Origin of the sequence: Coleofasciculaceae cyanobacterium (genome assembly GCA_036703275.1) — a bacterium.
In the GTDB taxonomy this organism is placed as follows: domain Bacteria; phylum Cyanobacteriota; class Cyanobacteriia; order Cyanobacteriales; family Xenococcaceae; genus Waterburya.
In genome coordinates, this window is record DATNPK010000066.1 from 1 (window position 1) to 41,896 (window position 41,896).

Below are 41,896 nucleotides of genomic sequence, written 5' to 3' on the forward strand. Positions count from 1 at the left end.
TGATATCGAGCAATATCGAGATTGTGTAGAAATTACTAGATCCCAAGTGCCAGCTTCATTAGCAGATATTTATCATATTCTTGACTGTCATAAGATTCCTCGTAACGCACTGCTCAAGTTGATGTTCTGTTGCTCGTTTGAGAGGCTACCTATGGTAAGGCAGAAGAAGATGAAGCAATAGAGCAGATCGAACATATTGACCCCGAACGGATCGCAGAATTAGACGAGGCTACAGGAGTAGCCCTAGCAACTTCTCACGTCGATCTGTCACGAATTCGCCGTACCCAAGACCAAGACTATGTTTCTGAAGAACAAAGATTGATGCCACGCTACATAGAAGAATTCTTCAAGAGTACTTGCGAGCATCTGAAGATTAATATGGAAACACGCGGTGATGGTTTATGGCGTATTCCCTACATCAAAGAGGAGTTTCGTTCGGATAATTTAAATGCTGTACGTCGTTTAGGAACACCAGAAAAACACTATTCCAAACTGACTTTTTATAAAGAGCATTTGGCTAATGCGACTCACCAGGATGCAGAATTACTTTCTCCTGGTCATTCTCTATTTGCCGCGATCGCCCCATTCGTAACCGCTAATGCTATCTGAGAATAAGAAAACTGGAAGAATATCATGTCGAAACTGCAAGCGGACGCAGCGGCGGGGTTCGGCTTGTTCTGTTACGGTTGTATTCTTCCAGTACAGTCTTGTAGTCAGAGCAATTGTATCTGTCAAAAATCTCCGCAAAAATATTGGGCATTTTTCTGTAGGGAGAAACCCCTAAATCTCGAAGCAAAATATCGATGTATTGCTGGTAACGGACGTTAACCCCAGATCCGCGTGTGGGTTCAAACTGGATATGTTCGTTCTTCCATTGGCGGACTTGTTCGATGTCTTGCTCCATCTGTTCGACTGAGGGCAATTCAAGCTCTCCGTCTAGATAAGCGCAAAGCCAGAGTGTTTTAATTTCGACAGCAGGAACGTGTAAAAACCCATGATTGAACCCGACAAAACCAAGATTGGGGATGCGGCTACTGGGTATTCCTTTAACCTTAATATCACTATCTATTGTTGCTTGCAGCCCATCTGTAGAGTCTAATGCTAGATTAAAGCTGTAGATCGCATTCAAAAAGAGCTTTAAGTAGCTACCGATTGCAGTAAGTCGCCTTTTTTATATGGTAGATTAAGAGCCATTATGTAATGTAATATGCTTACCACATGGAGTATCAGTTTTTAGATTAAATAACACTATTAAGTCAACTATGTCAACCAAAATTGCAGTAGCGATCGTCCATGGTATTTGTGTCGGAAATGAATTTGACAATGAAGAAAGCCCCAAATATACGGATGGAATGGCGCAAGCTTTAAAGCTAAAATTGGCAGATATAGCAGGAAAATCGGGAAGCGAAGACCAAAAATTAAAGTGGATCGATTCAAAACTAGCCATCACAGCGATTAATTGGACTCCTGTATTGCGAGAAGAACGCAAAAACTTATATCAAAAGCTAGGTGTCGACAATTTAGATAGCTTCTTTGGTTTACGAGAGTTTATCTTTCAGGCGATCGCTGATAGTTTAACCTATCAGGTTACTCAATCTAAAATAGATAATCTTTGGAGTTATGCTGGTATTCATCGTTGTTTTGCCGACGGTTTAAATAGCCTAGCTCAAGAAGAACAGGCGGGAAGCGATGCGCCGTTATGTATAATCTCTCATAGTTTGGGAACGGTAATTAGCAGCAACTACATCTACGATCTACAAACTAAAAAAGCTCAGATTGATATTGGGGACACACCTTTAGAACGGGGCGAAACTCTCACTTCGGTTTACACTATGGCTAGTCAGATTCCTTTTTGGTCTTTGCGACATCCCAACTTCAACCAACCGATTAAAGTACCCTCGGAAAAACTCGGACAATATTATCCCAACTTGAAGGGTGAATGGATTAATTTCTACAATAAAAGCGATATTATGGCATATCCTCTTAAATCACTTAATGAAGCATATTCAAAGGCGGTAACTGAAGACCAAGAAGTTAATAATGGGGGGTTATTAGAATCATGGAATCCGTTGTCTCACTGTAGCTATTGGACTAGTGAAAGGGCGATCGATACTATTGCTAATGGTTTGTACGACATTTTACAGCAGCTCGATCCATAGATAATCTCGGGTTTGGATGGATAGTAGTGGTGCAACGCCAAGAAATCTTATTCCCCTATACTCAACCGGCGTAAAGCAATTTGCTTGCAGATACCTTCAACAGCTAAAGTTAAAGACTGCATTAATTCTGAATTTTCGCTATAATCGGGCGATGCTATGTTTCCTACTCTTTGATTAACATCTATTTTGTCCTGTTGTGACCATCTTTCAGGGTCACTTTCTTTATACAAACCAATACCCACACCGTTACCTTGATTTACCACCGCGAAACAGGGAGCATCGGAAGCACCATCACCGACATATACTACTTGTGTCAAAGGAATACGTAATTTATCTCGATCTACATTGTCATAGGCGTACATCAAATCTTTGGCTTTGTCGCCATCGATCCCTTTAGAAAGATAGTAAAGGTAGCTGGTTTTTTCGGTATTGGTCATTTGCTGCTTGATAAACTTTATTTCCCCATCTTCTCCATAATGAAATTGACTACCCCACATCGCATTAAAGTTACTGGAAATAGAAGTATTTTGTGCTATTTCAATAAAACCACCAGTAATTAGATAAAACTCGACCTCCACATCCGAAATCAAATCTCTGGCACACTGACGAAGACGGTCGAACATTTCTGGTACGCCCTGATAAGGCTTTAAATTTTTGCCTACTTTGGCTAGCCTTTGTTTAGTAATCTTGTCTTCACCTGGACGTTGTTTTGATTCTTTTACCAAACAATAGGCTCTGACGATATACTTGTCCCAACCCTCATTTATTAAAGGCTTAACTCTTTCCTGTTTAAAAGCATTAACATCTAAACCCAGATCTTCTAGTAAAACAGCAAAGGTATCTGGTGCTAGAGTTAGATCGAAATCGAAAACAACAGCAAGACGATTAGCAAATGGTTTAGTGGCAGTGGTCATTTTTTGATAAATTTAGGTCACAACAAACTAAACTATTATCTCGTGGCGCGATCGCACTTCACATCCTGCTAAAGTCTATTTATTTTGTTATTTAAAAGCGATAGTTTTTCTTCTACCTTTTGTGGTTCAAAAGGATCGCGATGGGGAATATATAGTTGGGACTTATAGTCATCTTCTATCTCTATTTCAGGCGGTGAGATTGCTCTAACAATTATTCTGCCTAAAGCATAGGCAAGAAAAACACCTGCGAGGGCGAAAATAAAAGTAAAAATTAAATTACTGGGACGTTTCATAATTTTAGGTAATAGTACCTTTGAATGAGGGAAGTCGAGCTAATAAATAACAAGGCGATCGCAATCCCCTAACTAGGGTTAGTAAAGGTTTACTTAAAATATGTCTGCTGGAGCGGCTGACTGGAGTTTGCGGGTGGCGATCGCTCCTGAAATGCCACACATGCCGATGGTAAAATAGATTAAATCTTAACCTTTAGATAAGAGTTATAACTAAAGCAATATTGAATTAATATTCAGGAGAAGTTAATTATGGGTCAGTTTTTAACCCTAATCCTACTATTATTAGGTTCTACTACGTTAGCAGGATCGGTCAAAATTGTTAAAGAAAAAGAAGAATATTTAATCGAAAGTTTAGGTAGTTATAAAAGGAAATTAGAGCCAGGTTTAAATTTTGTTACCCCTTTTATTGATAAAGTGGTCTACAAAGGCAATGTTAAAGAAAGGGTTCTAGATATTCCTGCTCAGTCTTGTATTACCCGCGACAATGTAAGCATTACCGTTGATGCCGTAGTCTACTGGCGCATCATGGATATGTACAAGGCTTTTTATAAGGTAGAAAACCTGCGAGATGCGATGGTAAATTTAGTTTTGACTCAAATTCGCTCAGAAATGGGTACATTAGAACTCGACCAAACTTTTACTGCTCGTACCGAAATTAATGAAATTCTGTTGCGGGAATTAGATATTGCTACCGATCCTTGGGGGGTAAAGGTAACCAGGGTAGAATTAAGAGATATTATGCCTTCCAAAGCTGTACAGGATTCAATGGAATTGCAGATGGCGGCGGAAAGACAAAAGCGAGCTAATATTTTAACTTCTGAAGGGCATCGAGATTCAGCGATTAATTCGGCTCAGGGAGATGCTCAAGCTAGATTATTACAGGCGGAAGCAGCTAAACAAGCCGCTATTTTAGCTGCCGAAGCAGAGCAGCAGGCAATCATTCTCAAAGCGCAGGGTGAGCGTCAAGAACAAATCCTCAGAGCAGAAGCAACTGCCGAAGCCATGCGCATTGTGAGCGAAAAGCTCAAAACCGATCCTGATGCCCACGAAGCTTTACAGTTTTTATTGGCACAAAACTATCTAGAAATGGGCAAAGAAATTGGCAACAGCGAAAGCAGCAAGGTGATGTTTATGGATCCTCGCAGCATGATTTCTACTATTGAAGGAGTGCAGTCGGTAATTTCTCAAAATAATAATAACGGTAGTCAGAAACCACAAATGCCTGTGGAATTAGACATTAAGAAAATCGAGCGCGACTTTAAACGCTAGAGCTAATTGAAATTAACAACTATTTCTATTTATTTAATCAACATTAGCTCAATCAAGTTTCTTATGGATTAAACGCTTCATTTGAATGCTTGTAATAACATTTCATAAGACATATAATTTTATAACTTTTGGATAAGCAAAAATTTGCGGTATAAACATTTGAGGCAACCTCAAATGTTTATACCGCACGCCTGGGGCAACCCCAGGCGACAGCCCCTCCCCAAGATCGCAATGCTTCACTACGAACCAACTAATTGAAAACGTAGTCTATTCAACTGAAAACGGCTGTAAATTATTGACGATCAACTTTGAGTTAATGGCACTTCTGGCACAAACCAAAAAACTCGAGGGTATGATAATAAACCTTGAATGTATGAGACTTTTCCAACTGCTGTTCTAGATCGTGTACGGGACACTCATCAATTGGAATAGACGTACCGCAGTTAACGCAGGTAAGATGATGGCGATCGCTTTTAATTAAACTATAGACAGATTCGCCATTGGCTAAGGTACGTACTTGAACTTCTCCCTGAAGTTTTAAGGCTTCTAGAGAACGATAGACCGTGGCCAAACCCATATCTTGTTGGCGCTTACGTAGTTCAATATAAAGATCCTGAGCCGAAATAGAAAGCTTAAGACTTTGGAGTACTGTCATAATTCGCTCTTGAGAACGGGTACGTTGCGTTTTCATAGTTTGCTTTTATCTATCGAACCTGAATCTATTTTACGTCTGTACTAGCTTCTTCGATCTTAACCTCTGCTAGCTTAGAGAAATCAATCCTAACTGAATATTGAATTTAATTTATTAGTGTCAGGTAAAGCTATAAAATCATAAAAGCTACTGGCTTTTAGTAATTATCAACCACCGTTCTATGGCTACCAAATATCACGCTCGTATTTATGTTACCCTTCGTTCTTCAGTATTAGATCCAGCAGGTACGGCGGTAGAATCGGGACTCAAGCAAATGGGATATACCGAAGTAGAGTCGGTCAGAATTGGTAAATATATTGAAATGCAGTTAACCGCAGCCAACGAAGATCTCGCCAAACAGCATCTAGATGAAATGTGCGATCGCCTATTGGCAAATACGGTAATTGAAAATTACTGCTTTGAATTAACTGAATTGGCTACAGCATAAAATTCACCAGAGGAATTAAGGTATGAAATTTGGGGTTATAGTTTTTCCTGGCTCAAATTGCGATCGCGATATTTTGACGGTAACTCAAGGCCTATTATCTGTACCTACCCGCATGGTATGGCACCAAGAAACCGATATCCACGATCTCGATCTAGTTATTGTTCCAGGCGGCTTTAGCTACGGCGATTATCTGCGCTGTGGTGCTATTGCACAGTTTTCTCCCATAATGAACAGCGTCATCGAACACGCTAAACAGGGTAAATATGTTTTAGGCATCTGCAATGGTTTTCAAATACTTACAGAAGTCGGTTTGTTACCAGGGGCATTAATTCGCAATCGTAAACTTCATTTTATCTGCGATCGCGTTTTAGTTAAAGTCGAACGTAATCAGACGATTTGGACTCAGAAGTATCAAAATCAACAAGTAATTACTTTGCCTGTTGCTCATGGGGAAGGCTGCTACTACGCCGATGATGATACTTTACAAGCTTTAGAAGATCGCGATCGGGTATTGTTCCGCTACTGTAGTCCATCGGGAGAAATCAACGCCGAGCATAATCTTAATGGTTCGATGAATAATATAGCGGGAATTGTCAATCAGCAGGGCAATGTATTGGGCATGATGCCTCATCCAGAGCGAGCTTCAGATCGGGCGATTGGCGGTACGGATGGTTTAGCTTTGTTTCAAGGATTACTGAACTCAATGGCTGTTTTCTAGTAAGGTACTGCATATTAGTCAGCTTCGTTCTCTTGACGAGTGTTTAAGCTATTAGTTATTAACTTTTGATTGATTGATGACTATTCCCTCCTGCCTCCTGACAAAAATCCATTTCTAAAACTAAACGAGGTATAAACATCAACATGAATATCGAGCAATTAAACGCGGATTACGGCATTGTCAACAAAGTTAAGTTTATTGAGGGTAAAGGTGGCTTTCCCGTCATCGAGATTAGCAACGAATACGCCCAAGCTACAATCTCGGTTTATGCAGCTCAGGTATTGTCTTTTAAACCTGTCAACCAATCAGAAATCATGTTTTTGAGTAGCCAAGCCTATCACCAGTCGGGTAAAGCAATCAAAGGCGGTACGCCGATTTGTTGGCCCTGGTTTGGCCCCGATCCTGAAGCTAAAGGACGCTCTAGTCATGGTTTTGTGCGTAATCGACTGTGGCAAATGCGCGATGTGGTTAGTACCCAAGACGGGGCAACTCAGGTGATAATGGGGCTGGTAGATACGGCAGAAACGAGAGAAATTTGGGACTATAGTTTTGATGTCGAGATCGCCATTACCGTCGGTAGTTCCTTAACCATAAAATTAATTACCCAGAACACAGGGCAAGAGACTTTTTCGCTTACTCAGGCTTTACATACTTATTTCCAAATTGCCGATATTAATCAGGTAGCGGTATTAGGTTTAGAAGGTAAGACTTATCTGGATAAAGTCGATGGTGGGCAACAAAAAACTCAGGCTGGTACAGTTACTTTTTCAGGAGAATGCGATCGCATTTATTTAGATGTTCCGTCAGAGTTAGTCATTGAGGATCCCGTAGGGAACAGAAACATCAAAGTTACCGCCACTAATAGCAAGACAGCGATCGTCTGGAATCCCGGGGCAGATATTTCGGCGAACATGGCGGATTTAGGCGATCGAGACTACATGAACTTTGTCTGTGTCGAAACTGCTAACGCTGCTAATGAAATTATTGAAGTCGCTGCTGGCGATCATTACAAAATAGCTGCTAACTACGCTGTCGAAAAGCCTTAAATAATATTATGTAAGATACTAATACAGCGTCAGAAAAAATTAGAATCAAGCGAAAAATAAATTCCATCTTCCTGTAAAGAACTGTTTTCTGCCTCTACCGTTGACAAAGGAATCCCCCAATCTAAACGGGCGTTAAAATTCTCACCCAGCGAAAAGTTTAAGCCAACTCCCAAAGAAGGCAAGGTGGAATTGGTAATTTCAACATCATCACTATTCCAAACTGTTCCTACATCAAAGAAAGGGGCGATTTGCACTAACCCATCAATTTGTTTGAATCTCAATACTGGTATCCGCAGTTCGGCTGAAGCAAATAAGCCATTGTCTGCTAAACTAAGATCCTGGCGATAACCTCTGGCACTATTAGCACCACCCAATCTAAATTGCTCTAGGGGTACTAAGCTACCACCCGATAGTTGAGCATCTCCTCGCAATAGCAACAAAAAGTCTCGATCGTTCAAGCGTCTTACCCATTGGCTTTGTCCGCGCCAAGCTAAAAAAGTACTGTCAGGCTCACCATCATCATTAATCGTGGGATTAAGAACATCTACCCCAAGACTAAATTGAGAACGAAAAGCCAACACCTCTTTTTCGTTGCGTTTGACAAACTCTTGAAATAATCTAATCGCACTAATTCTCGTTTCTCCCTCCTCATTAGCACCAGGGGAAAGCTGAAAACTATCTTCTAATAGAAAAGTCTCGCTTTCAGTACGGGTTAGGCTTATGCCGAGAGCGAATTCTTGGGTCGGCTGCTGTATAATGGGTTGACGTAGACTTAGCTCATAATAGCGAGATTTAGATTCAATATCGAGAGCAGTAAAGGGTTGTTCGATTACGTCGTTGGAATTGTTGCCATAAGCTGCCTCAATCGTGCCATTTCTCGAGTTAATGGGTAAACTGTAGGCAAAATTTAAAGCATTACTGCCATTGGTGTTGGCATACTCAAAGTTAAATCGATCGCCATATCCTAATAAATTACCGTGGTTAATTCCAATCGATCTTTCGCTAGTGCCGACGCTGGGAGATCTATTATTATTCAAGCTAGTGGCAATATTAAATACATCCGCCTCTTGAATTTCAATTTCCAGCAAGCTGGTTCCTGGGCGGATTCCTGCCGAGAGTTCGGCAGAGACATTATTAATTAAGGGATCGAGACGTAATAATTGCAAAGCAGATAGCAAGGTATCAATATTAATCGGTTTTCCTGCCGCTGCTTCTATTCGAGACGAAATGTAATTAGAAGAAAGATCTTCTGTTCCTGAGACTTTAATCGCTTCGAGTTGTCCTTCTAAGACGGCAATTGTAATCGTGCCATTATTTAATTTTTGGGGAGGAATATAAGCTCCTGAACTAACGTATCCTTTTTCAGTATAGAGTTTAGTAATTGCGCTTCTGGCTTGAAATAACTCTGGTAAGGTTAAAGGGCGATTACGATAAGATTTAACGGCTCGATCTAGTTCTTGTTTACTAAAAATACTGCTGCCAACCACATCAAAGCTTTTGACGACAATTTGCTCAGGAATATCATCAAAATCTTGGGCAATAACATTTGTTTCTTCGGCATTCAATGGCTGTAACCCTGAAAGCGTAGCTGCGATCGCAAGTAGAGGAATTGATAGTTTAACTTTATTGGAGTAATTTGATTCTAACTTGCGCCAAAAATTATTGGGAATCAACATATCAATCACTATGCGTTGAGAGAGCCATTTTATAATGTTCCCAAAATCATTCTATAAGTAACGCGATCGCTGATATTAGTTATTTTTTGTGCTTCGATTAATATTTTTTGAGTTAATTTTTAATTTGGTAGCGCATTCCTGGTAGCTGTAATACCAAATCCATTAACTCTAGCTGGGATAAAGCCGATAAAACTTCGCTGATGTCCAATCCTGTTTGCTCGACAATTGAATCTATGGGAACAGACTCTCGATCGAGCAGGCGATATATCTTTTCTAATTCTGGGTTTAAATCTGGTATGGGTTGGCTAGAAATAGACGCAATACGATCTAAACAAGGCATTGTGCCTAACATTTCTAGTAAGTTTTCAATGCCCAAAACTATGTGCGCTCCAGAATTGAGCAGTGCCAAACATCCCAAAGCTTGAGTATTATCTAAAGAGCCAGGCAGAACATAAACATCGCGACAAAAATCATTGGCAAAACGAGCCGTAATCAAAGCACCTGAACGCTGAGGGGCTTCCATAATTAAAACGGCGCGACACAAACCGGCAATGATGCGATTACGTGCAGGAAAATGATTGCGATCTGGTGGGGTTTGGGCAGGATATTCACTAACTATCAAGCCTTGCTCGATTAATCGCTGATAAAGACTACGATTACTGTAAGGATAAACTGTATCTACTCCCGTGCCTAAAACCGCGATCGTTCTACCATTAGCTTCTAAGCAGGCTTGATGCGCCACGGTATCGATTCCTGCCGCCATGCCCGATACAATCCCAAAGCCATGACTGACTAATGCCTGGGTAATTTTTCTCGTCCAGCGTTTGCCGTATTCTGTGGGGTTGCGAGTTCCTACAATGCCGATCATTGGCTTGATGCCTTGATTTTCGGCTGGCTCAACCTGCCCTAAATAGTAAAGCAGCGGTGGTGGACTAGGAATCTCTAACAGTAGTCGTGGATATGCCGTCTCTGCTGGTATCCAAAACTGGGGATTTTGGATTAGATGTTGAGTGATTAATTCTGCGGGATAGTGTTTGATTCTTTTTTGTTGTATAGCAGTAACAAACTTATTCCCTAGACCATCAATTTCGGCAAAGGCGATCGCTGGTGCATTCCAAGCCTTTTCCAGCGAACCAAAGTGCTGATAGATCTTTTTGAGAGTAACCGCGCCAATGCCGTTAATTTGTGACCAGGCTAACCAATAAGCTCGTTCTTGTTCCATTAAAATAAAAGTTTATAAGTGCGATCGCATCTTTTGTCAGCAATTATTGATTCTTACTAATTGATTGTCAATCTTTAATTCTGGTTAAATTACGATTTTTATCTAGATCCGTTCGCTCCAGTCCAATGCAGGTAGGATAATTAATGACGCTTATTTAGGCTATTGCTGTGGAATCGAAAAATACTTCTCTCGAACATCAAAACGTTCCTATTGCTCATGAAGGGTTACATAGCTTTCTGTATAGTTCTGACAATGAACACAATGCCGATAGTTCTAACTCAACGATTAATTCTGATGGAACAACGATAGTTGCGGTTTCGGAGTGGTCAGAACAGATCGAAAATACTAAGGTTGCAGGCGTTTATGCGGTTATCGACGGCGATCGCATTTATCAGTATATTGGCTATTCTCGAGATGTTCTGCGTTCTCTTAAAGGACACATTGCCCAAAACGGTACACAAGTTTGCACCTTTATCCGTGTCAAAACTTTTAAGTTCCCCAAACGTCAAGCCATGGAAGAACTAAAAGATAATTGGATAGCTGAGTTAGATTACATCCCTGTGGGAAATACAGGTAAGAGTGGAACATGGGCTAGTACAATCGGTGAGACTGCTCAAGCAACTATGACAGAAGGTGAGAAAAATACTTATGAGTCAAAGAAGCTGAAGCTGCGTAAAGCAATGGCAGATGCCACTTTAATCGATGAGTTAACCGCGCAGGATACTCAAAGCGAAGCAGAAATTCAGCGTCGGCAAAAACTTGAAGCAGCAGTTGAAAATGATGATTGGAGTTCTGTGATTGAATCTCAACAGCAATAGATTTATGGGATAAATTGAAAAAATTGGTTGACTCATGCTCTTACAAGAGTCAAGTCAAGAGTCCGATAGCTCTTTTAACGCGACAGTGCCGACAAAAAAAGTATAAATGCCATAAGTAAGCGGATTTTTATGGCGAGAAGCAGCTTTAGTAGCAGCAATCAATCCTTCAATACCATGGGCAATTAAAGCAATACTTGCTAACCAAAAAATAGATTTTAAGTTAGTGGGTAATAACTGATTGTTTAGATGCAAATACAAGTTCCATCCTTGTAAGCCTAAAGCACTGGTCATTGCTATAGTAGAGATTATTTTGATTGTGTTTGATATTGCTGGCTTCATTTAATTTGCTGTCAAATGGTTTTAGTTTAATCTAGGCAGTCTATTGCAGTCAATTTCAGTCGTATAAGAACTTCTTTTTGTGGCAGAAAAATTGATACCATCGCTCAAAAGTAATTAGAGACTTGGTAGTACCATGTCTAGGCTAAAATGCTGGGCTGATTCCCCCAAAGCGAGCGACGCGGAGGACGCGGGGTCGCAAGTAATGAACGCACCCCATAGCAGATCATTGATTTGCTTACCAACTACATCTAAGTTTTTGATAAGTTATCGATCGCGCTTTTTTAAGCTTTATTTCTCTAGCCAATGCGCAAGAATTGGTATAAGTAAATTTACTAAATCGAAAATGAAAGTACTTTTCTTACAAGCTTTAAGTAAAAACAATATGCTGACTAATATATTTAGATATATTTAGATTTTACATACTCGACCGCCTTAGCGCGATCGCATATCCGACGATCGAGAGTAGCAGCCAAAACATCAGCTAAAATCTGTTTATATAATGGCCCTGGTTTGAAACCTAGGGTTTTCAAGTCGTTACCGTTCAACAGAGGTTTTACTTGAGATAAGTTAGTAATATATTGCCAAACTAAGCGACGAATCTGCTTATTGCTTCTAGCTGCAAACAAAATTAAACCCAAAGGTTTATATGAGTGCAATAACTGATAAATTTGGCTAGGAGAATTACTTTGAGCTAGCTGAGTTGCAACCTCACTTTCTAATATTTCTAGCTGTTGGAGTCGTTGCAGGCTATCCTTGGGCAGCTGCAAATTATTTGCCACCATAATCCTTGAAGGTGGAGCTAAATGAGCAATTAAAGCTTCTAGTCTAATCAACCAAAGATCGGTAGTTTGGGGTTCAAGACAAGATAACCATTTAGAAACGCAATGTATCTGCCACTTTAAGGCGGGAGTCAAGGTTAAGTCTTGATGTAAACAGCTCAAAGCTTTTAGCTTGTCAAGCAACTGTAGTGCAGGTTGACCATATTGAGCCTGGAGAATATATTTCAATTCTGCTCTTAGTCTAGTAGTTAAAGCAGGAGTTTGGCGATCGCTAATTCTCAACCGTTCGTATACCCCGCTTTCAATTGCATAGCGGATATATTCTTCTGTCTGGGGTTCAATAGTAAAGTTCAAACGTACCGCAAATCTGACTGCACGATAGATACGGGTTGGATCTTCAATAAAGCTATTGGCATGAAGCACGCGAATCAGGCGCGATCGCAAATCTAATAAACCGCCAAAGAAGTCTAATAAATCTCCTTTGCGCGAAAATTCTCCTCGTTTGGGTGGAGTCAGACGCACAGCCAGAGCATTAATCGTAAAATCTCGGCGATATAAATCCTGACGAATTGAACTGGCTTCTACTTGAGGATTAGCTGCGGGATAGGGATAAAATTCGGTACGTGCAGTGGCAATATCTACTAGAAGATTGCCTAAGACTGGATCTTGATGCCAAGTTAAGGCTGCGGTTTGAAATTCCCCATGTATGGCAACGCTTGCTTCAGGGTACATTTGTTGAATCACCTCGGCTAATTCTACCCCCGCGCGATCGTCAGCAGAACGATGATCGCCATCAACTACTAAATCAATATCCTGCAACAGTAGCGGTTCACTATCGCTAGTGAGTAAAACATCTCGAACTCCGCCGCCGACTAAATACAGATTCCAGCCTCTAGCTAATGTAGCTTGGGTTACTTGCTGAAGGAGTTGCCAAATTGCAGGTTTTAAACGGTTTTGGAGAGTAGGTAATAGGTGAAAAGTTAAATTCTTTTTGCTAGCTGTCTCGATTTGTTCATCATAAAGTCGATCGTGTAGCTGACGTAGAACATCAGTACGAGTCACAATGCCAATCAACTCTCCTGATTCAATTACGGGTAGTCTACCTACGTCGTAAGTTACCATGATTGACTGTATTTCAGGCAAAAGCGTATCGGGAATAATTGTCTTGAGATTTCGGCTCATATAGCCTTTAACAGGAGCATGATTAAAGCCATGATGGATGGCTAAATCTAAATCACGACGAGAGATAATCCCAACTAGGCGATCGCTTTCATTAACAATTGATAGCCCAGAATGACCATAGCGAAATAAAATTCTTTGTGCCTGTTCGATAGTGGTGTCAGGACGAATAGTTCTGACGGGAGAAGACATCAGATCCCTGGCGGTAGGAGGCTGGGGAATTTGTAACTGTAATTGAGTTAACAAGTCCTCAAAAATTTGTTCGGGTTGCTTGGTGGAGATTGTCATTGAAGCTGCTTGAGCATGGCCTCCACCACCGAAAGGCTCGAAAAGCTCATTGAGATTAGTTTCTGGCAAACGCGATCGCCCGATTACTACTAGTTTGTGTCCCTCCCTTTTGGGAAATTGATGACCTAATAATAAGACATCGCTTTGGGTTAGCTCAATTAATCTTGCCGTTAAAGTCGCCAAACCAGCCACAAATTTATCTGTCTGTAATAAGACTGAAGCCAGCGTATAGCCATGGAAACTGGTGCGCTGAAGACGATCTAAAGCCTCCTTGAATAAGTCTTGTAGCTGATTAGATAATCCTGGTTCATTGTATTCAGCAATAATGGAAACGTTTGCCGACTGCTCCATCAACCAGGCGATCGCTTTAGCATCACGAGGGGTAGTTTGATCGAAGGTCAAAGAGCCTGTATCGGCATGGATGCCTAAAGCCATTGCTGTAGCTTCAGAAGGCGTTAGAGTAATATTTTGCTGCTGTAATAATTCAGCGATGTAAGTCGTAATTGCCCCAACTGCTTCGGTATAAATCTCGCTTACAGCAATGTCTGATTCAAGATCGACATGATGATCGAACACCTCAATTCGCTGCACATTGGGTAAAGTTAACCAGTCGGCTGCTGCGCCGAGGCGATCGCTTTTTTGGGTATCGACAATATAAATATTGGCGATCGCTTCAACGGTAATACTACGCATTTCGACAAAGTTAAACTCATCTCGATATAATGCCAAAAAATTTTTGACTGTGGGGTGTGCGCCTCCAGTTAAAACAATTTTCGCTCCCGATTTAAGCCGAGATAAACCAATCGCCGAACCCAAAGCGTCAAAGTCTACAGTTTGATGGCAGAGAATTATATCCATTGTGCTAATGACTTAATTACAACTAGGAGTATTCAATTCGGGCTGACGGGGAGTGACGGCTAGAGGCTTTGCCGTCAAGACAACTTTACCTTCGGCATCTGTTACCCACCCCTGAATTAGGGCAATTTTTTTAACTTCTACTCCCTGCGCTGATTCTGCTGCCTCATTTTCTACCCCGTCTACTTCTTCCACGATACGCCAGTCTGACCAAGTGTGTTCTGAGAGCAAATCTTGTTGAGGAACAAGAGGTATCCCACCACGACTAACGATAAACTTACTATTGCGACTAACCTGACAAAAATTGTTTTTAAATAAATAATTTATATCCAAAAAATCTGCCGGTAGATTAAATAAAGCGTCGGTAGCAGTAAAGTTAGGAAAAGCAATCGCCACTATCCCCTTGGTGCCAAACTGGGAACTAGCATCGAAATCGTTAGTTGTATTCGTTGATGGCGATCGTTGTTGCAAGCCAAAAATACCTTGAGCTTTAACCCTAATATTGCCACCGTCACCCTGTCCAAAAGTATTAGTGGTAATCTGGCTAAAAAGAGGCACAAATATATCCAAACCAGCAAAATCAAGATCTAAATTTTGATTAGTGCGATCGCTAGAATAATAATTATCCACCATAGATGCAAATTTAAACTTAGCTTTACTACAACCATGTTCTTATACCAATTCTCAATACCCTGAATAATTTATCAACAATTGTTACGTCAACTCAGATTTGCATAACTTTCAAGATTCTAACTTTAGTAAGCAATAGAGCCTATATCCGCTCAAACTATGAGTCAATCGTCACCAGAATTAACACCTTCAAGATTTCCCCAAACCATAGTTGCAGTCAGCCGACAAGAGCTAATCGAGCCAGTAAAGCTTACCATTAGAGACTCAGCAGGCAATACAGCAATCTTACCTAATGATTTGCCGGGTCACTTTTTAGTCATTAGACCTTCGGGTTCGCCAGATTCTCTAGTAACGGGAAGCGCGCGAGTAGTTTGGGTCAGTAAAGATGGTTGGACTCCATTGTATAACGGTGACGGGTTAGTCTATCGTGTCAGCTTTGAGAAGGGTAATGCCAGTCTAAAAACTCGTTTTGTTAAACCCCCTTGTTACTATGTTGACCGAGCAATCACAGATAAGAGTAAAACATAGCGCATTCAAAAGTCCCCTAGTCCCCTAGTCCCCTAGTCCCCTAGTCCCCTAGTCTCCCAGTCTCCCAGTCTCCGACGGCGTGAGCGTCAACAAGAACGTAACAGTCAATAGCCAAAGTGAGATTAAGGCTTATGATTTAAATAGTATTTTCATGACTAGAAAAAACATTCGCTAACAAAATGCTGTTCAATATTAAATCTTGCTTATCTACTATTGTAAATAGTTTTTTTACCTTAACTTTTGCTTTAGTAGTCACCGTTTTTTTATGGGTTGCTCCTGCTTGGAGTGCTGACTATAACAAGCAAACATTAATTCATGCTGATTTTTCCCATCAAGACTTAACCGATGCCAGTTTCGATCATACTAATCTCAGAGATAGCGATCTTAGTTTTGTTAATGCTTCTGGAGTACGTTTTTTTGGTGCTAACTTAGCCAAAGCTAATTTAGAGGGTGCAAATCTCAGCTATGCTAGTTTGGAATCTGTTCGCCTTACTCACGCCAACTTAACCGATGCAATTTTGACAGGAGCATATTTGACTAATGCTTTATTAAATGACGCTATTATTACAGGCGCAGATTTTACGGGAAGTTTATTAAGCCCAACCACGGAAAAGCAGCTATGTGAAGTGGCTAGCGGTACTAACTCTGCTACGGGCAGAAAAACCAAAGATACCTTATTTTGTCCTTAATTTTGTTCTTAAAATTACCAAATTACTTGAAGATTTGCTGCGTTTTCCAGACGATTTAAGTACTTTTTGCTTCACAATTCTAAGTTATATTGATAATCCTTAAAATCCTTAAGGATTATTTTATATTTATGCTAGCTTTTTATTGTATTGAAATTTAATTCACTACTAAATAGTCCTACAGATACAATTCAATTATGAGCAATATTAATATAGAATCCAGTATCTTACGTGCGGTTTGGTCTTCTGTAGAGGCTCTTAATAACCAAGTATTATTGCAGTTAAACGATACAGACTTGATCCATCAAATTATGAAACAGGTAGACAGGGCTGCTACATTAAGTTCCGAAGAACGTCAATCTTTAATCGATTACGTCAGTTCTAAAGTAATGTTAATTAGAGATATTGCCGAATCTTAACTAAAATCCTAGTCATGAATTAAATCGGCTCGATTGTGATGTTAAAAGATAAACTGCTGAACAGGTTAGCAAACTAGCAGAGACAAAGTAGCCTATAGTCAATTAAAATCATAAACTTAGCAAAAATGTCACAATGTAGATAATTAAGTTTAATATTGTGACTTTAAGTCCGATTTTATAGAACCGCTTGTGAATCTAATCGCTTCTAATTCTGAGTTAAATCCGCAAGAGTTATTTCCCTTTGAGCTTGACGAATTCCAAAATAGGGCGATCGCCGCATTGGCAGCAGGCAAATCTGTAGTAATCTGCGCCCCTACAGGTTCGGGAAAAACATTAATTGGTGAATATGCGATCTACCGCGCCTTAAACCACGGCAAAAGAGTGTTCTACACCACTCCTCTCAAAGCTCTTTCCAATCAAAAATTTCGAGATTTTCAAGACCAGTTTGGTGCAGGAAACCCACGTAAGATTGGTCTTTTGACGGGAGACACAATTATTAACCCTAATGCAGACGTGGTAATTATGACCACGGAGATCTTTCGTAATATGCTCTATGAAACACCCATCGGGCAGTTAGGAACGTCTTTAGAAAATGTTGAAGCAGTAGTCTTAGATGAGTGTCACTATATCAGCAATCGCTTTCGCGGTACGGTATGGGAAGAATCAATTATCTATTGTCCGCCACAAATTCAGCTAGTGGCTCTTTCAGCGACGATTGGTAATCCTCAAGAGTTGACTGACTGGATCGCTAAAGTTCGCAATTCTAATCCCAACAACCAAAAACGATATGAGTGCGAATTAATCAATTCGGATTTTCGACCTGTTCCTCTGAGATATTATTTTTGCGATCGCCGTGGGATTCATCGGCTATTAAACCAACAAGAAACAGAAATCAATCCCAAACTTAAAGCTTCGTCTCCTCGTCAGGGACAAAAACCTAAACGTCTCAAGATCAAAGACTGCCCCAAAATCTATCAGGTGGTACAGCAGCTACAAAATAAAGATATGCTCCCTGCGATCTACGTTATCTTTAGTCGTCGAGGTTGCGATAAAGCAGTAGATACCCTTGATGCTCTAGCTTTGGTCACTCCAGAAGAAGGGCAGCAAATAGAAAGTATCCTGCTCTATTTCTTTTTAACCAACAATATTGAGCTACAAACGGCATTGCTGGCGTATTTTGCCGAATCTAACTCGGAATTAGCTGTATTAATCAGAGATTACTTAGCAGACAATGAACAGGCTGAAGTCAATTTAGCGCGATATCTTGTTGCCAATCCCAATCAAAAATATTTGCTGTGGCAGTTTTTGTGTGAGAATTCTCAAATTGCCAGAATCGATCAGATTGAACCTTTGATGCGGGGTATTGCTTCTCACCATGCGGGGTTATTGCCTGCCTGGAAAGAACTGGTAGAAAGACTGTTTGAAATGGGGTTAGTCAAAATTGTCTTTGCCACTGCAACCTTAGCAGCAGGAATCAATATGCCGGCTCGGACTACGGTAGTATCAGCTTTATCCAAACGCACCGACGGGGGACATAGTATGCTTAGTCCTTCAGAATTCTTGCAGATCTCGGGGCGGGCTGGCAGAAGAGGCAAAGATAAGGTAGGTCATGTAGTAACGCTACAAACTCCTTTTGAGGGGGCAAAAGAAGCAGCATTTTTGGCAACTTCCACTGCCGAACCCTTACGAAGTTGGTTTACTCCTTCCTATGGGATGGTGCTAAACTTACTGCAAAAATATAGCCTGAGTGAAGTAAAAGTGCTTTTAGAGCGTAGCTTTGCCGAATATCTCTCCCAAAAAAGACTCGCTCCTGAACAAATAGCGATCGCCGAAATCACTACAGAATTGGCTAAGTTAGATGTAGCCCTAGCCTCAATTGCTCCTGGGCAACTAGCTAGCTATCAAAAACTACAGGAACAAGCCAGAGAAGAACAGCGACTATTAGAAATTCTGCAACAGCAAGCCGAAGCCACTCACAAAAGCCAAATTAAGCCTTTAGTTCCTCAAATTGAGCCAGGAAGAATAATTGGTTTGAAAGGTAAACATATTCGGGTAAATTCTCCCTTAGCTGCGGTATTGGTAGACAAAATTTCTGGTTCTGGTAAAGCTCCCAACTTACTGTGTTTGGGGGCAGATAACTATTGGTATATTGCAGTCAACGCTGACGTTAGCGAAATTAATCAGGGGACTGTTCAGGTCGAGAATATAGCTGAGATTCCTCTCCCCGCTTTAGATAATCTCAAATTGGGTAAGTGGCTTCAAGGAGATGAGTTTACGGCGATCGCAGTTAAGCAGATTGCTGATTATTTAATTCCCACAACGCCTGCTCCTGAGGTGAGCGAGCAACAGCAGAAACTAGATGCAGTGCAAAAGCAGATCGACCAACATCCAGTACAGCAGATCGATAATCCCAATCGATTGCTAAAAAAACATCAAAAGCGTTTACAACTTAGGGAAAAGCTGCATAAAATTCAAATTAAGTATCAAAAGCAAAAGTCAAACCAGTCTTATTATTGGGAAGAGTTTCTCAACCTAATTAAAGTGTTGCAAGAATTTGAGGCTTTAAATGAATATAGTCCCAGTTTTTTGGGGCAAGCAGCAGCGACTATTCGCGGAGACAATGAACTCTGGCTGGCTTTAGTTTTTGTTTCAGGAGAACTAGAATACTTAGAACCCCATCACTTAGCAGCTACCGTCTGTGCCTTAATCACTGAAACTCCCCGCGCTGATGTTTGGTGCGACTTTCCCCCACCTCCAGTAGTATTAGAGGTGTTGGGAGTCAAAAAATCGCCGGGTGACAACAGCTTAGATACGACTCCAAGCATTAGAGAAATTAGAACTCGTTTATTCCAGGCGCAGCGCCGTCATGGAGTAAGTTTGCCAGTTTGGCGCGAATATGAATTAGTTGGATTGTGTGAACAATGGGCATTGGGGATGGATTGGCAAGATCTTTGTGATAGCGTTAGCCTAGCAGAAGGAGATATTGTCAGAATGCTGCGGCGTACTGTAGATGTCTTGTCGCAAATTCCGCAAATTCCTAATATTTCTTCTACCTTGTCTAACAACGCTAAAGAAGCAAGTATGATGATGAAACGTTTTCCGATTTAGTTATTCACGCATTCAAAAGTCCCCAAGCCCCTAAGTCTCCCAGGTAAACACCACAAATCTTCCAACTTGGCGCTCAAAAGATGGCGATCGCTTCCATAGCATATAATTTTAGTCGATAAATTAGCTTATTTTAATGGCTTATTTTTTCTTTCATGAGATGGGAAGACTTAAAAGCCATTGAAAAAAAATTGAACAAAAGTTAAATCAAAATTAGCCCGATAATTAGGCAAGTTGGGCAGATAAAATTGTCTTATTGAATGTCTTATTAAAGCCAATTCACATCAAGGCACTTGAGGAGTATTGTTTAAATCTAAATCCGTTGTAATATATTCAATCCGTGAGTGTCTGTACCACAGGTGCTAAAAAGACGATATTTTTCAGCTAAGGCTAAAACTATTTGTGTTTTACCAGGACTAGGTTGCCAAACTTGAGGATTGTTATAGGCATAAAAAGTTTCTACACCATCAATGCCTAACTCAGCAGCAGCAGGAATTAACTGTTTAGCAGAGCGACGGTAGCGTTCTGGATGGGCTAAAACAACTAAACCGCCTGCTTGATGAATGCTGTCAATTACCTGTTTTGCTTCAGCATTTTCGCCATGAGGTCTATTTCTCTGAAGATATAACTCGATAGAGGGGTGTTCGGGGTCGAATCCATAGCCTAATATATGTACTTCAACCTCTGATAGATGAGAAGTTATTTCTACTCCTGTCCATAAATGAGGCAAATTAATCTCGGCATTCTCTGAACCTACTCTGGCAAGATATTGTTCGGCTTGTCGATAGCTATCAACCGAATGATGATCGGTAATGGCAAAACCTTTAAGTCCGATCGCGATCGCCTGCTGAACTAAATTTGAAGGTGTTAGTCTACCATCAGAAGCCTGAGTATGCAGATGAAAGTTATAAACCCGAGGACAACTGGCATAGTTAATGCTTTCCCAGACACTTTTGAGATAAGTAGTGTCCTGTGCAGTTGGTTTTAGAGAAGATGTAGCAACCATACGCATCAAAGGTTGGGAGAAAAATGTTTCTAATTGTTACAAATACCATAACAAAATAAAACGCTCACTGGCGAGTAGCACTGGGAAGTAATAACCATAAATAAATTGTTAAATTCCTTGACAGATATACGCTATAGATGATGTTCAAGTATCCGTTCGATCCCAAAGAAAATATATCAAATTATCTTATAGACCTTATATGACGACCTTATTACCTGCTGTTCTTCCTGTAGGCTTAATCATTTTAATTGGCTTTATTGTAGGTCGTACTTTAGCACTTCAACCTTCAAGCTTATCACAATTAGCATTGTATGTCTTGTCTCCAGCTTTGGTAATTGATAGTTTATATCGTACTGAGCTATCGCTCAATAGTTCAAGCAAACTACTCATTGGATTTACCCTAACCTCAATTTCAATCTATGCTCTAGTCGGAATAATTAATCGATTTTTTAATTTATCTGCCTCTTTAAGTAGAGCTATTACCGCCGTAGTCATGTTTCCTAATAACGGCAATATGGGATTACCTGTGGCAACTTTTGCCTTGGGCGCACCAGGATTAGATCGAGCTATTATTTATATGCTTGGCTCTGCTTTCTTAATGTTTTGCTTTGGTCCTGCGATGATCCAAGGTAAAGGCATAATTGAGGGGTTGAAGCTAATTTTACGACTACCTTTACTGTGGGCAATTTTATTGGGTTTGAGTTTGCGTTTGTTGTCAGTTGAAGTTCCATGGGGATTGGATCGAGGTATTCAACAGCTAGGTGCAGCGGATATTCCGATCGCTTTAATTTTATTAGGGATGCAATTGTCAGAAACTCGATTCCAACCAGGAATTAAAGAAATTATGACGGCGATCGCCCGTTTATTAATTGCGCCGATGATTGCTTACGCGATTGGTAGACTATTACAGCTAGAAACTCTCAATTTACAGGTGTTAGTTTTGCAAAGTGCTATGCCTACCGCTGTTAATTCCTTTGTCATTGTTAGCGAGTTTGGTGGAGATAAAGATCTCGTTGCCAGAGCGATCGTCGCTTCTACACTGATGAGCTTTATTACTTTGCCGATAGTGTTAACGTTTTTATTAGCTTTTAGCTCTTAGCTTCTTGGCGCATTCGCTCTTTGTTGGAAACCAACAAGACCGCGATGCACCGCTTTTTTGTTGAAGTTATAAGTAGCGATTTACCAAGTATTTATTCTGTTCTAAATTGAATCATCACTCTTCAGCACTGGATCATCAAAGTCGTTTTTGGCGATTAGCTGCGGTAAACGTCATTTCTAACCTGATGGTGCCACTGGCTAGCCTAGTTGACGTGGCATTTTTGGGTCATTTAACCGAAATTCGGCATCTAGCAGGTGTGGCGATCGCCACAGTGCTATTTAACTATATTTACTGGACTTTTGGTTTTTTACGGATGGGAACAACGGGGGTAACTGCCCAAGCTAGAGGTAGAGGGGAAAAAAATGCAGTTGTGCTGACTTTGTTACGCAATGGTGCGATCGCTCTAGTCATCGGCGTAATTATTCTAATTTTGCAACAACCTTTAAGAGAAATTGGCTTCACTTTACTTAGAGCCGAACCCGCAGTACTCGAAGCGGGGCGAGCTTACTATAATGCTCTGATTTGGGGCGCGCCTGCGACTTTACTAAACTTCGTCTTGTTCGGTTGGTTTCTCGGCAAAGAGCAAGTAAAACAGGTTTTATTACTTTCTTTCGTCAGCAAAGGGGCGAATATTATTCTAGATTATCTGTTTATTGTCCGTTGGGGACACGAAAGTGCTGGGGCGGGTGCAGCAACGGCAATCAGTCAGTTTGTGACTTTAAGCATCGGGTTGCTATTGGTATATCAGCAACTACCTCAACAATTCTGGCAACAGTATCGGCACATTTTTGAACCAACAGCTTTAAAAGCGACTTTTTTGCTCAATCAAGACATTTTGATTCGTACTCTGGCATTGGTTTCTACCTTCGCAATTTTTACTAACCTCAGCAGCACGTTGGGGACAGAAATTTTGGCTGCTAATACTTTGTTGTTGCAGGTAGTTACCCTAGCAGCCTATTTTATTGATGGTATTGCTTTTGCGACAGAGAGTATTGCTGGAAATCTCCAAGGACAAGGAAAAATCAGCCAATTAATTCCCTTATTAAAGCTGGCAGGTAGCAGTAGCTTATTGGCTGGCTTGGGTTTTGCCGTCACATTTTGTTTGTTTCCTCAATTTCTATTTGGCTTATTGACTAATCACTCAGAAGTAGTCGCACAAGTCGGTAACTATGTCTGGTGGCTGTTGCCTATTTTGGGTTTTGGTTCGTTGGCATATATGCTAGATGGCTATTTTCTGGGTTTAACCGCCGGTAAAATTCTGCGTCAGTCTACGATTATTGCTGCGCTGTTGGGTTTTGCACCTATGGCGATCGCAGCTTGGCATTGGCAAACTAATCATTTGCTCTGGCTGGCATTGGCTTTATTTATGACAACTCGCAGCATTACTTTGGGATTAAAAATTAATCATTAAGGCACTACCTGTACTTGTATTATGATGATTAAATAACCAAAGCTCAGTAATATAAACGCGAGAAGCATTATGCGATGCAAAATATTGAAGAGTATTACACGGTTACGTCGTTACTGGTTCTATTACTTAATTTCTGGAATAATGGCGATCGCCATTATTGTTACTCAGGCTTCTTTACTCAGATCGCAGACATTAATTCCATCTCAGACAATTTCGGAAATAAAACCAGAGTTGCTTGATTTAGGAGAATTTTCTGATTTAGTTGCCAAGATAGAGTCAACGTGGGAAAACGATTATGAAAGATATTTTGACCGCGATTTCTCTAATCAATCGCGATCGGCAAACCAAATTGCTGACCGTTTACAAGAAGTTCAAGAGCAAACAAATATTAACCCTGCGGTTATTTGGGCTATGCCTATGGACGATTTTTTGGAATTAGTTTTAGTCACTCCCCAAAGGCAATTCATCGTTAAAAAAATTAGAGGCGCAAACCGCGCCAGGCTAAACAAAAGGATTGATGAACTAGCAGTGGGAATTAGCGATCGCTCCTCTCTCAAATATCTTCCTCCAGCCAGATTAATTTATAATTGGTTGCTCAAACCTCTAGAACCTTATTTAGAAGCGGAAAATATTGACACCTTGTTGCTTTGCACTGGTTCAAAACTACGCTCTTTCCCTTTTGCTGCACTGCATGATGGCGAAAAATTTGTGGTCGAAAAATATAATTTGGCTCGTATTCCAGCATTTAATCTGACAGATACCAGTTATCAAGCTAAGTCAAATAGACAAGTTTTGGCTATGGGAGCATCAAAATTTAACAAATTGCCATCACTCCCTGGAGTTGAAGTTGAATTAAATACTATCGTGCCTAAATTATGGTCTGGTCGTAAAATAGTTAACCAAGAGTTCACTGTGGACAATCTTCAGAATGCTCATCAAACAGAAGGTTTTGAGATTATTCATATCGCTTCTCACTCGGTGTTTAGCCCTGGTTCACCTGAAAGTTCTTTTATTCAGTTTAGCGATCGCCAATTGACATTAGCTCAAATTGCTAATTTAGAATTAGATCTGCCTCCAGTAGATTTATTAGTTTTAAGTTCTTGCGAAACCGCATTAGGAGATGAAGAGGCTGAATATGGATTTGCCGGTCTGGCTATGCAGGCGGGAGTAAAATCTGCTTTGGCTAGCCTCTGGTTAATTGATGATGTGGGAACAGTTTTGTTGATGAGTGACTTTTATCAGCAGTTGAAATCTACTCCAATCAAATCAGCAGCTTTAAGACAGGCTCAAGTTAATCTGCTTAAACAGAAAGTTTTTGTTGACAAAGCTCAAATCAAAGGCTTAGACGTAGAAGTTAATTTGCCTGAAATAACTTCAGCCGATCAAGCTCAAGATTTCACTCATCCTTTTTATTGGGCGGGATTTACGGTTATTGGCAATCCTTGGTAAATAAATTAGCAGCGTCAGAGCGATCTCTTTAAGATTTACAGCGATAATCTTATACGGGCAAGACATTGCCTTGCCCGTATAACATACTTTATGCTGCTTTAGCTCGATCTAAAAGAGCCTGTACCTCTTCTGTTTTCATCCGCGCGCCCAAAGTAGTAACTATTTTTGCCGAAGCCAAAGAAGCTAAACGCCCTGCTTCTGCATAACTCATTCCGTTAGTAATGCCATAAAGAAATGCACCCGCATACATATCTCCTGCACCAACAGTATCGATCGCCTTAACAGCAAACGGGTCGATGTTAAGCAATTTTTCTCCATCGAAGATAACCGAACCTGCTGCACCGCGTGTAATAGCGAACCCTTTAGCTAAAGTTTTGAGATAGTCTACTGCAACATCAAAATCTTCGGTTTCTGCCATCAACAAAGCTTCACTTTCATTAGCAAAGAGAAAATCAACTCCCGAACCAATTATTTCTAATAAGCCTGACTTGAAAAATTTCACCATATTAAGATCTGCTAGGGTAAATGCCACCTTATTTCCCGCAGCCTGAGCGATTTCTCGGGCTTCGATTGCTGCCTGTTTGCTACTTTCACCACTAACTAAATAGCCCTCAATATAAGTATATTTAGCGTTTTTGATCGCTTCGGGAACTAATTCATGATTACTAAACCCGCCTGAGATTCCCAAAAAAGTATTCATAGTGCGATCGGCATCGGGAGTGACAAATACCAAGCATTTGCCCGTCACTCCTGATTGAGCAGCGTGGTTTTCTAAGTTAGTCGCTACTCCACAATCAATTAAATCTTGAGTATAAAATTTTCCTGGTTCATCATTGGCAACCTTACAAGAATAAAATGATTTACCACCAAACTGGCTTACGGCAATCTGGGTATTTGCTGCTGACCCACCACAAGAGCGTTTTTGGTCGTATTGAGCCAAATTACTCACAATTTTATCCTGAGCATCTCGATCTAATAAGGTCATTACGCCTTTATCAATGCCGAGATCTTGTAATACTTCAGGTGACACTTCGAACTCAATATCTAATAGGGCATTACCCAAAGCGTACACATCATATTTCGCCATAAATTACCTCAGATCATTAATACGATTAACTTTAAGCAAGATAGCATTATTAGCACCTGGGTATCAGTCGAGGTCGCGCTTATCTATACCAATAATTAAATATTTTGCTGGCAAAACAAAAATTAGAGACGGGCAAGGAAGATATAATTATCTAAATTGATTTAGCGCTTTAATAACTAGCTTTTTAGTCGCCCCTGCTCTTATATGTCACCATCCAATTTAGAAACCTCTGTTAAAGATCAAGAGCCAGAAGAATATCTTAATGAACTTCCTGATGAAGTGGAGATGTCTTTGTTCGATCACCTAGAAGAACTTCGGTTGCGTATTTTCTATGCTTTAATTGCAGTAGCGATCGCTGCTATTGGCTGCTTTATCTTTGTCAGACCTTTAGTTCGTATTCTAGAAGTACCCGCCCAAGGAGTCCAATTTTTACAGCTTGCTCCAGGAGAATTTTTCTTTGTTTCGATTAAGGTAGCTGGCTACAGTGGTATGGTTTTGGCTAGTCCTTTTATTTTGTATCAGATTGTTCAGTTTGTCCTACCAGGGTTAACCAGAAAAGAGCGTCGTTTACTTGCTCCCGTTATTTTTGGCTCGAGTATTTTATTCTTTGCCGGGTTGTTTTTTGCCTATATTGCCTTAATTCCTGCTGCTCTTAATTTCTTTATTAACTACGGTAGTGACGTGGTTGAACAGGCCTGGTCAATAGATAAATATTTTGAGTTTGTCTTGCTGTTGTTGTTTAGCACGGGTTTGGCGTTTCAGATTCCAATTGTGCAGCTTATTTTAGGCTTTTTGGGTATTGTTTCCTCAGCGCAGATGCTCGCAGGTTGGCGTTATGTAATCCTTAGCTCTGTAGTTATAGGTGCAGTCCTGACTCCCTCTACCGATCCTTTAACCCAATCTTTATTAGCAGGTGCAGTGTTAAGTCTATATTTTGGTGGTATTGGTGCAGTGAAGCTAATTGGCAAGTAGTCACGAGTTACTTCGCTCATGAATAACTTGAAACAAAAAACAAATCTGATTTTGGCGCTGCGATCGCGCTTACTCTAAATTACCAATTAATCTAGATCGTTTATGTTCCTCAAATCTCAATGGCGATCGTCGTACATATTGTTAATTTTGCTCGAACTAAAGAATAGAAAACAAAAACACTATTCCCAACGAAGCACTACACAGTATTGCCAGTCCGCAAAGCTGTTGAAGAAAACCAATCCTTTGGTTGAGCTTATCTATACGGTTAGAGACATAGTATACTTGCTTTTTTAAAATACTATACTGATTTTCTATAAAGTTTTGACTTGTGGCTCTAGCATTTCTAGCACTACTTCTGCCAGTTTTAAATTGATCGCTAAATCCATTGTTTAAATTATCAAGCAACTTTGATTGTTGCAGTATTACTGATTTTAGCTGTTCTATCTCTTCAAAGTTAGATTGCGATTTAGTAGCTTTATGAAGATACTGTTCTAATAGACCAGGCCCCAATTGAAAGTAGCCTTTATGGGCACAATAAATAGCGTTAATTAACTCTTTTTCTGGAGTATTTTTCTTCAAATACCCTTTTGCACCTACCTGTAAAGCAGTATTCAAATAGATATTTTCATTATGAACGCTAATTATTAATACGCTTGTATTAATAAATTGTTCGAAAATAATTTGAGTAGCTGCTAATCCATCCAGGATAGGCATCTCAATATCCATCAACACAATATCGGGTTGATGTATTTTAATTAAAGAGATAGCTTCCTGACCGTTATTAGCACAACCAATAAGTTCCAGACCCTGAGCGGATTTAATGTAGCTGATTAAAATTTCCTGAACTGTTTTTTGATCGTCTACTATCAAGACTCTGATCATTATTGTACTGTATGCTTTTAACTAAATTAACTTATGCTATAAATATACGAACATATAGTTTTATTAAATGTCAATCAATGTATCAGATTTTTACTTTAAGTCACGAACCTAATTGGGTAACTTATTTAGGATAATAATAGTTGAAATTATATATAGTCAAAACTTCAAAAGTCATTAGAGAATCAATAAACTCAAAATTTTAATTTAATTTGAGATCTGAGAACTGTCAGATTGCCTTGGCTATTCTTGATTTATTCTCTTTAAATAGTTTTAAGTTTATCGATATTTTTTTGAGTTTTAAAAACGCTTGTTTTATAATAAACAATTATCATTTAAAACTGTGATAGTTTATTTAAAAAAATGATGCTTGATTAATTCAATTATTAAATGAAATTTAATTATTCAGATATTTTTATCACTATTGCTACTAATAAAATTCAATTATTAGTAGAATTTTATAGCCAAGTTTTTCAAAAACAGCCGACTATTTATCGTTCTAACATTTATGCAGAATTTCAATTAGGACAAGTTCGTATTAGTATTTTTAAACCCAAACTAGAGCGTCAGTCAGAGTTTGACAATCATAGCAGTAGTATGAGCTTCTGCTTAGAGGTAGACGATCTCCAACAGGCGATCGCCTGTCTCGCCGATTTAGGTTATCCACCACCAGGAAAAATTATTGAAGCTTCTCATGGCCAAGAAATTTATGCCTACGATCCCATAGGAAATCGTTTAATTTTGCATCAGTCCAAGATTACTTTGCCTTAGCTTTAACCGTTGCTCTCAATCTCAGTAGTCGGACATCAATTTATAGCAAGTGAACTATAGATTAAAACGTTAGTTATAAAATGAGCTAATAGCTAATAGCTAATAGCTAATAGCTTTTAGCTTTTGATCGACGTGTCTTAACCTTTGCTTCGAGTGCTATAATTAATCACACAAAAAATATAAATAAAACACCAGAAATATATAGTATTTCTGGTGTTTATAATTGTTAATTAAGTTAGTTTACATTGCGCCACACTACATCTTCATTCAATAAATTAATTTTCGGTAGTCTCGGCAGCTGTAGAACTTTTTCCGATTACTTCTGTTTCTATTGTTTCCTCTGTTTCTTCCGTCTCAACAGGTTTTGAAGGTAAAACAACAGTAATAGCAATGCGTTCGGGATCGTCTAAAACTTCAGTTCCTTTGGGCAGGGCAATTTCTCCCACGTGCAAAACACTACCAATTTCAAAGTTACTTACATCAATCTCAATCGATTCAGGAATACTATCAGCAGCACAGCTAATATTTAATTCGGTCATGATTTGTTCAACAATACCTCCTTCCTTGGCACCAGCAGCATCACCTAATAAGATTACTGGGACAACAATCTCTACCTGTTGTTTCGCAGAGACAGTAAAGAAGCTAAGATGATGCAAAGTTCTTTTCCATGGATGAGCCTGAACTTCTCTAATTAAAGCTTTGCCTTTCCAAGAAATGTCTGGAACATTAAGATCTACTAAGGTATTGTTTACCGCTGCGTCTCTTAATAAGAGTTGCGCTTCTTTGGCAGGAATGGTAAGAGATACAGAGTTGGCTCCATCATGTCCATATAAAGCTACGGGAATCAATCCTCCACGGCGTAATGCTCTGGGCTTGCTTCCTTCGGGTCTAGATTTGCATTCTACGGATATGTTCATAGTTTTAAACTGATTTGGTGTTAACTAATACGGTTAAAAATTTTTACTAATGGAGACAACAATTCCCAGCTTTAACCAGATTATTTGGTATTTAGCTGATTTAGCTGAGTCTAGCCTACAGGAATTCCGTCTGCATCGAGCAAAGCTCTTTTAGGACCATGAATTGGATCTTCGACAATAATTGTCTGATCGCGGCTTGGTCCTACAGAAACAATAGCAATAGGAACTTTCATCAATTCGGCCATATATTTGAGATAGTTCAGCGCTTTTTCCGGTAGATCTGAGAGAGAACGACAGCCGGTAGTAGATTGTTGCCATCCTGGTAGAGTCTGGAAAACTGGTTTACAGTTGGCAAAATGACTGGCGTTGGTAGGAAAGTGATTACAAATTTCGCCGTCAATCTCGTATGCTACACAGACTTTAATTTCTTCTAACTCGTCTAGTACATCTAGTTTGGTAATTGCCAGACAATCTAAACCGTTAATCCGTACGGCATAACGACCAATCACCGCATCAAACCAACCACAGCGACGACGGCGACCAGTAGTAGTACCAAATTCTGCTCCTAAATTTCCTAATAATTCACCCACATTATCTTTTAACTCGGTGGGAAAAGGACCTTCTCCAACCCGAGTAGTGTAGGCTTTGGCAACCCCAATTACTCTGTCTATAGTAGTAGGGCCTACTCCTGCGCCAACACAGGCTCCTCCTGCAATAGGATTAGAAGAAGTAACATAAGGATAAGTACCATGATCTAAATCGAGTAAAGTTCCTTGCGCTCCTTCAAACAGAATATTTTTTTTCTCTCGTACCGCTTCATAAATTTTGAGTGAACTATCGATTACAAAAGGCTTCAAAAACTCAGCATATTTTAGATACTCTTCAATTACTTTCTCTGAATCTAAAGGAGGTAAATTATATAGTTTTTCTAAAATTACGTTTTTATAATTAATCGTCCAGCTAAGTTGCTGATGCAAATGTTCGGGGTTCATCAAATCTAAAACCCGAATGCCAGTTCGCTCTGATTTATCAGCATAAGTCGGGCCAATTCCTCGACCCGTGGTACCAATTTTATATTCTCCTCTGCTTTCTTCCGATGCCTGATCTATCTTGCGATGATAGGGCATGGTTATATGAGCCGTCTGAGATACATATAGATTATCTACTGTCACTCCCAAAGCCTTTAGCTGCTCTATTTCTTCGATTAACACTTGAGGATCTATTACTGTTCCAGAACCAATAATACATTCTGTCTTAGGATATAAAATTCCTGAGGGAATCAAGTGTAGTTTGAAAGTTTGTCCAGCTACAACAACTGTATGTCCTGCATTTACTCCCCCTTGAGAGCGTACTACGACATCTGCCGAGCGACTAAGTAGATCGGTTATTTTTCCTTTTCCTTCGTCACCCCATTGGGCTCCGATCACGATAACATTAGCCAAGAGTTTATTTGGAAGCTAAAGTTTACACAAACTATTATTATGGTTATTTGCAGTACAAAATGTCAACTGTTGTTAGCCAAGAAGTTAAAAAGAGAATGGAACTACTGCAACAAGTTAGAATTATCGATCCGATTAGGCAAGTAGATCGACTTGCCGATGTATTGATTATTGGCGGTAAAATTAAAGCGATCGCAGAACGAATTGCTGATTACCCATCACAAACTTCAATTATTAATCCCTCGGGTTTGGTTTTGGGTGCTGGTCTAACAGATCTTTATAGTCATAGCTCAGAACCAGGAAATGAGGCGAGAGAAACTTTATTAAATTTAGCTCAAGCTGCTGCTGCGGGAGGGTTTACTCAGGTAGGAATTTTACCTGACACTTTTCCCCCAATTGATAATACTGAGGTTTTGGCTGCTCTCCAGCAAAAACGTAATCTATTAATTGCTAATAGTCAAGATATGTTCTTACCTCGACTGCATTATTGGGGCAATTCTTGTAATGCTACTAATCAGATGAATGAGCTAGGTGAATTGAAACCAGAAATAGTTGGTTTTGTCAGTCATTGCGACTTGGGCAGCTTGAATGTATTGCGGCAAATTTTAGAATATGTTCAGCCTTGGCAAAAGACGATCGCGATCGCTCTGCATCAAAATGAATTAGCTGGGAGTGGAGTAGTCAGAGAAGGTGATGTATCAATTCGCTACGGTATGTCAGGAAATCCTGGTTTTTCTGAAGCAGCGATTATTGCAGCAGTCTTGGAAATTGTGGCAAAAATCCCTACACCTGTTCATATCATGCGTGTCTCCACTCAACGGGGAGTAGAGCTAGTTGCCGCTGCCAAAGCCAGAGGTGTGCCGATAACCGCCAGTACCACCTGGATGCACCTGTTATGGAATAGTGATGCCGTGGGCAGTTATGATCCAAATTTGCGTCTGGAACCACCATTGGGAGATAACCAAGATCGAGCTGCTTTAATTGATGGCATTAGACAAGGAATTATCGATGCGATCGCGATCGATCATCAAGCCTATACTTATGAAGAAAAAACTGTTCCTTTTGCTTTAGCTCCTCCAGGAGTGATTGGCTTAGAATTAGCTTTGCCACTGTTATGGTCAAGATTTGTTGATACTGGAAAATGGTCGGCACTGGAGCTATGGCAAGCTTTGAGTAGTCGTCCTCGCCAATGTATACAGCAAGAATCGGTGGAGATTGCACCTGAGCAAACCGCCGATCTAGTCTTGTTCGATCCTCAACAAACTTGGAAAGTCGAGCGAAATAATCTTAAAACCCCTGCTGCTAATACTCCTTGGTATTGCCAAGAAATTAATGGCAAAGTAATTAAAACTTGGAACAGTAATCAATAATTACTTACTACTTATATTCAACCTTTCTCAAAAATGTTAGTTGGAAATTCCTTTAGGGCATTATAAAAAGGTAATTGCCGCAATTGTAGTCAATTTTAATGTTTGAGCAGGAAATAGCCAGAATTTTGCTGTTGCAAAATTTTCTTTTAAACCGAGTAGAAGAAGTTCTCGCTGAAAATCAAAGATTAAAAACAGAATTTCAAGAAATAACCGAAAAAGAGGAACGCTTTCGGCAGATTGCGGAAAATGTCCGAGAAGTTTTTTTTGTGATTTCAGCCAAGACAGACAAAATATTGTACATTAGCCTAACTTACGAAAAGGTTTGGGGACGTAGTTGTCAGAGTTTATACGACGATCCTCAATCATGGCTATTGGCGATTCATCCGGAAGACTCGTTTAAAGCGCTCTCTACGATTGAAACCCAGTTTAGAACAGGGGAAGATTTTGAATAAGAATATCGCATTATTCGTCCCGATCGATCGATCTGTTGGGTAAGAATACGAGCTTCTTCTGTCCGTGACGTGATAGGTAAAGTCAATCGTTTTGTAGGTATTGCCGAAGATATCACCAAGCGCAAAGAAGCTGAAGAGGCGCTCAAGAAAAGCGAAGAACAGTTTCGCCTCACCTTTGAAATGGCTCCGATTGGGATGGCAATCAGTACCCTCAAAGGTAAGTTTACTAGGGTTAATCAAGCTTTGTGTGATGCTTTAGGATATTCCCCAGCCGAATTATTAGAATTGTCTTTTGCTGAGATTAGTCATCCCGATGACTGGGAAACGCATCATCATTTAGAGCAGAAATTAATAGACGGTGCAGCATCAAGTTTTCAAATTGAAAAACGTTTTATTGCCAAAAATGGTCACATAGTCGATACTTTGCTCAAAGTTTTGATGGTGTGTGACGCTAGCGAAAAACCGCTACATTTCAACAATCAAATTGTTGATATTACCGAAGGCAAACAGATGGAGCAGCAGTTATTCCATGATGCTCTCCACGATGCTCTGACTGGACTACCTAATCGGGCTTTATTTATGGATCGTTTGGAGCAACAGCTAAAAAGAAGCCAGCGTCAGGATAAATATTTATTCGCGGTATTGTTCCTCGATTTAGACCGATTCAAAGTAGTTAACGATAGCGTAGGTCATTTAATCCCAGACAAGCTACTAATTGAGATTGCCCGCCGTTTGGAAAAGTCAATCGCACCGACGGATACAGTAGCACGCTTGGGAGGAGATGAATTTACAATTCTGTTAGAAAATATTTCTAGTAAATCTGAGGCTACCTTGGTTGCCGAAAGTATTTATTAAACTTTAACATTTCCCTTTCATATTGAAGGCTATGAGTTATTTACCACCGCTAGCATTGGTATTGCTTTCTCATCCCAAGGGTACGATAAGCCAGAAGATATTTTACGGGATGCAGACCTAACGATGTATAGTGCCAAAGAACAGGGTAAGGCACGCTATGAAGTTTTCGATTATTCACTGCGCGATCGCGCTTTACAAAGACTAGAGTTAGAAACAGACCTCCACAGAGCCTTAGAACGAAGAGAGTTTGAAGTGTATTATCAGCCGATTACTTTGGCATTAGGTATTTTATCTGGTTTTGAGGCATTAGCACGCTGGAATCATCCCACCAAAGGTTCAATTGGTCCTACAGATTTTATTCCTATTTGCGAAGAAACTGGTTTAATCGTTCCCTTGGGTAACTGGCTGCTTCAAGAAGCCTGCCAAACTGCACGCAATTGGCAGCTAAAATATCCCGAACATCCAACAATTAAAATGAGCGTCAATCTCTCTGCCCAGCAATTTCGCGAACCACAATTAATTCAGGAAGTCGAAAAGGTTTTGGCGCAGACGGGTTTGAAAGGTAAGTTTCTCAAGCTAGAAATTACTGAAAGTATCTTGATTGATAATCTAGAAACGGTCACAGAAATTATTCTCAATCTCAGAAAGCAAAATATTCAGTTTAGTATCGATGATTTTGGCGCGGGATATTCTTCTTTAAGCTTATTTACATCGTTTTCCTGTTGATACAATCAAAATAGACCGTTCTTTTGTCAGTCAGATGCAGCCGAATGGCGAGAATTCAGCAATCATCAAGGCGATCGTTAGTCTCGCCCATATGTTAAACATGGATGTGATCGCCGAAGGCATCGAAACTACTTCGCAATTAGCGCAACTTAAACTGCTGCAATGTGAGTATGGACAGGGTTTTTTCTTTTCTAGACCTTTAAGTTAAAAAGATGCAGAAGTATTTATGGCTAATTCACCTAGGTGGTATTAACAAAATCATGAAAGCAGGGGTGATTACTGATTACTAAGCTTGTGTCCTTCGATCTTTACTTCATGTTCCCTCAGACAACGCAGCCAGCCATGCAGACGACGAATCGCGTCACAATTTTCTAGTAGACCAGACTTTTGTTCTTTTTTGGTTAAGCGAACGAACTTCTTGTAACTGGGGTAGTCAGGGGCAACCAAAGCATCTTTTTGATGCAAAATCAGAGGGTTAGTTTCATCAGATATGTCGTGATAGGTCACAGATAAATTATGTAAATCTACCTCCATCGTTGCCTTCAAAGCAGGATGCGCTTGAGTATCGAACTCTGGATATACCAAATAGGTTATTTTAGGTTTGTTGTAATAAAGCTTAATAATATTAGCGTTTTCTAGGCGATAGAAATTACGACTAGCACAACCTTCATAGAGTCGCAGTAGGGGAGGCAGTTTTTCCAACGCGCTAACGTGGACGGCGATCGCATCATTGAGCTGTTTGCCGATGCCGCTAGTTTTGCACAAATTGGCAATTTTTCTCAAATCTCCGACGTTAATTAGTAAAATATCGGCTATGGTACAGGCTTCCTTGTAGCTACCAAACAAAGCTTTGACATCGGCTTTAATCTCAGGAGCAAGTTTTCTAACCGTAGGACGACCGCTAAATTTACTGAGTGCTAGATAGACTAAAAGGTCTTGACGACGTTTTTCGCTAATTGCTTCCCATTCATCGCGTTCGGTAGCCTGAAGGACTAGTTTAAAAGCACGCTGGTAGCTACGAAATTCAGCTTTAATAGCAGCTTCTGAGCCTAATTCACCTTTAACGGGCAATCGTCCTCTTTTGGTATAAAAATCCATCAAGGGAGACAACAAATCTTGATAATCCTCAAAATTTCTGACTTTAGCCTGAATACAGGGTGTACTAAGACGGGAATATAAGCGAGAAGCGCGGAAAAATTCGGCTTCAGCTTCATGACGGAAAACCAGATAAATGCCCAAGCCAGCAGGAACAGATTCCACTCCCAGAACTTGATCTATGTATAGTTTCAGTTCTTCCTGTTCGTAATATTTCTGAAAAGTGTTGCGGTTAGTGACTAGACCATCACCATAAGCTACTAAGCCACGACGGCGATCGTCCACCAAGACTTGTGCTGAGACAATCAGTACCTTATGGGTTAATTCCCAGGCTTTGATCAGGGCTTGTCTTCTTTCGGCTATATCTTCAATAACATTGATAATATAGCCCAAGTTAACAATGTCAGCAGGCTCAAGGTTAGCATTAGGGCGATAATAAGGATCCCAGCCTGAACTGGAGTAACCCAAATTCTCAAGCTGTTTAACATCTTCACCATAACCGCAACCATAATCAAAAAAGGTAGTGCCTGACTCAAATAAATCGGCTTCTAAAACAATTCTGACAGGACGAGATAGTTCCGAACGTTTTAAAGCAGCTTTGTGTCTCTCAATTAAAATAGTCTGCTTTCGGGCAAGGGGAGAGTCTATAGGACAAGCAACGTGATGACCAACTAAAGATATGCCCTGCTGTAACAATAATCGTGTCCACTCCTGTAGGGTTCCAATATGGCGAGAATTATCTAACAAACCCAAAGCTACCTCTTGTTTGGTTAATTCGGCAAAGATTTGATAGAGAGGATAGTCTGTGCCAACAAAGGTCTCTTTGCGATGGAGAATTGGCGGATTATGAGAATTATGATATTGTCTAACCGAAACTTGTTCGGTGGCAAGATCTACGACAATACTTTGATGTAGCTGAGGATGAGGGTCGCGATCAAAGTCAGGATAATACAAATAAGAAACTTTGGGACGATCTGTACCCAGCTTAATAATCGTAGCGCGGTCAAGATTTTTAACTAATTTCCGCGCCTGATTTTCATAGTCTCTCAGAACAGAGTCGAGGTTGGCTAAAGCATCGCTATGGACATACAAAGCACTAGGCAAATGTTTACCTATAGTGCTTTGTTGACAGCTAGAGACAATTGTGGAAAATTTTTCAAGAGTTACCATCTTTCAGTATCAGTCAATAGTAATTGGTGATGGATAATCAGTGTTAACCTGACACATATTTTCTAACCCTAATCATCTTAAGTTTATAGCTAGATTGCGAAAATGAAATATCATCATATTGGTTTTAGCCAGTCAGATATAGGTCTTGATGCGCCCCAAACAGTAATATTATCGGGAGAACCAGAACGATCGCAGTTTATCGCTCAAGCTTACTTACAAAACGTCAAACTTCTTTCACAATACCGAGGACTTCATAGTTATTTGGGTAATCTGCCTAATGGTAAACCCATCTTAGTTGCTACTAGTGGAATGGGCGCCCCTTCGTTAAGTATTGTAGTAAATGAATTGGTACAGGTCGGAATTAAACGGTTTCTTCGAGTTGGCACTTGTGGTTCAATTCAGCCCTATATTCCAGTAGGAGATCTAGTTATATCCCAAGGATGTTTGTGTCGCCAAGGTGCAGCTTTAGATATAGCTCCTGTTGAATATCCAGCGATCGCCGATCCGTTTTTGACCGTAGCTTTAGTAGAAACTGCACGTAAATTAAATATTCCCTGTCATTTAGGCATTACTGCCTCAGTAGATACTTTTTATGAAGGGCAAGAGAGAAGCGAATCCTCTGCCAACTTGCATCTTCAATCATGGTTAACAGGAATTACTTCTACCTATCGCCAATTGAATATTCTAAATTACGAAATGGAAGCAGGAACTTTGTTAAAAATGGCCGGAGTATATGGTTTCACCGCTGCCTGTGTATGCGCAGTAGTCGCACAAAGAACCGAAGCTGAAACTATAGCTGTTGCCGATAAAGAGACTGCTGTTAAACGAGCTATCGATGTTGCTATTGATACTCTTTGCCATACTTAAAGCTCAACGGCTGATATTTTAACGCTGGTTTGAAGACTTAGAACCTGGTTGCTCAATAGTAGTGCGGGTAGAAAGTTTTTTGACTTGGGAATTGTCTGCTAAAGAGCGTTTGGCAACGACCTCAACCTCCACTTTTAGTCCAGGTTGGCGATATTCTGGGGGAATAGGTAGTTGTCCTAGCTTTAAAGTAAATAAATTACCCTTTTTGACGATCGCTTGTGGAGGAATTGACCCTTGATATTTGGTTTTATAGGTTGTGCTACTACCACCAAAAATATTTTTATTTTCTGACGGTTCGCCAACCAGGTATTTAACAGAAAAGTCGGTCGCAATTAAATTTGACTTTTCAGCCTCATCGAAGATATCTAACTCTAAGTTTGCCCCTTGTCCAAATAGACCGTCTATAGTTAGATCGGCAACATCATCGGTATGAACTGCATTAAAGACAAATAACTCGGTCAGGTTATCCCGTTTAACTTTTTTAGTTTCTAACCACAGCTCATCAGGTAAAAAAATATTCGCATCATTTTCTCCTTTAAGACTTAGAGTAATTTTTTGCTCGTTAAAATCTTCTACTGGTTGGGGTGCATCCCAGACAAGTAGAACAGTATGCTCATGACGAGCGATTAATTCTTTATATTTATCGGCAATAATTGACCCAGGAGCAAACAAAGCAGAAGCATTGTCTTTGTTCTGCCAGATATTCCTTGATAAAGTGTAGCCTCTCCCTTTTAGTTCGCTAATTGGCGCAGTAACTTCTGGAAAATCAGGAGCCAAAGATTTGTCTAGATTGATTAAAGTTAAAGTTCCGATTTGACCGTCTCTGCCTTTTCGACCATCTCGCCCTAGCTTCCCTGAGTAACCATCGGTACACTGGAATTCTTCGGTAGTGCAGCTATAGTTAGAGCTGCCAGGTTTACCAAAGCATGTTTCTTCATTCCAATAAGGGCGATCGCATTTACAACCTACTCCCCCTTCACCTGCTTTTCCTGGTGTGCCACCTTCCCCTGCCGCAGCAATGACATAAATTTGCTTGAGGTGTTCTTTGTTAGTAGTGTAAACAGTTAAAGAACCGCCATTTCCTCCAGTTCCACCATCGCCACCATCACCACCATTACCACCATCCGCACCGCGCAGATTCTTCTCTACTTTTTCTGATTGCTGTTGGCAAAAAGCATCATAACCTTTAACTCCTGATTCCCCTGAAGCACCTTTTCCTCCAGTCAAATCTAAAGTCATTGATGAGCCATCGGCAAACACTGTCAAATTATCACTATTACGACCATTCATTCCTTTTTCTCCAGTTTCTCCATCGTCGCCATCTTCTCCCAAAGATGTTATGTTTTCGGCTAGCACGGAAGAACAGAGCAAAGATTGTGAAGAAGTAGATGTAGAAGTGATAAATTGCGGAAAAATTAAAATCGTGATGAACAATGTCAGTTTACTTAAAAAACGTACTTGCATAGTCGAAAAAAACTATTTTGATCCCATTTCGGTTATCTTCGTTTTTCGTGTATCGCACAGTTTTCAATTTTTGTCATTATTTTTTGAGATTTTATTAATAAAACTTAGTTTTTTGCGCTTGTAATCGATCATTAGAGTTAGTTATCTTATGCTCAAATGAAAGCCTTTTCGCAGTTTTTTAGCCCTAATTAGCCAATTCAGCAATATATATGAAATTTTATGTATTACGATATTAGTATTATATTTTAGGTATAAAGTTCTTGTAATAAATCGGAACAGAATGAAGCGTTGGTTAACAAGTCTATTTTTAATCTTCTCGGTATGGATTTCAGGTGGTTGGATTAGATCGGCTCAAGCATTACCCAAACAAACTGTGCATCTTACAGAGCAACAAATTGCGCAAGGGGAAAAAATTGCCAAGCAAGCAGTTCGCGCAGCAGAACGGGGTGATTTTGCTAGGGCAGAAACCTATTGGACATCATTAGTGGAAAAGTTTCCTGAGAATCCTGCTGTGTGGAGTAACCGCGGTAATGTTCGCATTGGTCAATATAAACTTACAGAAGCGATCGCGGATTTTGATCGTTCTATTGAAATTGCGCCTAAATATCCTGATGCCTATCTCAATCGCGGTATTGCTTATGAAGGCAAAAGACTTTGGGATAAGGCGATCTTAGATTACGATCGCGTATTAGCTATTAGTCCTCAAGACCCAGTAGCGTTAAACAATCGAGGAAATGCTAAAGCAGGACAACAAAATTGGCTAGAGGCTTTAGAAGATTATCAACAGGCAGCCATTATTGCTCCCAACTTCGCTATGGCACGGGGTAATGCTTCTCTAGTACAATATCAAATCGGCAATCGTTCTGAAGCTATCCGTAATATGCGGAATTTAGTTCGTAAATACCCCATGTATTCAGATATACGCGCTGCACTAACAGCAGCTTTGTGGGTTGAAGGGCAACAAGGCGAAGCCGAAAGTAATTGGGTTGCAGCAGTAGGTCTAGATAGCCGCTACCAAGATTTGGACTGGATTATCAACATCCGTCGCTGGCCACCATCAATGGTTCAAGCACTAGAAAGATTTTTAAATCTTAATTAATTCGGTAATTACTGTTAATTTCCTGTAGCAATTCTAATTACATGAGCGACTCATTGCCCCAAAAAGAGCTTTCTTTTTCTCAAGCGATCGCACTAACTCAATCCCTGATGGATCGAATCAATGCTAACGAGCTTAGTGAAGTTGAAATTCAACAAGAAATTTCATTGATATTAACTACGAAAAACGGCGGAAGAGGATTTTTTGTATCTTACTTAACAAGTGATTTGCCTTTAGCCGAGCATCCTTCTTTAGGAATTATTAATGGATTAAAATCTTCTGTAGAGGTGGCTAGCGAGCTGTTAGTCAAAAACTTAGCTATGTCTTCAGCTATGACTATTACTCACCGTCGTAACAACAATCTAGACAACGTTGAGGAATCACAAAGAGTTTCTCGGCGTACAAGCAATTTAATTCAACAGGTTAAATTAGAATCGGTTCAGGAGCAACTTCGGAAATTGCAGCATACCATTGAAGGCGTAAGCGAAGAATACAAAGAGTTTTTAGAACGCTGGAATTACGACATTGAGCAAAAAGAAGCCATTAGAAAAGCAATTATTAGTGCTTTGGTCTAAAAATTAAAAACCACACGACAACAAAACTATTCACTTTTTTATGTAGCGTTTAAAGTTACATCTACTTCAAATTTATATCCAACACCTCGTACAGTCTGAATAAAAGAAGGTTCGGCAGAATCAATTTCAATCTTCTTGCGAATTTGCCCTATGTGAACATCGACAACTCTTTGATCTCCCACATAATCATAATCCCAAACATTTTGAATCAGCTCGTCTCTGCGCCACACTCTTCCAGGGCGAGTAGCTAAAAAATGCAATAAATCAAATTCTAAAGCCGTCAACAAAATTAGCTGATCATTTATTTTTACTTCTCTGCGAACAGGATCTATAGTCATGTTGCTAAATATAAGAGGTTGTTTCTCAGAGGTTGTAACTGTTCGCTGTCTTTTTAAAATTGCTTTGACACGATACTCTAATTCTTGCAGATCGAAAGGCTTGGTTAGGTAGTCATCGGCTCCCTTCAAAAAACCTTCTTTCTTATCAGCAGCATCCGCTCTACTAGTAAGCATTAAAATGAAAACGTCTGTATGACGCTGCATTTCTTCACATAAGTTGTAACCTAAAGCATCTGGTAGGTTAACATCTAGTATTACTAAGTCGGGATGGAATTGTTCAAAAGTTTTCAATGCACTTTGACCATCTACAGCAGACTCGAGCAAATAATCTTTTTGGCTAAGAAACCGAAATATTAAATTACGAATTGCTGGATCATCATCTACGACTAGGATTTTTGCGGAAGCAGTATGCATAATTATTAACCAGTAAACTAAAACTAAGGCGATTTATTCGCCTAGAGAAACGAGCAAAGCTTATATTCTTATATTCAGTCTTCTAGACAATTATCGATGCATAACTGGATAATGCCAAGAACATAAATTACTTTAATAATTATATTGATTGTCTTTAGGCTTTTTCAAAAAAAATCTCACCTTTAACAGTTTCGTAAAGGTGAGATTTTGACCATATAGCATATGGTATTACATATTATAAATAAAAGAACCTGGCACTGAGCTATTTTCCCAGGAGGCTACCCTCCAAGTATCTTGGCCGCTACAGCGTTTCACAATCGAGTTCGGGATGGAGTCGAAGTGGGACCACTGCGCTACAAGCACCAGGAATGCTGGCGGTTCG

At 40.0% G+C, this 41,896-nt stretch carries 42 protein-coding genes, 1 rRNA gene and 1 pseudogene; 25 read left to right on the forward strand and 19 right to left on the reverse strand.

Features of this window, described 5'->3' with window-relative positions; genetic code table 11:
* Positions 1-181: hypothetical protein (locus V6C71_11655; protein HEY9769131.1), on the forward strand; the 181-nt coding region annotated here is incomplete at its 5' end.
* 197 nt (positions 182-378) lie between these two features.
* Positions 379-609, forward strand: a complete 231-nt coding sequence (locus V6C71_11660; protein HEY9769132.1) for a hypothetical protein — start codon at positions 379-381, stop codon at positions 607-609.
* Between the two features lie 22 nt (positions 610-631).
* Here V6C71_11660 and V6C71_11665 read toward each other — a convergent pair whose 3' ends face one another.
* Positions 632-1,129: a hypothetical protein gene (locus V6C71_11665; GenBank protein HEY9769133.1), complete on the reverse strand. Its 498-nt coding sequence runs from the start codon at positions 1,127-1,129 to the stop codon at positions 632-634.
* A gap of 133 nt (positions 1,130-1,262) precedes the next feature.
* Here V6C71_11665 and V6C71_11670 point away from each other — a divergent pair, with 133 nt between their 5' ends.
* Positions 1,263-2,159, forward strand: a complete 897-nt coding sequence (locus tag V6C71_11670) for a hypothetical protein (protein HEY9769134.1) — start codon at positions 1,263-1,265, stop codon at positions 2,157-2,159.
* 47 nt (positions 2,160-2,206) lie between these two features.
* On the opposite strand, the gene V6C71_11675 is transcribed toward V6C71_11670, so the two are convergent.
* The 3 genes from V6C71_11675 to V6C71_11685 form a co-directional block, all read right to left on the reverse strand.
* Positions 2,207-3,073 (reverse strand): haloacid dehalogenase-like hydrolase, encoded by an 867-nt coding sequence (locus V6C71_11675; GenBank protein HEY9769135.1) that lies wholly within the window; start codon positions 3,071-3,073, stop codon positions 2,207-2,209.
* Positions 3,074-3,141: 68 nt separating this feature from the next.
* Positions 3,142-3,366 carry a hypothetical protein gene (locus V6C71_11680; GenBank protein HEY9769136.1) on the reverse strand — a complete coding sequence of 75 codons (225 nt, stop codon included), beginning with the start codon at positions 3,364-3,366 and terminating at the stop codon, positions 3,142-3,144.
* Positions 3,367-3,370: 4 nt separating this feature from the next.
* Complete coding sequence (locus V6C71_11685; protein ID HEY9769137.1) at positions 3,371-3,526, reverse strand: hypothetical protein; 156 nt, start codon at positions 3,524-3,526, stop codon at positions 3,371-3,373.
* An 89-nt stretch (positions 3,527-3,615) separates the two neighbouring features.
* Here V6C71_11685 and V6C71_11690 point away from each other — a divergent pair, with 89 nt between their 5' ends.
* Positions 3,616-4,635, forward strand: a complete 1,020-nt coding sequence (locus tag V6C71_11690; GenBank protein ID HEY9769138.1) for an SPFH domain-containing protein — start codon at positions 3,616-3,618, stop codon at positions 4,633-4,635.
* A gap of 313 nt (positions 4,636-4,948) precedes the next feature.
* On the opposite strand, the gene V6C71_11695 is transcribed toward V6C71_11690, so the two are convergent.
* Positions 4,949-5,326: a transcriptional repressor gene (locus tag V6C71_11695; GenBank protein HEY9769139.1), complete on the reverse strand. Its 378-nt coding sequence runs from the start codon at positions 5,324-5,326 to the stop codon at positions 4,949-4,951.
* Between the two features lie 181 nt (positions 5,327-5,507).
* Between V6C71_11695 and purS the strand changes: the two genes are divergently transcribed.
* The 3 genes from purS (at position 5,508) to V6C71_11710 (ending at position 7,538) form a co-directional block, all read left to right on the forward strand.
* Positions 5,508-5,774 carry a phosphoribosylformylglycinamidine synthase subunit PurS gene (gene purS / locus V6C71_11700; GenBank protein ID HEY9769140.1) on the forward strand — a complete coding sequence of 89 codons (267 nt, stop codon included), beginning with the start codon at positions 5,508-5,510 and terminating at the stop codon, positions 5,772-5,774.
* Positions 5,775-5,796: 22 nt separating this feature from the next.
* Positions 5,797-6,492, forward strand: a complete 696-nt coding sequence (gene purQ, locus V6C71_11705) for a phosphoribosylformylglycinamidine synthase subunit PurQ (protein ID HEY9769141.1) — start codon at positions 5,797-5,799, stop codon at positions 6,490-6,492.
* Between the two features lie 143 nt (positions 6,493-6,635).
* Positions 6,636-7,538: a D-hexose-6-phosphate mutarotase gene (locus V6C71_11710; GenBank protein ID HEY9769142.1), complete on the forward strand. Its 903-nt coding sequence runs from the start codon at positions 6,636-6,638 to the stop codon at positions 7,536-7,538.
* A 29-nt stretch (positions 7,539-7,567) separates the two neighbouring features.
* Here V6C71_11710 and V6C71_11715 read toward each other — a convergent pair whose 3' ends face one another.
* Complete coding sequence (locus tag V6C71_11715) at positions 7,568-9,214, reverse strand: ShlB/FhaC/HecB family hemolysin secretion/activation protein (protein HEY9769143.1); 1,647 nt, start codon at positions 9,212-9,214, stop codon at positions 7,568-7,570.
* Between the two features lie 112 nt (positions 9,215-9,326).
* Positions 9,327-10,436, reverse strand: a complete 1,110-nt coding sequence (dprA, locus tag V6C71_11720; protein ID HEY9769144.1) for a DNA-processing protein DprA — start codon at positions 10,434-10,436, stop codon at positions 9,327-9,329.
* Between the two features lie 167 nt (positions 10,437-10,603).
* Here dprA and V6C71_11725 point away from each other — a divergent pair, with 167 nt between their 5' ends.
* Complete coding sequence (locus V6C71_11725; protein HEY9769145.1) at positions 10,604-11,254, forward strand: GIY-YIG nuclease family protein; 651 nt, start codon at positions 10,604-10,606, stop codon at positions 11,252-11,254.
* Positions 11,255-11,308: 54 nt separating this feature from the next.
* Here V6C71_11725 and V6C71_11730 read toward each other — a convergent pair whose 3' ends face one another.
* The 3 genes from V6C71_11730 to V6C71_11740 all read right to left on the reverse strand — a co-directional run bounded on the left by V6C71_11730 (position 11,309) and on the right by V6C71_11740 (position 15,327).
* Positions 11,309-11,593, reverse strand: a complete 285-nt coding sequence (locus V6C71_11730) for a hypothetical protein (protein HEY9769146.1) — start codon at positions 11,591-11,593, stop codon at positions 11,309-11,311.
* Between the two features lie 398 nt (positions 11,594-11,991).
* Positions 11,992-14,697 carry a CBS domain-containing protein gene (locus V6C71_11735; protein HEY9769147.1) on the reverse strand — a complete coding sequence of 902 codons (2,706 nt, stop codon included), beginning with the start codon at positions 14,695-14,697 and terminating at the stop codon, positions 11,992-11,994.
* A gap of 12 nt (positions 14,698-14,709) precedes the next feature.
* Positions 14,710-15,327 carry a hypothetical protein gene (locus tag V6C71_11740; GenBank protein ID HEY9769148.1) on the reverse strand — a complete coding sequence of 206 codons (618 nt, stop codon included), beginning with the start codon at positions 15,325-15,327 and terminating at the stop codon, positions 14,710-14,712.
* Between the two features lie 156 nt (positions 15,328-15,483).
* On the opposite strand from V6C71_11740, the gene V6C71_11745 reads away from it, so the two are divergent.
* The 4 genes from V6C71_11745 to V6C71_11760 all read left to right on the forward strand — a co-directional run bounded on the left by V6C71_11745 (position 15,484) and on the right by V6C71_11760 (position 20,065).
* Positions 15,484-15,852: a hypothetical protein gene (locus V6C71_11745; protein HEY9769149.1), complete on the forward strand. Its 369-nt coding sequence runs from the start codon at positions 15,484-15,486 to the stop codon at positions 15,850-15,852.
* A gap of 179 nt (positions 15,853-16,031) precedes the next feature.
* Entirely contained in the window at positions 16,032-16,541 is a 510-nt protein-coding gene (locus V6C71_11750) for a pentapeptide repeat-containing protein (protein HEY9769150.1), read from the forward strand.
* A 194-nt stretch (positions 16,542-16,735) separates the two neighbouring features.
* On the forward strand, positions 16,736-16,957 hold the full coding sequence (locus tag V6C71_11755; protein ID HEY9769151.1) for a hypothetical protein: 222 nt from the start codon (positions 16,736-16,738) through the stop codon (positions 16,955-16,957).
* 189 nt (positions 16,958-17,146) lie between these two features.
* Entirely contained in the window at positions 17,147-20,065 is a 2,919-nt protein-coding gene (locus V6C71_11760) for a DEAD/DEAH box helicase (GenBank protein ID HEY9769152.1), read from the forward strand.
* Positions 20,066-20,375: 310 nt separating this feature from the next.
* Here V6C71_11760 and V6C71_11765 read toward each other — a convergent pair whose 3' ends face one another.
* A complete protein-coding gene (locus tag V6C71_11765; GenBank protein ID HEY9769153.1) occupies positions 20,376-21,068 on the reverse strand; it encodes a PHP domain-containing protein in 693 nt (230 codons plus the stop codon).
* Positions 21,069-21,267: 199 nt separating this feature from the next.
* Here V6C71_11765 and V6C71_11770 point away from each other — a divergent pair, with 199 nt between their 5' ends.
* The 3 genes from V6C71_11770 to V6C71_11780 all read left to right on the forward strand — a co-directional run bounded on the left by V6C71_11770 (position 21,268) and on the right by V6C71_11780 (position 25,027).
* Positions 21,268-22,167 carry an AEC family transporter gene (locus V6C71_11770; protein HEY9769154.1) on the forward strand — a complete coding sequence of 300 codons (900 nt, stop codon included), beginning with the start codon at positions 21,268-21,270 and terminating at the stop codon, positions 22,165-22,167.
* A gap of 106 nt (positions 22,168-22,273) precedes the next feature.
* Positions 22,274-23,578 (forward strand): guanitoxin biosynthesis MATE family efflux transporter GntT, encoded by a 1,305-nt coding sequence (gntT, locus tag V6C71_11775; GenBank protein HEY9769155.1) that lies wholly within the window; start codon positions 22,274-22,276, stop codon positions 23,576-23,578.
* 69 nt (positions 23,579-23,647) lie between these two features.
* Entirely contained in the window at positions 23,648-25,027 is a 1,380-nt protein-coding gene (locus tag V6C71_11780) for a CHAT domain-containing protein (GenBank protein ID HEY9769156.1), read from the forward strand.
* Positions 25,028-25,115: 88 nt separating this feature from the next.
* Here the strand turns inward: V6C71_11780 and V6C71_11785 are convergent, their stop codons facing one another.
* Positions 25,116-26,114 (reverse strand): adenosine kinase, encoded by a 999-nt coding sequence (locus tag V6C71_11785; GenBank protein HEY9769157.1) that lies wholly within the window; start codon positions 26,112-26,114, stop codon positions 25,116-25,118.
* A 204-nt stretch (positions 26,115-26,318) separates the two neighbouring features.
* On the opposite strand from V6C71_11785, the gene tatC reads away from it, so the two are divergent.
* Positions 26,319-27,086, forward strand: a complete 768-nt coding sequence (gene tatC, locus V6C71_11790) for a twin-arginine translocase subunit TatC (protein ID HEY9769158.1) — start codon at positions 26,319-26,321, stop codon at positions 27,084-27,086.
* A gap of 156 nt (positions 27,087-27,242) precedes the next feature.
* Here the strand turns inward: tatC and V6C71_11795 are convergent, their stop codons facing one another.
* Positions 27,243-27,956 (reverse strand): response regulator transcription factor, encoded by a 714-nt coding sequence (locus tag V6C71_11795; GenBank protein ID HEY9769159.1) that lies wholly within the window; start codon positions 27,954-27,956, stop codon positions 27,243-27,245.
* 399 nt (positions 27,957-28,355) lie between these two features.
* On the opposite strand from V6C71_11795, the gene V6C71_11800 reads away from it, so the two are divergent.
* Complete coding sequence (locus V6C71_11800; protein HEY9769160.1) at positions 28,356-28,736, forward strand: VOC family protein; 381 nt, start codon at positions 28,356-28,358, stop codon at positions 28,734-28,736.
* Between the two features lie 275 nt (positions 28,737-29,011).
* Here the strand turns inward: V6C71_11800 and V6C71_11805 are convergent, their stop codons facing one another.
* Positions 29,012-29,653, reverse strand: a complete 642-nt coding sequence (locus V6C71_11805) for a 50S ribosomal protein L25/general stress protein Ctc (GenBank protein HEY9769161.1) — start codon at positions 29,651-29,653, stop codon at positions 29,012-29,014.
* A 110-nt stretch (positions 29,654-29,763) separates the two neighbouring features.
* A complete protein-coding gene (locus tag V6C71_11810; protein ID HEY9769162.1) occupies positions 29,764-31,095 on the reverse strand; it encodes an adenylosuccinate synthase in 1,332 nt (443 codons plus the stop codon).
* A gap of 59 nt (positions 31,096-31,154) precedes the next feature.
* On the opposite strand from V6C71_11810, the gene V6C71_11815 reads away from it, so the two are divergent.
* The 5 genes and pseudogenes from V6C71_11815 to V6C71_11835 all read left to right on the forward strand — a co-directional run bounded on the left by V6C71_11815 (position 31,155) and on the right by V6C71_11835 (position 34,703).
* Positions 31,155-32,462 (forward strand): dihydroorotase, encoded by a 1,308-nt coding sequence (locus V6C71_11815; protein ID HEY9769163.1) that lies wholly within the window; start codon positions 31,155-31,157, stop codon positions 32,460-32,462.
* 98 nt (positions 32,463-32,560) lie between these two features.
* Positions 32,561-32,914 carry a hypothetical protein gene (locus V6C71_11820; protein ID HEY9769164.1) on the forward strand — a complete coding sequence of 118 codons (354 nt, stop codon included), beginning with the start codon at positions 32,561-32,563 and terminating at the stop codon, positions 32,912-32,914.
* Positions 32,915-32,926: 12 nt separating this feature from the next.
* Positions 32,927-33,910: pseudogene (locus V6C71_11825) on the forward strand (diguanylate cyclase).
* The gene (locus tag V6C71_11830) at positions 33,893-34,495 is read left to right on the forward strand and encodes an EAL domain-containing protein (GenBank protein HEY9769165.1); all 603 of its coding nucleotides are present in this window, start codon (positions 33,893-33,895) and stop codon (positions 34,493-34,495) included. Before V6C71_11825 ends, V6C71_11830 begins: the two are co-directional and overlap by 18 nt.
* 34 nt (positions 34,496-34,529) lie before the next feature.
* Complete coding sequence (locus V6C71_11835; protein ID HEY9769166.1) at positions 34,530-34,703, forward strand: EAL domain-containing protein; 174 nt, start codon at positions 34,530-34,532, stop codon at positions 34,701-34,703.
* Positions 34,704-34,771: 68 nt separating this feature from the next.
* On the opposite strand, the gene V6C71_11840 is transcribed toward V6C71_11835, so the two are convergent.
* The gene (locus tag V6C71_11840) at positions 34,772-36,760 is read right to left on the reverse strand and encodes a DNA phosphorothioation-associated putative methyltransferase (GenBank protein HEY9769167.1); all 1,989 of its coding nucleotides are present in this window, start codon (positions 36,758-36,760) and stop codon (positions 34,772-34,774) included.
* 102 nt (positions 36,761-36,862) lie between these two features.
* Between V6C71_11840 and V6C71_11845 the strand changes: the two genes are divergently transcribed.
* Complete coding sequence (locus V6C71_11845; protein ID HEY9769168.1) at positions 36,863-37,627, forward strand: nucleoside phosphorylase; 765 nt, start codon at positions 36,863-36,865, stop codon at positions 37,625-37,627.
* Positions 37,628-37,645: 18 nt separating this feature from the next.
* On the opposite strand, the gene V6C71_11850 is transcribed toward V6C71_11845, so the two are convergent.
* The gene (locus V6C71_11850) at positions 37,646-39,091 is read right to left on the reverse strand and encodes a collagen-like protein (GenBank protein ID HEY9769169.1); all 1,446 of its coding nucleotides are present in this window, start codon (positions 39,089-39,091) and stop codon (positions 37,646-37,648) included.
* Between the two features lie 280 nt (positions 39,092-39,371).
* Here V6C71_11850 and V6C71_11855 point away from each other — a divergent pair, with 280 nt between their 5' ends.
* The gene (locus V6C71_11855; GenBank protein HEY9769170.1) at positions 39,372-40,190 is read left to right on the forward strand and encodes a tetratricopeptide repeat protein; all 819 of its coding nucleotides are present in this window, start codon (positions 39,372-39,374) and stop codon (positions 40,188-40,190) included.
* Positions 40,191-40,231: 41 nt separating this feature from the next.
* The gene (locus V6C71_11860; GenBank protein HEY9769171.1) at positions 40,232-40,762 is read left to right on the forward strand and encodes a hypothetical protein; all 531 of its coding nucleotides are present in this window, start codon (positions 40,232-40,234) and stop codon (positions 40,760-40,762) included.
* Positions 40,763-40,800: 38 nt separating this feature from the next.
* Here V6C71_11860 and V6C71_11865 read toward each other — a convergent pair whose 3' ends face one another.
* Both V6C71_11865 and rrf read right to left on the reverse strand, forming a co-directional pair.
* Positions 40,801-41,514, reverse strand: coding sequence for a response regulator transcription factor (locus V6C71_11865; protein ID HEY9769172.1), 714 nt, complete (start codon positions 41,512-41,514; stop codon positions 40,801-40,803).
* A gap of 249 nt (positions 41,515-41,763) precedes the next feature.
* Positions 41,764-41,881 (reverse strand): 5S ribosomal RNA (gene rrf, locus V6C71_11870).
* Between the last annotated feature and the right edge of the window lie 15 nt (positions 41,882-41,896).

What these genes read in the sequence shown, in the direction of transcription:
- dprA (HEY9769144.1), bottom strand. Translation starts at nt 10,436, where the DNA reads ATGGAACAAGAACGAGCTTATTGGTTAGCCTGGTCACAAATTAACGGC.
- V6C71_11835 (HEY9769166.1), top strand. Translation starts at nt 34,530, where the DNA reads ATGCAGCCGAATGGCGAGAATTCAGCAATCATCAAGGCGATCGTTAGT.
- V6C71_11745 (HEY9769149.1), top strand. Translation starts at nt 15,484, where the DNA reads ATGAGTCAATCGTCACCAGAATTAACACCTTCAAGATTTCCCCAAACC.
- V6C71_11750 (HEY9769150.1), top strand. Translation starts at nt 16,032, where the DNA reads ATGCTGTTCAATATTAAATCTTGCTTATCTACTATTGTAAATAGTTTT.
- V6C71_11710 (HEY9769142.1), top strand. Translation starts at nt 6,636, where the DNA reads ATGAATATCGAGCAATTAAACGCGGATTACGGCATTGTCAACAAAGTT.
- tatC (HEY9769158.1), top strand. Translation starts at nt 26,319, where the DNA reads ATGTCACCATCCAATTTAGAAACCTCTGTTAAAGATCAAGAGCCAGAA.
- V6C71_11695 (HEY9769139.1), bottom strand. Translation starts at nt 5,326, where the DNA reads ATGAAAACGCAACGTACCCGTTCTCAAGAGCGAATTATGACAGTACTC.
- V6C71_11755 (HEY9769151.1), top strand. Translation starts at nt 16,736, where the DNA reads ATGAGCAATATTAATATAGAATCCAGTATCTTACGTGCGGTTTGGTCT.
- V6C71_11815 (HEY9769163.1), top strand. Translation starts at nt 31,155, where the DNA reads ATGTCAACTGTTGTTAGCCAAGAAGTTAAAAAGAGAATGGAACTACTG.
- V6C71_11730 (HEY9769146.1), bottom strand. Translation starts at nt 11,593, where the DNA reads ATGAAGCCAGCAATATCAAACACAATCAAAATAATCTCTACTATAGCA.
- V6C71_11850 (HEY9769169.1), bottom strand. Translation starts at nt 39,091, where the DNA reads ATGCAAGTACGTTTTTTAAGTAAACTGACATTGTTCATCACGATTTTA.
- V6C71_11805 (HEY9769161.1), bottom strand. Translation starts at nt 29,653, where the DNA reads ATGAACATATCCGTAGAATGCAAATCTAGACCCGAAGGAAGCAAGCCC.
- V6C71_11785 (HEY9769157.1), bottom strand. Translation starts at nt 26,114, where the DNA reads ATGGCGAAATATGATGTGTACGCTTTGGGTAATGCCCTATTAGATATT.
- purQ (HEY9769141.1), top strand. Translation starts at nt 5,797, where the DNA reads ATGAAATTTGGGGTTATAGTTTTTCCTGGCTCAAATTGCGATCGCGAT.
- V6C71_11845 (HEY9769168.1), top strand. Translation starts at nt 36,863, where the DNA reads ATGAAATATCATCATATTGGTTTTAGCCAGTCAGATATAGGTCTTGAT.
- V6C71_11770 (HEY9769154.1), top strand. Translation starts at nt 21,268, where the DNA reads ATGACGACCTTATTACCTGCTGTTCTTCCTGTAGGCTTAATCATTTTA.
- purS (HEY9769140.1), top strand. Translation starts at nt 5,508, where the DNA reads ATGGCTACCAAATATCACGCTCGTATTTATGTTACCCTTCGTTCTTCA.
- V6C71_11670 (HEY9769134.1), top strand. Translation starts at nt 1,263, where the DNA reads ATGTCAACCAAAATTGCAGTAGCGATCGTCCATGGTATTTGTGTCGGA.
- V6C71_11840 (HEY9769167.1), bottom strand. Translation starts at nt 36,760, where the DNA reads ATGGTAACTCTTGAAAAATTTTCCACAATTGTCTCTAGCTGTCAACAA.
- V6C71_11675 (HEY9769135.1), bottom strand. Translation starts at nt 3,073, where the DNA reads ATGACCACTGCCACTAAACCATTTGCTAATCGTCTTGCTGTTGTTTTC.
- V6C71_11800 (HEY9769160.1), top strand. Translation starts at nt 28,356, where the DNA reads ATGAAATTTAATTATTCAGATATTTTTATCACTATTGCTACTAATAAA.
- V6C71_11780 (HEY9769156.1), top strand. Translation starts at nt 23,648, where the DNA reads ATGCGATGCAAAATATTGAAGAGTATTACACGGTTACGTCGTTACTGG.
- V6C71_11855 (HEY9769170.1), top strand. Translation starts at nt 39,372, where the DNA reads ATGAAGCGTTGGTTAACAAGTCTATTTTTAATCTTCTCGGTATGGATT.
- V6C71_11820 (HEY9769164.1), top strand. Translation starts at nt 32,561, where the DNA reads ATGTTTGAGCAGGAAATAGCCAGAATTTTGCTGTTGCAAAATTTTCTT.
- V6C71_11740 (HEY9769148.1), bottom strand. Translation starts at nt 15,327, where the DNA reads ATGGTGGATAATTATTATTCTAGCGATCGCACTAATCAAAATTTAGAT.
- V6C71_11765 (HEY9769153.1), bottom strand. Translation starts at nt 21,068, where the DNA reads ATGGTTGCTACATCTTCTCTAAAACCAACTGCACAGGACACTACTTAT.
- V6C71_11860 (HEY9769171.1), top strand. Translation starts at nt 40,232, where the DNA reads ATGAGCGACTCATTGCCCCAAAAAGAGCTTTCTTTTTCTCAAGCGATC.
- V6C71_11735 (HEY9769147.1), bottom strand. Translation starts at nt 14,697, where the DNA reads ATGGATATAATTCTCTGCCATCAAACTGTAGACTTTGACGCTTTGGGT.
- V6C71_11865 (HEY9769172.1), bottom strand. Translation starts at nt 41,514, where the DNA reads ATGCATACTGCTTCCGCAAAAATCCTAGTCGTAGATGATGATCCAGCA.
- V6C71_11830 (HEY9769165.1), top strand. Translation starts at nt 33,893, where the DNA reads ATGTATAGTGCCAAAGAACAGGGTAAGGCACGCTATGAAGTTTTCGAT.
- V6C71_11715 (HEY9769143.1), bottom strand. Translation starts at nt 9,214, where the DNA reads ATGTTGATTCCCAATAATTTTTGGCGCAAGTTAGAATCAAATTACTCC.
- V6C71_11660 (HEY9769132.1), top strand. Translation starts at nt 379, where the DNA reads ATGGAAACACGCGGTGATGGTTTATGGCGTATTCCCTACATCAAAGAG.
- V6C71_11690 (HEY9769138.1), top strand. Translation starts at nt 3,616, where the DNA reads ATGGGTCAGTTTTTAACCCTAATCCTACTATTATTAGGTTCTACTACG.
- V6C71_11680 (HEY9769136.1), bottom strand. Translation starts at nt 3,366, where the DNA reads ATGAAACGTCCCAGTAATTTAATTTTTACTTTTATTTTCGCCCTCGCA.